This is a genomic window from Roseicyclus amphidinii (assembly GCF_030163755.1).
Classification (GTDB): domain Bacteria; phylum Pseudomonadota; class Alphaproteobacteria; order Rhodobacterales; family Rhodobacteraceae; genus Roseicyclus; species Roseicyclus amphidinii.
The window spans coordinates 1-50,308 of the sequence record NZ_JASJOE010000025.1 but is presented as its reverse complement, the minus strand read 5'-3'; the positions used below and the strand labels follow the sequence as shown (position 1 = coordinate 50,308).

The 50,308-nt window shown below is 69.0% G+C and carries 40 protein-coding genes and 1 tRNA gene; 24 read left to right on the top strand and 17 right to left on the bottom strand.

Going from position 1 to position 50,308, the window contains the following annotated elements; translation table 11 throughout:
- The 7 genes from QQK83_RS10280 to QQK83_RS10250 all read left to right on the top strand — a co-directional run.
- The coding region (locus QQK83_RS10280; RefSeq protein WP_284263929.1) for a TRAP transporter large permease subunit at positions 1-539 on the top strand (539 nt) is incomplete at its 5' end.
- Between the two features lie 37 nt (positions 540-576).
- Positions 577-1,341 (top strand): SDR family NAD(P)-dependent oxidoreductase, encoded by a 765-nt coding sequence (locus QQK83_RS10275; RefSeq protein ID WP_284263927.1) that lies wholly within the window; start codon positions 577-579, stop codon positions 1,339-1,341.
- A 273-nt stretch (positions 1,342-1,614) separates the two neighbouring features.
- Positions 1,615-2,094 carry a MarR family winged helix-turn-helix transcriptional regulator gene (locus QQK83_RS10270; protein ID WP_284263925.1) on the top strand — a complete coding sequence of 160 codons (480 nt, stop codon included), beginning with the start codon at positions 1,615-1,617 and terminating at the stop codon, positions 2,092-2,094.
- A 4-nt stretch (positions 2,095-2,098) separates the two neighbouring features.
- Complete coding sequence (locus tag QQK83_RS10265; RefSeq protein ID WP_284263924.1) at positions 2,099-3,919, top strand: feruloyl-CoA synthase; 1,821 nt, start codon at positions 2,099-2,101, stop codon at positions 3,917-3,919.
- 11 nt (positions 3,920-3,930) lie between these two features.
- Entirely contained in the window at positions 3,931-4,281 is a 351-nt protein-coding gene (locus QQK83_RS10260; RefSeq protein WP_284263922.1) for a hypothetical protein, read from the top strand.
- 25 nt (positions 4,282-4,306) lie between these two features.
- On the top strand, positions 4,307-5,935 hold the full coding sequence (locus QQK83_RS10255) for an acyl-CoA dehydrogenase family protein (protein WP_284263920.1): 1,629 nt from the start codon (positions 4,307-4,309) through the stop codon (positions 5,933-5,935).
- Positions 5,936-5,991: 56 nt separating this feature from the next.
- Positions 5,992-7,146, top strand: a complete 1,155-nt coding sequence (locus tag QQK83_RS10250) for an MFS transporter (protein WP_284263918.1) — start codon at positions 5,992-5,994, stop codon at positions 7,144-7,146.
- A gap of 67 nt (positions 7,147-7,213) precedes the next feature.
- Here the strand turns inward: QQK83_RS10250 and QQK83_RS10245 are convergent, their stop codons facing one another.
- Positions 7,214-9,418, bottom strand: a complete 2,205-nt coding sequence (locus QQK83_RS10245; RefSeq protein WP_284263915.1) for an NADP-dependent isocitrate dehydrogenase — start codon at positions 9,416-9,418, stop codon at positions 7,214-7,216.
- 238 nt (positions 9,419-9,656) lie between these two features.
- On the opposite strand from QQK83_RS10245, the gene QQK83_RS10240 reads away from it, so the two are divergent.
- A tRNA-Gln gene (locus tag QQK83_RS10240) sits at positions 9,657-9,731 on the top strand.
- 192 nt (positions 9,732-9,923) lie between these two features.
- On the opposite strand, the gene QQK83_RS10235 is transcribed toward QQK83_RS10240, so the two are convergent.
- From QQK83_RS10235 to QQK83_RS10215, 5 genes are all read right to left on the bottom strand, one after another.
- Positions 9,924-10,838 (bottom strand): FecR family protein, encoded by a 915-nt coding sequence (locus QQK83_RS10235; protein ID WP_284263913.1) that lies wholly within the window; start codon positions 10,836-10,838, stop codon positions 9,924-9,926.
- Between the two features lie 2 nt (positions 10,839-10,840).
- A complete protein-coding gene (locus tag QQK83_RS10230; RefSeq protein WP_284263912.1) occupies positions 10,841-12,037 on the bottom strand; it encodes a tetratricopeptide repeat protein in 1,197 nt (398 codons plus the stop codon).
- Between the two features lie 180 nt (positions 12,038-12,217).
- Positions 12,218-14,413 carry a CHASE2 domain-containing protein gene (locus QQK83_RS10225; protein ID WP_284263909.1) on the bottom strand — a complete coding sequence of 732 codons (2,196 nt, stop codon included), beginning with the start codon at positions 14,411-14,413 and terminating at the stop codon, positions 12,218-12,220.
- A gap of 166 nt (positions 14,414-14,579) precedes the next feature.
- The gene (locus QQK83_RS10220; protein ID WP_349816226.1) at positions 14,580-15,896 is read right to left on the bottom strand and encodes an acetamidase/formamidase family protein; all 1,317 of its coding nucleotides are present in this window, start codon (positions 15,894-15,896) and stop codon (positions 14,580-14,582) included.
- Between the two features lie 92 nt (positions 15,897-15,988).
- Complete coding sequence (locus QQK83_RS10215) at positions 15,989-18,262, bottom strand: adenosylcobalamin-dependent ribonucleoside-diphosphate reductase (protein WP_284263904.1); 2,274 nt, start codon at positions 18,260-18,262, stop codon at positions 15,989-15,991.
- Between the two features lie 327 nt (positions 18,263-18,589).
- Here QQK83_RS10215 and QQK83_RS10210 point away from each other — a divergent pair, with 327 nt between their 5' ends.
- Both QQK83_RS10210 and QQK83_RS10205 read left to right on the top strand, forming a co-directional pair.
- Complete coding sequence (locus tag QQK83_RS10210; RefSeq protein ID WP_284263902.1) at positions 18,590-19,630, top strand: Hint domain-containing protein; 1,041 nt, start codon at positions 18,590-18,592, stop codon at positions 19,628-19,630.
- Between the two features lie 144 nt (positions 19,631-19,774).
- A complete protein-coding gene (locus QQK83_RS10205) occupies positions 19,775-20,206 on the top strand; it encodes a DUF1489 family protein (RefSeq protein ID WP_284263900.1) in 432 nt (143 codons plus the stop codon).
- Between the two features lie 18 nt (positions 20,207-20,224).
- Here the strand turns inward: QQK83_RS10205 and hisG are convergent, their stop codons facing one another.
- From hisG to hisS, 3 genes are read right to left on the bottom strand one after another with little or no spacing between them, the layout of a single operon-like run.
- Positions 20,225-20,917, bottom strand: a complete 693-nt coding sequence (hisG, locus tag QQK83_RS10200; protein WP_284263898.1) for an ATP phosphoribosyltransferase — start codon at positions 20,915-20,917, stop codon at positions 20,225-20,227.
- A complete protein-coding gene (locus QQK83_RS10195; protein ID WP_284263896.1) occupies positions 20,914-22,023 on the bottom strand; it encodes an ATP phosphoribosyltransferase regulatory subunit in 1,110 nt (369 codons plus the stop codon). The genes hisG and QQK83_RS10195 overlap by 4 nt, the downstream gene beginning before the upstream one ends.
- Positions 22,020-23,498, bottom strand: a complete 1,479-nt coding sequence (hisS, locus tag QQK83_RS10190; protein ID WP_284263895.1) for a histidine--tRNA ligase — start codon at positions 23,496-23,498, stop codon at positions 22,020-22,022. Before hisS ends, QQK83_RS10195 begins: the two co-directional genes overlap by 4 nt.
- Before the next feature lie 150 nt (positions 23,499-23,648).
- Between hisS and QQK83_RS10185 the strand changes: the two genes are divergently transcribed.
- On the top strand, positions 23,649-23,852 hold the full coding sequence (locus QQK83_RS10185) for a SlyX family protein (protein WP_284263894.1): 204 nt from the start codon (positions 23,649-23,651) through the stop codon (positions 23,850-23,852).
- Between the two features lie 122 nt (positions 23,853-23,974).
- Here QQK83_RS10185 and QQK83_RS10180 read toward each other — a convergent pair whose 3' ends face one another.
- On the bottom strand, positions 23,975-25,198 hold the full coding sequence (locus QQK83_RS10180) for an MFS transporter (RefSeq protein WP_284263932.1): 1,224 nt from the start codon (positions 25,196-25,198) through the stop codon (positions 23,975-23,977).
- Positions 25,199-25,300: 102 nt separating this feature from the next.
- On the opposite strand from QQK83_RS10180, the gene QQK83_RS10175 reads away from it, so the two are divergent.
- Together QQK83_RS10175 and QQK83_RS10170 are read left to right on the top strand one after the other, a co-directional pair.
- On the top strand, positions 25,301-25,546 hold the full coding sequence (locus QQK83_RS10175) for a type II toxin-antitoxin system ParD family antitoxin (protein WP_284263893.1): 246 nt from the start codon (positions 25,301-25,303) through the stop codon (positions 25,544-25,546).
- Complete coding sequence (locus QQK83_RS10170; RefSeq protein WP_284263892.1) at positions 25,533-25,838, top strand: type II toxin-antitoxin system RelE/ParE family toxin; 306 nt, start codon at positions 25,533-25,535, stop codon at positions 25,836-25,838. The genes QQK83_RS10175 and QQK83_RS10170 overlap by 14 nt, the downstream gene beginning before the upstream one ends.
- A gap of 5 nt (positions 25,839-25,843) precedes the next feature.
- Here QQK83_RS10170 and dnaE read toward each other — a convergent pair whose 3' ends face one another.
- Positions 25,844-29,362 carry a DNA polymerase III subunit alpha gene (dnaE, locus tag QQK83_RS10165; protein WP_284263890.1) on the bottom strand — a complete coding sequence of 1,173 codons (3,519 nt, stop codon included), beginning with the start codon at positions 29,360-29,362 and terminating at the stop codon, positions 25,844-25,846.
- Between the two features lie 211 nt (positions 29,363-29,573).
- Here dnaE and xdhA point away from each other — a divergent pair, with 211 nt between their 5' ends.
- From xdhA to QQK83_RS10115, 10 genes are all read left to right on the top strand, one after another.
- Positions 29,574-30,974, top strand: coding sequence for a xanthine dehydrogenase small subunit (gene xdhA, locus QQK83_RS10160; RefSeq protein ID WP_284263888.1), 1,401 nt, complete (start codon positions 29,574-29,576; stop codon positions 30,972-30,974).
- Positions 30,971-33,406 (top strand): xanthine dehydrogenase molybdopterin binding subunit, encoded by a 2,436-nt coding sequence (gene xdhB, locus QQK83_RS10155; RefSeq protein ID WP_284263885.1) that lies wholly within the window; start codon positions 30,971-30,973, stop codon positions 33,404-33,406. Before xdhA ends, xdhB begins: the two co-directional genes overlap by 4 nt.
- Entirely contained in the window at positions 33,403-34,176 is a 774-nt protein-coding gene (gene xdhC, locus QQK83_RS10150; RefSeq protein ID WP_284263884.1) for a xanthine dehydrogenase accessory protein XdhC, read from the top strand. Before xdhB ends, xdhC begins: the two co-directional genes overlap by 4 nt.
- The gene (locus QQK83_RS10145; RefSeq protein ID WP_284263882.1) at positions 34,173-35,687 is read left to right on the top strand and encodes an ABC transporter ATP-binding protein; all 1,515 of its coding nucleotides are present in this window, start codon (positions 34,173-34,175) and stop codon (positions 35,685-35,687) included. Before xdhC ends, QQK83_RS10145 begins: the two co-directional genes overlap by 4 nt.
- Positions 35,684-36,769, top strand: coding sequence for an ABC transporter permease (locus QQK83_RS10140; protein WP_284263880.1), 1,086 nt, complete (start codon positions 35,684-35,686; stop codon positions 36,767-36,769). The genes QQK83_RS10145 and QQK83_RS10140 overlap by 4 nt, the downstream gene beginning before the upstream one ends.
- Positions 36,766-37,689 (top strand): ABC transporter permease, encoded by a 924-nt coding sequence (locus QQK83_RS10135; protein ID WP_284263878.1) that lies wholly within the window; start codon positions 36,766-36,768, stop codon positions 37,687-37,689. Before QQK83_RS10140 ends, QQK83_RS10135 begins: the two co-directional genes overlap by 4 nt.
- Positions 37,690-37,700: 11 nt before the next feature.
- On the top strand, positions 37,701-38,501 hold the full coding sequence (locus tag QQK83_RS10130; protein ID WP_284263876.1) for an ion transporter: 801 nt from the start codon (positions 37,701-37,703) through the stop codon (positions 38,499-38,501).
- On the top strand, positions 38,498-39,580 hold the full coding sequence (locus QQK83_RS10125) for a BMP family ABC transporter substrate-binding protein (protein WP_284263874.1): 1,083 nt from the start codon (positions 38,498-38,500) through the stop codon (positions 39,578-39,580). The genes QQK83_RS10130 and QQK83_RS10125 overlap by 4 nt, the downstream gene beginning before the upstream one ends.
- A gap of 335 nt (positions 39,581-39,915) precedes the next feature.
- A complete protein-coding gene (locus QQK83_RS10120; RefSeq protein WP_284263872.1) occupies positions 39,916-42,420 on the top strand; it encodes a GcvT family protein in 2,505 nt (834 codons plus the stop codon).
- Entirely contained in the window at positions 42,417-42,800 is a 384-nt protein-coding gene (locus tag QQK83_RS10115; protein ID WP_284263870.1) for a hypothetical protein, read from the top strand. Before QQK83_RS10120 ends, QQK83_RS10115 begins: the two co-directional genes overlap by 4 nt.
- 54 nt (positions 42,801-42,854) lie before the next feature.
- Here QQK83_RS10115 and QQK83_RS10110 read toward each other — a convergent pair whose 3' ends face one another.
- From QQK83_RS10110 to QQK83_RS10095, 4 genes are all read right to left on the bottom strand, one after another.
- The gene (locus QQK83_RS10110) at positions 42,855-44,666 is read right to left on the bottom strand and encodes a patatin-like phospholipase family protein (protein WP_284263868.1); all 1,812 of its coding nucleotides are present in this window, start codon (positions 44,664-44,666) and stop codon (positions 42,855-42,857) included.
- 86 nt (positions 44,667-44,752) lie between these two features.
- Complete coding sequence (locus QQK83_RS10105) at positions 44,753-45,418, bottom strand: DUF938 domain-containing protein (RefSeq protein WP_284263867.1); 666 nt, start codon at positions 45,416-45,418, stop codon at positions 44,753-44,755.
- A complete protein-coding gene (locus tag QQK83_RS10100; protein ID WP_284263865.1) occupies positions 45,415-45,894 on the bottom strand; it encodes a hypothetical protein in 480 nt (159 codons plus the stop codon). The genes QQK83_RS10105 and QQK83_RS10100 overlap by 4 nt, the downstream gene beginning before the upstream one ends.
- Before the next feature lie 115 nt (positions 45,895-46,009).
- Positions 46,010-47,098 (bottom strand): NAD(P)/FAD-dependent oxidoreductase, encoded by a 1,089-nt coding sequence (locus QQK83_RS10095; protein ID WP_284263863.1) that lies wholly within the window; start codon positions 47,096-47,098, stop codon positions 46,010-46,012.
- Positions 47,099-47,303: 205 nt separating this feature from the next.
- Here QQK83_RS10095 and QQK83_RS10090 point away from each other — a divergent pair, with 205 nt between their 5' ends.
- Positions 47,304-47,723, top strand: coding sequence for a hypothetical protein (locus QQK83_RS10090; protein WP_284263861.1), 420 nt, complete (start codon positions 47,304-47,306; stop codon positions 47,721-47,723).
- Positions 47,724-47,821: 98 nt separating this feature from the next.
- On the opposite strand, the gene QQK83_RS10085 is transcribed toward QQK83_RS10090, so the two are convergent.
- Entirely contained in the window at positions 47,822-48,766 is a 945-nt protein-coding gene (locus QQK83_RS10085; RefSeq protein WP_284263859.1) for an IS481 family transposase, read from the bottom strand.
- Positions 48,767-48,900: 134 nt separating this feature from the next.
- Complete coding sequence (locus QQK83_RS10080; protein WP_284263857.1) at positions 48,901-49,887, bottom strand: 2-hydroxyacid dehydrogenase; 987 nt, start codon at positions 49,885-49,887, stop codon at positions 48,901-48,903.
- Between the last annotated feature and the right edge of the window lie 421 nt (positions 49,888-50,308).

Sequence of the window (50,308 nt, the reverse complement as noted above, 5' to 3'; positions counted from 1 at the left end):
CGCCGCTCACCGTGCTGATCCTGATCCTCGTCTTCTACCTGGTGATGGGCTGCCTGATGGACAGCCTGTCGATGATCCTGCTGACCATCCCGATCTTCTGGCCGGTGATGCAGGTGATGGATTTCGGGCTGATCTCGCTCATCGACATGCAGGCCGCCCGCCTCGCCGAAGGGATCGCAGAGGGCATCGCCATGGCCCCCGACCTGCTGGCCGAGGCGCAGGCCAAGCTGGCCGAGGGCATCGCGCTCACCCGCGAGGAATTCCGCGCCCTCGGCCTGCGGCCGGTCACCGAGGCCATGCATGCCGATTTCAACCAGACGCTCACGGCGATCTGGTTCGGCATCCTCGTCCTGATCGTGGTCGAGGTCGGGCTGATCACCCCGCCTGTCGGCATGAACCTTTTCATCATCAACGCGATGGACCGCGAAACCCCCATGACCGCCACCTACAAGGCCGTCATGTGGTTCGTCACCTCCGACATCCTCCGCGTCGCCCTCCTCGTCGCATTCCCATCCATCTCCATCTTCCTGCTGATGTGAGGGGCGGGCCAAGCAACACGAAAAGAAAGGAGCCACCATGCAGATCAACGGAACAGGGGCCATCGTCACCGGCGGCGGAAGCGGGCTTGGGGCGGCGACAGCGCGCAAGCTGGCGGGCGGGGGCGCGAAGGTTGCGATCCTCGACTTCGACGGTGCGCGCGCGGCGGCCGTCGCCGAGGAGATCGGCGGCCTCGCCTGTCCGGTCGACGTGGGCGACGAGGCCGCCGTGGCCGAGGCCGTGGCGCGTGCCGCCGACTGGATCGGCGGGGCCCCGCGCATCGCGGTCAATTGCGCGGGCGTGGGCCTTGCCGGGCGGATCGTCGGGCGCGAGGGGAAACTCGCCATCGACGTCTTCGAGCGGACGCTGCGGGTCAACCTCTTCGGCACCTACAACGTGATGTCCCATGCCGCCCGAATGATGACCGAGGCCGAGCCGACCGAGACCGGCGAGCGCGGCGTGATCGTCAACACCGCCTCGGTCGCGTGGGAGGACGGGCAGGTCGGGCAGACGGCCTATGCGGCCTCGAAGGGGGCCATCGCCGCGCTGTCGCTTCCCGCGGCGCGCGACCTTGCCCGCCACGCCATCCGGGTCATGGCCATCGCACCGGGGCTGTTCAACACGCCGATGATGGAGGGGCTGCCGCCCGAGGTGACCGAGAAGATCACCGCCGACATCCAGTTCCCCGCGCGGCTGGGGATGCCCGAGGAATACGCGCTGCTCGTCACGCAGATCGTCGAGAACAGCTATCTCAACGGGACGACCATCCGCCTCGACGCGGCCACGCGGCTGCCCCCGAAATAACGAGGCGCTGATGTCCGGCCACATATCCGAGATCGGCCTCCCCGAGGGGGGCGCGGTTCCGACGATGGACCGGCCCGCGGGGGCCGATGCCGTGGTCCGCACCCGGCCCGACGCATCAGGCCGCGCGCGGGGGAGAGGCGCTGCCGCGGCTCGCGGGCACGTCGACGCGGGGCAGGGTTCGCGCCGAAAGCGGATGTGCCGCGATCGCCCGGACCAGCCCCGATGCGGCGAAGGGCCCTCGGGCCTTTCGGCACATACGTGTGCGGTGCCGCGATGAGCCGCGTCAACCGCGCCTCCGCCCCGCAGGGCGCTGCGCATGTGCCGTCTTTCACGACGCTGCGGCGGTTGTTGGGGTATCGCCTGCGCCGGGCGACGATGCTGGTCCAGTCCGATCTGGCCGAGACGTTGAAGCCCTTCGGGTTGCGCATGATCACCTTTTCCGCGCTGGTGCTGATCCGCGACAATCCCGGCCTGAGCCAGTCGCAACTGGCCGCGGCGATGGATGTGGAGCGGCCGAACCTCGTGGTGATCGTGGACGAGCTGGAGACGCGCGGCCTTATCGCGCGCGACCGGCTGGCGACGGACCGCCGGACCTATGCCCTGACCGTGACCGAGGCCGGGGACCGGCTCTGCGCCGACGTGGTGGCGGCCGTCGAGGCGCACGAGGCGCGGCTGTTCGACGGGCTGACCGAGGCCGAACGCCAGACCGTCGAGGCGGCGCTGGCCCTCATTCACCGCAATGCCAAGGGGTGAGCGAATGCTGAACCGGACCACGACGTTCGCGCCGCACCGGGTGGAGGCGGAGCATCGCGCCGACGGCACCATCCTGTTGCGCGCCGAGGCCGAGCTTGGCCCCGTGGCGCGCTGCACCGGCGACTGGCTGCACCGCTGGGCCGCAGCGCGGCCGGACCATGTCTTTCTCGCCGAGCGGCATGGCGCGGGGTGGCGGGAAGAGAGCTATGCCGGCGCGCTGGACAAGGTGCGCGCCCTCGCGGCGGCGCTTCTGGGGCGGGGCATGGGGCCCAAGACGCCGATCCTCGTGATCTCGGGCAACGGGGTGGATCACGGCCTTCTGGCGCTGGCCGCGCAATACGTGGGCGTGCCGCTCTGCCCCGTGGCCGAGCAATACGCGCTGGTCCATGGCGCGCATGGTCGGCTGGTCCACGCGGTCGAGCTGATCCGGCCGCGGATGATCTATGCCGTCGACGCGGGCCGATATGCCGAGGCGCTGGCCCTGCCCGCGCTGGAGGGGATCGAGATCGTCTGCTCGCGCACCGCCGGGCGAAGCGACGTGACCGGGTTCGACACTTTGCTGAAGGGCGACGCGTCGGCGGATGTCGATGCCGCCCATTCGGCCGTCACGCCCGACACGGTGGGCAAGATCCTGATGACCTCGGGCTCGACCTCGGCGCCCAAGGGGGTGCTGACGACACACCGCATGATGTGCGTGAACCAGGCGCAGCTGGTCCACGGCCTGCCCTTCCTCGAGGACCGCCCGCCGGTGCTGGTCGACTGGCTGCCCTGGAACCATGTCTTCGGTGGCTCGCATAATTTCAACATGGCGCTGTCGAACGGCGGGACGCTCTACATCGACGACGGCAAGCCCGTCGCGGGTCTGTTCGAGCGCACGCTCGAGAACCTGTCGATGGTGGCCCCCACGCTCTCGTTCAACGTGCCGCTGGGCTACGCGATGCTGGTCGCCGCGCTGAAGAAGGACGCGGGTCTTCGAGGCCGCTTCTTCGCCGATCTCGACCTGATGTTCTACGCCGGTGCCTCGATCCCGCAGGAGGTGTGGACCGCGCTCGAGGCCATGGCGATGGAGGTCAAGGGCGAGGTGCCGCTGATGACCTCGTCCTGGGGGCTGACCGAAACCGCGCCCGCCGTCCTGCTGCAACAGGAACCGACGGACCGCTCGGGCGTGGTCGGCGTGCCCCTGCCCGGCGCGGTGCTCAAGTTGATCCCCGACGCCGACATGCGCTGCGAGGTGCGGGTGAAGGGCCCCAACGTCATGCCGGGCTATGTCGACAACCCCGAGAAGACCGCCGAGGCCTTCGACGAGGAAGGCTATTTCGTGACCGGCGACGCGATGGTCTTCGTCGATCCGCGGGATGTCTCGCGCGGGCTGAGGTTCGACGGACGCATATCCGAGGATTTCAAGCTGCTGTCGGGCACCTGGGTGCGGGCGGCACAGCTCAGGATCGACATGCTGGCCTGCCTCTCGCCGCTGGCGGGCGACCTTGTCGTCACCGGCGCGGACCGCAGCGAGATCGGCCTGTTGATCTTCCCCGACATGGCGGAACTCAAGGCCGGGGGCTTCGCGCTGGACGCGGACCGGGGCGCGCTGTCGGACCCGCGCCTTCTGTCCGAGATCCACCGCCGCCTTGCCGAACGCGCGCGGGCGATCAGCGGCTCGTCCAGCCGGGTGGCGCGTGCGCTGGTGCTGGCCGAACCGGCCTCGATGCCCGAGGGCGAGATGACCGCCAAGGGCAATCTCAACAGCCGCCGGGTGCTGACCCGTCGCGCCGAGCTGCTCACCCGCCTCTACGCGCAGGACGATCCCTGCGTCACGTCCCTTTGAAGGAACCCGCCATGGTCGATATCTCCTCGGGCCGCGCGATCCACACCCATGCCGAGGCCACCTGCCGACACCTCCCCACGGTGCCCGAAACCGCGCCCCACGAGCGCGAGCAGGACATCGCCGCCGTGATCCGCCCCGTCGTTGCCGGGCGCGAGACAGGCAACCGGCGCGGCGGGCACGAGGTCGTCGCCGAACTGGCCACCCTGACCAATGACGCGCCGATCCCTCTTGAACATGGACGATCTCGCGGTCGGTTTTCCCGACCCCGGTATCATTCGCGGATCGCGCCCGCGCGGCGGCTGGCGGACGTCAGGATGATCATCATCAAGGGCAACGCCGCGCCCCTGATCGGCGTTGCGTGATGCACCACGGCAACCGGAGTATCCCATGACCCCGTTCGAGGCCCCGCTGGGCGATATCTTTTTCTCTCTCGCCTGCGTCGGTGCCGACGACCTGCCCGACTGGGACGGCGCGCTTGCCCGCGAGATCGCGGGCCATTTCGCCGCTTTCGCCGAGGGCGAGATCGCGCCGCTGGACGAACCAGGCGACCGGCAGGGTTGCCGGCTGGAGAACGGGCGGGTGCGCATGCCCGACGGGTTCGCCGCGGTCTACCGCGACTATGCCGCGATGGGCTGGCCGGGTCTGACCGCGCCCGAGGCCTTCGGCGGCCAGGGCATGAGCGCGGTCATCGGCGCCGTGACCTCCGAGATCTTCACCGGCGCGAACCATTCGCTGCAGATGGTGACCGGGCTTGTCCCCGGCGCGGTGCGGACGCTTCTTGCCTTCGGGACCGAGGACCAGCAGGCGCGGCTCATCCCCGCGCTTGCCTCGGGCGCGATGCTGTCGACCATGTGCCTGACCGAGCCCGGCGCGGGATCGGACCTGTCGCGCATCCGCTGCAAGGCGCTGCGGGATGGTGACGGCGACGGGGACGGCTGGCGGATCGAGGGGGAAAAGATCTTCATCTCCGGCGGCGACCAGGACATGAGCGAGGATATCCTGCATCTCGTGCTGGCCCGCACCTCGGGCGACGGGGTCAAGGGGCTGTCGCTTTTCGCCACGACCCGCGCCTCGGCGGGCGACCGCATCAAGGTCACTCGCATCGAGGAGAAGATGGGGCTGCACGCCTCGCCCACCTGCCAGATGCTGTTCGACGGTGCCCCCGCCGAGCTGATCGGGGCGGAGGGCGGCGGGCTCAAGGCGATGTTCACGATGATGAACCACGCACGGACCGACGTGGCGCTGCAGGGCGTGGCGCATGCCGCCCGCGCCTGCGACATCGCGCGCCGCTACGCCGCCGGGCGGGTGCAGGGCCGCGGTGCCGACGGGGGGCCGGTCACGCTTGACGGGCACGCGGATGTCGCGCGCATGATCGACGCGATGGACCGGCAGGCGCTTGGCGCGCGCGCGCTGGCGCATCTGTGCGTCGTGACGATGGAGCGCGGCGACGATCCGGAGCTGGTCGAGTTCCTGACGCCGCTGGCCAAGACCCATTGCACCGAGGCCGGGATCGCGGCCGCGAACACCGGTATCCAGGTCCTCGGCGGCTACGGCTACCTGAGGGAATACCGGCTGGAACAGACCTTCCGCGATGCGCGGATCACCGCGATCTACGAAGGCGCGAACGGCATTCACGCGCGGATGCTCGCCACCCGCCTGCTGGGCGGCGCGGCGGGCGCGGCCTTCGCGGCTTTCATGGAGCGCGCGGCGGGTGACGCGACCGTCGCCGCCCTGCTCGGGCGCTGGCACGCGGCGCGCGAGCGACTGCTGGGCCGCGACGATGCCACCGCGCTGGCGCAGCCCTTTGCCGAGCTGACCGCGCATCTGCTGCTGGCGCATCTGTGGACGGTCCTGCAGGCCCGCGCCGCGGAGCATCCCGAGCCCGCACGCATCCGGCGGCTGGCCGCGGCCGCGCTGACCGAGGCGCGGATCATGGGCGAGGCCGCCCACGCCCTGATCCTGTCACCGCCCGGTGCGCACTCGGACCCGGACAAGGTCCGCGCGGCACAGGCATGACCGGGCGGTCGGCGGCCCCTGCGGGCACTGCGGGCACCGCGGGCACTGCGGGCACCATGGAGGAAACCCGCACGCGCTGGGGCGTGATCTTCGCGGCGCTGGCCATGGGCGTGGTCGCGGCGCTGCATATCGGCAAGGTGCCCCCGGCGCTGCCGACGCTGCGCGCGGACCTCGGGCTTGGCCTTGTCGGGGGCGGGTTCGTGCTGTCGATGTTCAGCGGGCTGGGCATGGTGCTGGGCCTCGTGACCGGCGGGGTCGCCGACCGGATCGGCCGCCGCCGCATGACGCTGGCGGGGTATTCCCTGCTGGTGGCGGGCGGGGCCCTCGGGGCGATTGCCACCGACCTGCCGGTCATGCTGACCAGTCGCGCGCTCGAGGGGCTGGGCTTCATGGCCGTGGGCGTCACCATGCCCGGCATCGTGTCCGAGGCCGCCTCGGCGCGTGACCGCCCCCTTGCGCTGGGGCTGTGGAGCGTGTTCACCCCGCTCGGTTTTGCCATCGCGCTGCTGTCGGCACCGCTGGCGCTGGCGGTGATGGACTGGCGGGCGCTCTGGCTGGGGCTGGCGGGGCTTTCGGCGCTCACGCTGCTGGCGCTGCGCCCGATGCTGCCCTTGCCCGCCGCCAGCGCCCCGGCGACGCGGAGCGGCTTTGGCCAGCGCCTGTCCGACGTGCTGGCGCGCCCGCGGCTCTGGCTCATCGCCGCCACCTTCGGCGCCTATGCCTTTCAGTGGGTCACGCTCATGGCGTGGCTGCCGACCTACCTCGTCGACGGGCTGGGCTTTGCGCTCGCCCCGGCCTCTGCCGTCACGGCGCTGATCGTCGTCGTGAACGTGCCGGGCAATATCGGCGCGGGTGCGTTGATGCGAGCCGGATGGCCGCCGCGGCGGATCATCGGGATCGGCAGCACCGTGATGGGGATCACCGCCGCGGCGCTGTTCCTTGGGCCGGAGTTCGGGGCGGCGGCGGGCATCGGCCTGTGCCTCCTGTTCTCGGTCGCGGGCGGAGGCATCCCGGCGGCGCTTTTCGCGCAGATCCCGCAGGCCTCGCCCTCGGCCTCGCATGCCGGGCAGGCCAACGGGATGCTGATGCAGGGCTCGGCCACCGGCCAGTTCCTCGGCCCGCCCCTGATCGGGGCCGCCGTCACCGCGACGGGCGGAGACTGGAGCGGCGCGGCACTGCTGACCGCGCTTCTGGCGCGGCCGATGCGCTGAGGGGACTGCGTAACGAAAAAAGCCCCGGCCATGCCGGGGCTTTCGCGTTTTCGGGCCTGCGCCGAGATCAGCCGATGATCGCGTTCAGCGTGGTCGAGGGGCGCATGATCGCCGCGGTCTTCGCCGCATCGGGGTGGTAGTAGCCGCCCTGGTCCACGGCCTGCCCGCGACCGGCGTGCAGCTCTTGCAGGATCTCGGCTTCCTTCTCGGCCAGGGCCGCCGCGACGGGCGCGAAATGCGCGGCCAGCGCCGCATCCCCGGATTGCGCGGCCAGCGCCTCGGCCCAGTAGCGCGCGAACCAGTAATGGCTGTCGCGGTTGTCGGGCTCACCGGCCTTGCGGCCCGGGCTGCGGTCGTGATCGAGCACGCCCTGCGTCGCCACCTCGACCGCGTCGCCAAGGATCTGCGCCTTGGCGTTGCCCTTGGTCTGGCCAAGGAACTTGAAGCTTTCTCCGAGCGCACAGAACTCACCCAGGCTGTCCCAGCGCAGGTGGTTCTCGCCCTGCAGCTGCTGGACGTGCTTGGGGGCCGAGCCGCCCGCGCCGGTCTCGAACAGGCCGCCGCCCTGCATCAGCTTCACGATGGAGAGCATCTTGGCCGAGGTCGCCAGCTCGAGGATCGGGAAGAGATCGGTCAGGTAGTCGCGCAGCACGTTGCCGGTGATGGCGATGGTGTTCTCGCCCTTGGTGATCGTCTCGAGCGAGGCGCGGGTCGCCTCGCGCGGGGCCATGATCTCGAAGCGGTCGGCGACGCCCTTGGCCTCGAGGATGGGCTTGACCATGGCGATCAGCTGCGCGTCATGGGCGCGGCTCTCGTCCAGCCAGAAGATCGAGCGGTAGCCGGTCAGCGCCTGCCGCTCGATGGCGAGGTTCACCCAATCCTCGATGGGCGCCTTGCGCGTGCTGGCCGACCGCCAGATGTCGCCCGCCTTGACCTCATGCGAATGCAGCACGGTGCCGTCCGCGAGGATCATCTTGACCGTGCCGTCGGCCGGGATCTCGAAGGTGGTGGGGTGGCTGCCGTATTCCTCGGCCTTCTGCGCCATCAGCCCGAGGTTCTGGACCGTTCCGGCGGTGGCCGGGTTCAGCTTGCCGTTCTGCTTGAAGAACTCGATGGCCTCGTCATAGACCGGCGCATAGGAATTGTCGGGGATGACGCAGACCGCGTCATGTTCCTTGCCGTCCGGGCCCCAGCCCTTGCCGCCGGCGCGGATCAGCGCGGGCATCGAGGCGTCGATGATCACGTCCGAGGGGACGTGCAGGTTGGTGATGCCGCGGTCGCTGTCGACCATGTACATCGGCGGGCGCTCGGCCATGCAGGCCTCGATGGCGGCCATGATCGCGGCATTGCCCTTCACCCGCGCCAGCAGGTCGCCGAGGCCCGAGTTGGGGTTCACGCCAAGGGCGGCCATCTCGTCGCCGAACTGCTCGAAGACGGGGGCGAGGAACTGCTTGACCGCATGGCCGAAGATGATCGGGTCCGAGACCTTCATCATCGTGGCCTTCATGTGCAGCGAGAACAGCACGCCCTCGGCCTTGGTCTTCTCGATCTCTTCGGCAAGGAAGGCGTCGAGCGCCACGGCGCTCATGTAGGTCGCATCGACCACGGTGCCCGCGGGGTAGCTGACTGCATCCTTCAGGACGGTCTCGCCCTCGGCGGTCTCCAGCACGATCTTCGCGGTCGCCGCGTTCGGGACCACCGCCGAAACCTCGTTCGAGAAGAAATCGCCGCCCGACATGGAGGCCACGCGCGTCTTGCTGTCGGCGCTCCAGTCGCCCATGCGGTGCGGGTTGGACTGGGCGAATTTCTTGACGGCGGCCGCCGCGCGGCGGTCCGAGTTGCCTTCGCGCAGGACCGGGTTCACCGCCGAGCCCTTGATCGCGTCGTAGCGCGCGCGGGCCTCCTTCTCGGCGTCGGTGGCGGGCGTTTCGGGGTAGTCGGGGATCGCGTAGCCCTGCGCCTGAAGCTCCTTCACCGCGGCGACGAGCTGCGGGACCGAAGCCGAGATGTTGGGCAGCTTGATCACGTTCGCCTCGGGCGTCTTCACCAGCTCGCCGAGGGCGGCGAGGTCATCGGTGATGCGCTGATCCTCGGACAGATGCTCGGGGAAGGCGGCGAGGATGCGGCCCGCCAGCGAGATGTCCCGCGTCCCGACCGTGACACCGGCTGCGCGCGCGAAGCTCTGGATGATCGGCAGGAGCGAGGCCGAGGCCAGCTCGGGCGCTTCGTCCACCTTGGTGTAGATGATGTCGGGATTGGTCTGATCGGTCATGGCGGTCCCCGTGTCTCAGGAAGTTTGGTATGCGATAGTACACAAAGCTTGCGTCGTCCACGGAACGAAGGGTCGCGGGGGCGAGGCGTGTTGCCGCGCTCGGCTTGGCGAGAGGTCGCGGGGCGGACCTTTCGGGCGCGCCTTCGGAGGGCTGAAGGTGCGCTTGAAAATCGGTTCAGATTCTTGCCGCTTTGGTCTTGATCCCCCGACGCTCCCAGCGTAACTAGCGCGTCACGGTTGGGGTGTAGCCAAGCGGTAAGGCAGCGGTTTTTGGTACCGTGTACCGTAGGTTCGAATCCTACCACCCCAGCCAGTTTTTTCCTGAACCTTACCTTCATTCGACGGCAGCGCGTGTAGCGGCGCTTGCCGAACGGACGATACGCGATGGCTGACCTCTCGGCGACGCGCTGCGACGGCGAGGCGACCGGCCCCGAAGCCGCGGCAGGTCAGGGGGAAAGGCCCCCTGTCCCGGTCGCCGCGTGACTGCCGCCTGGCGCAATCCCTATCAACAGCGTTGGAAACCGAGGCAGCCCCCGCCGGGAAACTCGACGATGTTACCGCCGGGCCCCTCCTCGGGATACTCCCCCTCGAAATACTCTTCCTCGCCGTAGTCTTCCTCGCCGGCGTCGTCCTCGAACACCGGCGGAACCGGCGGACCGCGCAGGCCGTCGGGGCCTGTGGGCGCCTGCGTGCCGCCGGTCGAGAAGGGGCGCACGTCGACGGGCACGACCGCCTCGAGGTCCAGAAGGTCGAGGTCGGTGAACCCGCCATCCCCGGCGAAGACACCGTCGATCAGGTTCGTGATCCGGGCCAGTGTGTCGGCGGGCACGATGCCGAGGAAACCGGCCTCGGACAAAAGCCCCCCGGTCTGCGTCGTGCAGAAGCTGTCGGTCGCGCCCGCGGGCGTGAGGCACAGCTCGTCACCCGCGATGAAGACCGCGGTCGTCTGCTGGCCGTCGCTGGTGATCAGCGCCGAGGACCCGCGGATGCCGATCGTCGCCGTGGGGGTGGTGACGACCGCGGGCCGGGCGTCGGACGTGGCGCCGCCGATCATGCGCAGCGCGCCTTGCGTCAACCGCAGGGCCATGTCCCCCGACCCGGTGCCGGGATCGAACACGAAACGATCCAGGACCACGGCGGTGTTCGCGCCCAGCGACAGGCTGGTCTGATCGCGGAACAGCAGTTCGACGCGGGAGTCGGGGCCGGTGGCGACCTCTTCCTCCGTCACGACCCGCGTGCCGAGCGGGAGCGCACGCGTCGCGGCGGCCGGCGGGGTGCCGGTGACGCGGGCGACGGAGAGCGCGACGGTGCCGATCTCCTGGGCCTGTGCCGTTGTAGCGGGCAGTGACAGCGACAGCGCCAGCAGGACCGCGGCGGCTGCAGGGCGGGGCAGGTACATCATTTCACGCGTCTTCGACATGATCAGAACTCCCACCCCATCCGCAGCGTCACCCAGTTCGACGAGCCCACCGTCGAGGCGGTGTCGGACCTGCGCGAGCGGCCGAGCGCCGCATCGACGAAGCCCTGCTCGCTCACCCACATCCGCGCCATCACGCCTGCCGTGACTTCATCGTAGTCGCGCACGTCCGAGGTGATCGACACGCCGCGCAGCATGCCGCCGACGCGCCAGTCCCGCGCCACCTCGACGAAGCCGGGGCGGAAGTCGTGCCAGATATCCAGCGTCGCCTGCCGCTCGATCTCGTCGGCGATGGTCAGGCCGCGGCGATCCTCATGCGACAGTCGCAGGGACAGGGTCGTCGCCTCGCTCAGGCGGTAGAGGCCCGTCAGGCCCAGTGACGCGAAGCGGCCGCTGCCCGTCAGGTCGGTGTCGAGCGCGCCGGCGCTCAGCTCTCCCACGAGGCCGCCGCGGGTGCCGAGCCGGGCGCGCAGGTTCGCCCCGAGGCCGAGGCGGCGCGTATCCGCGCCATCCGTTCCGCGCGCGGTCGACAGCAGGAGGTAGGGATGAAGCACCGCGCTTTCGGCATTCGGACCGGTCCGCAGCACCGGGCCACTGCGCAAGGAGATCTGACGCCGCTCCGGATCGTCGGGACGGTCCGCGTAATTGCGCGCCGCCACCGAGAACCGGGTCAACCACGTCGCCCCGCCAGCCGTGCCGAGATCGTGGCGCCACGACAGGGTCAGGCCGGCCTCGGCTCCGCGGTCGGCCGCGTTCGAGGACAGGGTGCCCCCGAGACTGACGCTGCCGGACAGGTTGGACGGGGCCGCGCGCGCCTCGGCGGCCCGCAGGTAGGGTTCGGCACGGGCGGCGGCGGCCTCATCGCCGCTGTCGACCACGCGGCGCAGCGTCTGCGCGGCCAACTCGTCCGCGCCGAGCGCGAATTGGGCCAGCGCCAGCTGCCGCCGCGCCTCGGCATTGTCCGGTTCCAGCGCGACCAGTCGCTCCAGAACGGCCATCGCCGCCTCGAAATCGCGCAGCGCGATGCTTGCCCGCGCATAGTCCAGCATCGCATCCCGGTCGGTGGGGGCGTTGTACATGCGCTCGAAGGCGTCGTCGCGGGCCTGCTCCTGCGGCGTGGACGCCAGGGCCATCGCCGGGGGCATCACGGTCAGCAGCGCGACACAGGCGAACCTGACCGCTGCTGCGGGGAAATACGTCACCACTTACTCTCCTCGATCGAGGTCAAAAAACAGGCGGCCCCACGGGACCGCGCAACATCAATCCAAAATCGGAGTGCAGCACAAAGCATGTGGAATCACAAGTGGGCAACGCGGTGCCCATTGCGGCCGACAGGGGCCATCCGGCTGTGGGCGCGCTGGCGAAGCCGTGCCTCGGGGCCGCTATTTTGCGAGGGCGACGTGGCTTCCGTCCCAATCCGCCGGGGGCGGCGCGCGGCGCCAGTCGGCGATGCGGTGCAGGTAGAGATCCGCCAGCACCGCGGTGTCGCAATCGGCAAGATCGAGCGCGCGCAGCGTTTCGAATGCCGCTTCGGCCCCTGACCAGTCGCCATGGCGATAGGCCTCTCGCGCGCGGTCCAGCGTGGCTGCGACCTGGGCCAGGCCGGGTGTCTTCGCGGGCAGAACGGTGGACACCTCGACCGCGCGGCGAAACCCCTTGACCGAGATCAGGTCGAGGCCGAGCGCGACAAAGCCCGGCGGGCACTGCGCGGCGGTGGCCGGGCCGACGCAGTTCCAGACGCCGTAGATCCGCGTCAGCCCCTCCAGCCGCGCGGCGAGGTTCACCGATTCCCCGAGGCAGGTGTAGCTCAACCGCGCCTGCGACCCCATCAGGCCGATGGCGGCCCGGCCGGTGTTCAGCCCGATCCCCACCGAGATCGGCGGCAGCCCCTCCGCCTGCATCCGGTCGCTGGCCCGGCGGGCGGCGGCCTGAATGTCGGGCATCGCACCGACGGCGCGGGCGACATGGCCCGCCTGTTCGATGGGAGCGTTCCAGAAGGCCATGATCGCATCGCCCATGTATTTGTCGATCGTGGCGCGATGCGACACGAGCACCTCGCTCACCTCCGAGAGAAAGGCATTGACGAGGGTCACGACCTGTTCGGGCGACATGCCTTCGGAGGCGGTGGAAAAGCCGCGCATGTCGATGAAGACCACCGTCAACTCGCGTTCCGAGCCCAGCGGCGTCAGGGCGCGTTCGGGGTTCGCCTCGATCTGGGGCAGCAGGTCGACCGGCACGAAATGGGCGAAGCGGGCCCGGATCGACCGGCGGGCGCGTTCCTTGGCCAGCAGCCCCGCGGCGGCGCCGGGCAGGAACACGAGAAACGGCACCGACGCAACGGCCACCGGATCGAAGACCACCGCGCGCGCCACGAACAGCGCCGGGGCCGCAGCCGCCGCCCCCGCCGAGACGGTCACGGCCACGCCAAGCGCCCAAAGCGGCCGGTTGCGCGCCAGCGCCAGCGCGACCCCGGCGGCCCCCAGCACCAGCAGCACAAGCTCCAGCCCCTTCATCCAGTCCGGGCGCGACAGGAAATGCCCGGCGATGACCTGTTCCAGCACCTCGGCATGGACCGTCACGCCGGGAACCGCCGCGTCCAGCGGCGTGGCGCGGATGTCGAACAGCCCCTGCGCCGAGGATCCGACAAGCACGATCCGGCCACCGACCCGCTCGGCCAGCGCCGGGTCGAAGCCCTCGCGCGCCATCACGCGGGCGACGGGTGTGACGCGGCCGTCCTGCCGGCCCGCGAAATGCACCCGGAAATGGCCGTTCGCCTCGACCGGGATCTCGATCGCGCCGGTGCGCACGGCGACCGCCGCCGCGCTGCCGCCCGAGATCTCGCCCGATGCCTCGCTGGTGCGCAGGACATGGCCGCGCGCGCCCTGCGCCACGCGCAGCAGTTCGAGCGACAGGGACGGCACCAGCTGCTCTCCCATGCCGACCACGAGGGGCACGGTCCGCACGACGCCGTCGGTGCCGGCGCTCAGGCTGATCGCACCAAGGCCCGCGGCCGCGGCGTCCAGCTCGGCCAGGTTCGACAGCGCGCCGGGAAAACGGGTCAGCGCGGTCGGCCATCCGCCGGTGACCGCGACCCCCGCGGGCAGGTCGGGCACGGGCCCCGCGCCACCCGCGACCGACAGGACAGTCGGACCGGAGGCCACGGCGCGGGCGAATTGCGCGTCATGCGTGGCCCCTGATCCGGGGTCGGGTTCGGGAAGGGTCGGCCCCCCGAACCGCTGCCACGTCACCGCCACCTGTTCGGGCGAGGTCCGGTCAGGCTCGGGAAAGATCACGTCATAGCCGACCGCGATGGCCCCATGCTCGTAAAGGCGGTCGGTCATCGCGGCCAGCAGGGTCCGCGGCCACGGCCATTGCCCGAAGGCGGCAAGCGACCCCTCGTCGACATCGACGATGGCCACCGGCGAGGCGGGATCGTAGGGCCGAGGATGCATCCGCTGGATCGCATCCTGAGCAAGATCGCGGATCATCAGGTAGGGCCGCGGCTCGCTCAGAACGACCGCGCCGCCGACAAGCGCCACCACGCTCGCCCAGACCCAGGTCCACAGAACCAGACGCATCACGCACACTCGCACCCAAGACACTTGCCCTGACGGGATACTATGCCGGCGCGGTCCTTGTCATCGCCTGACGGCGGGCACGCCTTGCGCCACGGCGTGCAGGGACAGGGCGGGGCGGGGCGGGGCGAAACGGCCGGGGCGGGGCATCCCGCCCCGGCCCATGATGTCAGAGCCCGTATTGCTCGCGCGCGTAGTCCCCAAGGCCGACCGCGTCGAGCCTGGCCAGCGGCGCAAGAAAGGTGACCTGGATCACGCCGGGCGCGCGGCCGATCTCGATGGCACCGTTCACCGTGGCGCGATTGCGCACCTCGGCCACGGTCATGTCGAGCAGCGCCGCCGCGCGCGACAGGCCGTTGTCGATGGCTGCATTGAGGTTCGCCGCCGTGCCGATGACGGAGACCGGGGCCAGCGGCTCGATATCAGTCACGCCCCATTTCTCGGCAAGCCGGCGCCCCTTGGCCTTCTCCGCCTCGGAGAACGGCTTGGCCAGCGGCGGCAGGTCTTCCTCCAGCGGGAACAGGACCGGCCCGTCGATGGGGTAGCCCTTCACGACCTCGACCTGAAGCGTCACGCTGCCCGAGACGTCCATGGTGTGACCGGCGATCTCGCCGTCGCCCTGCCCCGCGTGCATGTCGCCCATGTAGACGCCCGCGCCCGGCACCTTGACCGGGCACACGATGATCGCACCGGCGCGGACCGCGTCGATGTCCATGTGACCGTCGGTCTTGTGCTCCGCGAGCTGCTCTTCGGTGATCGCGTAGTCATGTGGCGCGCCGACGAGGAACGCGCCGAAGTCGCCCGCGTTGTGGCTGTCGGGCATGGCCATGGACGGACAGGTTCCGAGCTGGCCCATGAAGGGCCGCATCCGCACCAGCGTGCCGGGCATGTCGGACGGCGCGTAGGTCAGGATGGAATGCTGGCGGCTGCCGTCGGGAAGGGCCGCGTAATGGTTCGCGTCGCGCGCCACGGTCTCGGCGGCCTCCTGCGGCAGGGTCAGGCCCACGCTCCGGGTCTCGTCGAAGGTGACGGTGTAGCCGTGGACGATCTCGAAGGGTTTCACCGCGTTGCCGCAAGCGTCGCATTTCACGGCGTCCTGGCCGATCCCCTCGACATGGGTTTCCGGCCAGACGGTATCGCAGACCGGGCAGCGCGCCGCGACATAGGGGTCGCCAAGGCAGAACCCCTCGGGCGAGCTGTCATGCCCCGAGGCGGTGGCGATCGAGGTCACGGTGATGTCCCGGATGCGGATGGCGACGGCATCGCCCACCTCGGCCCCTTGGACGAAGACCGGCGTCGTCACCTCGTGCCCGCCACGCAGCCGCGGCGTGATCATCGGGCCCCAGCAGCCCGGCGCGGTATTGGCGATGATCGTGCCGCCGTTCTCGATGGGCCCCAGCATGGGGGCCTGCGGGTCAAGGACCGAGTTCGTGAATTCCGAAACGACGACGCTTCGGCGTGACGTGGGTGTGCTGCCGTCGGGCATGGGTGCCTCCCTGATGGTGTTTTGCCGTGAGCGCAGGAAGGTTAGCGTTCGGCGAAAGCCCTGCAAGGCCCAAGCCGCCCCTGCCCCGCCCCTCAACTACACTTGGAATAGCCGCAGCTGTTGCAGGTCAGGCACCCCTCGGCCATGCGCATGTCGAACTGTCCGCAATTGGGGCAGGCCGGGCCGGGCTTGTGGCCGAGGTTCACCACCTGCTCCTGCGGGTCGGATTTCAGGCCCATCCCCTCCCCCTCGAGGAAGCCGATGGCGATCATGTGCCGTTCGATCACGCCGCCGATGGCGGCCAGGATCGAAGGAACATACTTGCCGTTCATCCACGCCCCTCCGCGCGGGTCGAAGACGGCCTTCAGCTCCTCCACCACGAAGCTCACGTCGCCGCCGCGCCGGAACACCGCCGAGATCATCCGCGTCAGCGCGACCGTCCAGGCGAAATGCTCCATGTTCTTGGAATTGATGAAGACCTCGAAAGGCCGCCGGTGGCCCGCCAGCACGATGTCGTTGATCGTGATGTACAGCGCATGCTCGCTGTCGGGCCACTTGACCTTGTAAGTGTGCCCCTCCAGCGAGGCGGGCCGGTCCAGCGGCTCGGACATGTAGATGATCTCGCCCCCTGCCGCCTCGGCGGCCTCGACACCCTCGGGCTTGTCGGCGCTTTCGCTGACCGACAGGACCGAGCCGGTCACGTCGTTCGGGCGGTAGGTCGTGCAGCCCTTGCAGCCGGTGGCGTAGGCCTGCGTGTAGACGTCCTTGAAATCCTCGAAGGAGATGTCGGCGGGCACGTTGATCGTCTTGGAGATCGAGCTGTCGATCCAGGGCTGGGCGGCGGCCTGCATCCGCACGTGATCCATCGGGGCAAGCGTCTGGGCGGTGACGAAATGCTCGGGCAGGGGCGTGTCGCCCATGCGGTCGCGCCATGCGGCCACGGCGTAATCGACCACCTCTTCCTCGGTGCGTGTCCCGTCGGGCTGAAGCACCTTGCGGGTGTAGGAATTGGCGAAGATCGGCTCGATCCCTGAACTCACGTTCCCGGCGAAAAGCGAGATCGTGCCGGTCGGCGCGATGGAGGTCAGCAGCGCATTGCGCAACCCGTGCTCGGCGATCAGCGCCTGCACCTCGGGCGAGAGCCGCTTGATCATCGGGGCCTCGGCATAGGCCGCCTTGTCATAAAGCGGGAACGCCCCCTTTTCCTGCGCCAGCAGGGCCGAGGCGCGATAGCTCGCGTTGGCGATCACCGCCATCCACTCAGCGGATTTCGTAGCGGCCGCTTCGGACCCGTAGCGCAGCCCGATCATCGCCAGCGCATCGGCAAGGCCCGTGACCCCCAGCCCGATCCGGCGCTTGGCCGCGGCCTCTTGCGCCTGGGCCTCCAGCGGGAAGCGCGAGGCGTCGACGACATTGTCCATCATCCGCACCGAGAGCGCGACCAGATCGGCCAGCTTGCCCTCGTCGATCCTTGCCGCCTCGGTGAAGGGATCATCGACCAGCCGCGCAAGGTTGACCGACCCCAGCAGGCAGGCGCCATAGGGCGGCAACGGCTGCTCGCCGCAGGGGTTCGTCGCCGCGATGGTCTCGGCGTAGTTCAGGTTGTTCTCGGCGTTGATGCGGTCGATGAAGATCACGCCCGGTTCGGCGTAATCATAGGTCGCGCGCATGATCCTGTTCCACAGGTCGCGCGCCTGCAGGGTGCGATAGACCCGACCGCCAAAGGTCAGCTCCCACGGGCCATCCGCCTCGACCGCCGCCATGAAGGCATCGGTCACCAGCACCGAAACGTTGAACATGCGCAGCCGCGCGGGGTCGGACTTCGCGTCGATGAAGGCCTCGATATCCGGGTGGTCGCAGCGCAGTGTCGCCATCATCGCGCCGCGGCGCGAGCCCGCCGACATGATCGTGCGACACATCGCGTCCCAGACATCCATGAAGGACAGCGGCCCCGAGGCATCGGCGGCCACGCCATGCACCTCGGCCCCCTTGGGACGGATGGTCGAGAAGTCGTAGCCGATCCCCCCGCCCTGCTGCATGGTCAGCGCGGCCTCTTTCAGGTTGTCGAAGATGCCCCCCATGCTGTCGGGGATCGTGCCCATGACGAAGCAGTTGAACAGCGTCACCGACCGCCCCGTGCCCGCCCCCGCCACGATCCGGCCCGCGGGCAGGTATTTGAAATCCTCGAGCGCGGTGTAGAACCGATCCTCCCAGCCCGCGGCGTCCTGTTCGACCGAGGCCAGCGCACGGGCGATCCGCCGCCACGTATCCTCGACCGACTGGTCGATGGGCGTGCCGTCCGCCTCTTTCAGGCGATATTTCATATCCCAGATCTGTTCGGCGATGGGGGCGGCGAAGCGGGTCATGGCAGCGATTTTCCGGCAGGGTCAGGGGAGCCATGAGATAGGCCACCGCATCGGCCCGGTCAACGATCATGCGCGAGTCGCGCCCGTCTTGTGCCGGGCCCTGCACCTACACGTGCCACCGCCCGTGAGGCAGGCGAAAACTGCTTAATTTATGTGCAAAATCATCATTATCGACGATCGCCAACGGACCGTCCAATTTATGAGAAACGAAAGCCATCGGGCCGAAGTTTCATCAGGAAAGAAAAATAAAATATATGTATATCAAGTATTTGACTCAATATCTCCAATCAGCCTACCCGGGTTTCGGTCGGATTACCCGAGGCTCGAATGACACGTACGATTACCACCGTTACCCCGTTCAACGCGGTTCTCGGCGCAGACGCCACGCTGGCAGGTCTGAACGCGAACACATTCGCATTCACGGCCCTGGGTGATCCGATCACCGCTACCTTCGAAGAGGATGACGGGGTGCTTGGCCCCGGCGATACCGGCACCGCGACGCTGAACGGAGAGGCGATCACCTTCATCGGCTCGGGCACCATGCAGGTGGGCACCGCCGTGTCGGACGGTGGCGGCCTGCTCGGAGGGATCGGCGGGCTGCTCGGTGGCATCACCGGTGCCGTCTTCGACCTGATCGGCGACCCGGTCGAGGTCACCGTGTTCGAGGCCGGCGGGCAGGTGTTCCTCATCCTGCCGGACGGCCCGCCCGAGGCGCTCCTGGGGCTCGAGAACCTGCTGGTCAGCTTTTCGCTGACGGCGGATCCGGCCGTCATTCCCTGTTTCGCGGCCGGAACCTTGATCCGCACCCCGGACGGGGATCTCCCGGTCGAGGACCTGCAGGCGGGTGGGCAGGTTCTGGACACGCATGACGGCTTCCACGAGATCCTCTGGACCGGTCGCAGGACCGTCAACCTGATGGTGCCGCGCCCCGAGGTCCGCGCGATCCGGCCGATCCGGATCCGCACCAACGCCTTTGGCGCCGGTCGCCCCTACACGGAACTCGTGGTCTCTCCGCAGCACCGGATCGAGGTGGCGCCGCCGGCGCTTGAACTGGTGGCGGGCGTGCCGCGGGGGCTGTGCGCCGCCCGTCACCTCGTCGGCGACATCGCCTATGTCGACCGTCAGACGCGGCGGCTCGACTATCACCACATCCTGTGCCGTGAGCATCTCGTTCTCGTGGCGAACGGGCTGCCGGCCGAAAGCCTGTTCCTGGGGCCACAGCTGCGGATGCAGGGCCTCGACCCGCGCGCGCTCGACGAGATCAGGACGGTCTTCCCCGAGCTTCTCTCCGCGCCTCTCGACCCGATGGAGCCCGCCCTGCCCTTCATCACCCGAAAGGAATTGCTGGCCGCGGGCGGGCCCGGCTGACGCGGGCGGCCTGCGCGCGCAGGCAACCGGACCCCATGCGCCACCGCCCCCCAGGCCACAGGCGCGCATGGGTGCATGGCGGGCCATGGCCTTGCGGCCGTGGTCTGCCATGCTAGGTGTGCCGCAAGGGAATGTGGGCATCTCATGACAAATCACGTGCATCTGGTGAAACTCTGCGTCGGCGCCGAAGCCGTCGAAGACCTGCTCGACTGGCAGAAGAACCCGCGCGCCAAGGGGCCGGACGGACTGCCGCGGCATGTCACGCGGATGTGGCCCAAGCGCGCCGACGAGGTGCTGAACGGCGGCTCGCTCTACTGGGTGTTCAAGGGGCTGGTGCTGTGCCGCCAGCGCATCCTGCGCTTCGACGAGGTGATGGGCGGCGACGGCATCACGCGCTGCGGCATCGTGCTCGACCCCGAGGTGACGCGGGTGGCTGCGACACCCAAACGCCCCTTCCAGGGCTGGCGCTACCTCAAGCCCGAGGATGCACCGCGCGACCTGCCCAAGGGCCGCGAGAGCGAAGAGGCGCTGCCGCCCGAGCTGCAATCGGCGCTGGCCGATATCGGGGTGCTCTGAGCGGTCAGGCCCGGTTGATCACGCCCCGTCGATCAGGCCGATCACCTGGTCCAGGGCCGCGCGCTCGGCCGCGCCCCAGGCCGCGCCGCGCGCGCGGAACAGCGTCGCCTCGGAGCGGTGGATCAACCCATCGTCAAGGATTTTCAGGTGGTTGGCCCGCAGCGTCTCACCGGTCGAGGTGATGTCGGCGATCGCCTCGGCGGTGCCATGGGCCACCGTGCCCTCGGTCGCGCCCTGGCTGTCGACAAGCTGGTAATCGGCGACGCCCGCCTCGCGCAGGAAATCGCGCACCAGCCGGTGATATTTCGTGGCGATCCGAAGGCGGAACCCGTGCCGCGCGCGGAAGGCCGCGGCGACCACGTCCAGATCGTCGAGCGTTGCGACATCCACCCAACAGGCCGGCACCGCGATCACAAGGTCGGCATGGCCAAAGCCCATCTGGGCCACCACCTCGACCGCCTGGTCCCAAGCGGGGATGCGTTCTTGCACAAGATCGGACCCCGTGACGCCCAGGTGGATGCGCCCTGCCGCCAGCTCGCGCGGGATCTCGCCCGCCGAAAGCAGCATCAGCTCCACGTCCGCCCCCGCCACCTCGGCGGCGTATTCGCGTTCGGACCCGCTGCGCCGCATGTCCAGCCCGCGATCCGCGAACCAGGCAAAGGTCTTGTCCATCAGCCGCCCCTTGGACGGCACGCCAAGCCGGATCGTCATGCCGTGGCCTCCGTCATCACGCGGCGCAGAAGCTCGGGCCGGATCACCCCGCCCACCGCTGGGATCGACCGCCCCCCGCCAAGGATGCGCGTCAGCGCGTCGTAGCGCCCGCCGGTGGCCACCGGGGGCAGGTCGGCGCGGCCCTCGGCCAGGAAGCCGAAGACGAAACCGTCGTAATATTCCATCGTCGTGCGCCCGTAGCTCGCCTCGAACGGAAGGCCCGCCACGTCGATCCCCGCGTCGTCCAGCGCCGCGATGCGGGCGGCGAAGGTCTCGACCGCGGGGGAGAGGCCCGGCAGGTCGACACTGGCGTCGCGCAGCTGTTCGCAGGCGTCGGGCAGCGCCGCCTTGAGCGACAGGATCACGCCCAGAACCTCGGCCTCGGCGGCGGGAATGGGCGGGGCGGCGGCGTCTTCGGCCAGTGCTTCGATGCGGGCCGCGATATCGGCCGCGCTGCGCAACCCGATCTCGGGGCCGCCCTCGGCGATCAGCGTGGCCGCGTCGCGCGCCTGCACCGTCTCGACCAGCGCGGCGCGGGCGGGCGGCACCGGCGCGCGGCCGGTGTAGCGGTCGATGAGCGCGCGGAAGCGGCGCGGGCGCCAGACATGGCGGCGCAGCGCCGCCTTGCGCGCGTCCGTCGTCGTCAGGCTGTCGATGGCGGCCAGCAGGATGCCGATATCGCCCGTCACCGCGCGCAGCCCGGCGGGCGAAAGCACCTCGGAGAACAGGGCGAAGACCTCGGCATCGGCGGCGACGGGATCGTCGCGCCGGAACAGCTCGTAGCCCACCTGCAGGTATTCGCTCGGCCGGTTCGAGCCTGCGGCCTGCGTGCGGAACACCTCGCCCGCGTAGGTGTAGCGCGCGGGCTCGGCCCCGCCCGCCATGTGGCGTTGGACGACCGGCACGGTGAAGTCGGGGCGCAGCATCATCTCGCCCCGGTCGGGGTCATGGGTGACGTAGGCGCGGGCGCGGATATCCTCGCCGTAGAGGTCCAGGAGCGTGTCGGCGGGCAACAGCAGATCGGCCTCGAAGGGCAACGCGCCCGCGGCCTCGAAATAGGCCGCAAGGCGCGCGGCCTCGGCCCTGATGGCGGGTTTGTCGGTCACTGGTGGCGGCCCAGAAGCTTGCGGGTTTCTTCTACAAGATCAGCAAGCGGCACCTCGACCTGCGCGGGCTGGGATTTCCATTCCTCGAGCGTCGCTTCCTCGGCCAGCTTCGCGCCGAGGATCAGGTCTTTCAGCTGCACCACGCCGCGCGCGGCCTCGTCCTCGCCCTGGATCACGGCGACGGGAGAGGCGCGTTTGTCGGCGTATTTCAACTGGTTGCCGAAGTTCTTGGGGTTGCCGAGATAGACCTCGGCGCGGATGCCCGCCTGCCTCAGCGTCGTGGCCATCGCCTGGTACTCGGCCATGCGGTCACGGTCCATGACGGTGACGATGACGGGGCCCTGGGTCTCGCCGGTCAGGCGGCCCTTGGCGCGCAGCGCGGCCAGCAGCCGGTCGACGCCGATGGAGACGCCGGTGGCCGGAACCTCCTGCCCGGTGAAGCGCTTGACGAGGTCGTCATAGCGCCCGCCGCCCGCGACCGAGCCGAACTGCCGCGGGCGGCCCTTTTCGTCGGTGATCTCGAAGGTCAGCTCGGCCTCGAAGACCGGGCCGGTGTAGTAGCCGAGGCCCCGCACGACGGAAGGGTCGATGACGATACGGTCGGGGCCGTAGCCTGCGGCGGCGAGGAGTTCTGCAATGGTTTCAAGCTCTTGGACGCCTTGCTCGCCGATCTGTGAGCCCATCACCAATTCGCGCAGGCGCGCCACCGTGGCCGCGCCATCCGCGCGCCGCGCGTCCATGAACCCCATGATGACATCGGCCTGCGCCTCGGACAGGCCCGCGCCCTTGGTGAAGTCGCCGCTCTCGTCCATGCGCCCCTCGCCGAGGAGGTGGCGGACGCCCTCCGGGCCGAACTTGTCGAGCTTGTCGATGGCGCGCAGCACGATGCCGCGCTCGGCCGCCTTGTCCTCGCCCGCAAGGCCCGCGACCTCGAGCACGCCGTTCAGAACCTTGCGGTTGTTGACCCGCACGATGTAGTCGCCGCGGGGGATGCCGACGGCCTCCAAAGTGTCGGCCAGCATCCCGCAGATCTCGGCATCCGCCGCGACCGATGGCGCGCCGACCGTATCCGCATCGCATTGATAGAATTGCCGAAACCGCCCCGGCCCCGGCTTCTCGTTGCGCCAGACCGGCCCCATCGCGTAGCGGCGATAGGGGAAGGGGAGGTCGTTGCGATACTGGGCGGCGACACGGGCCAGGGGGGCCGTCAGATCGTAGCGGAGGGCGAGCCAGGTGTCGTCTTCCTCGAAGGCGAAAACGCCCTCGTTGGGGCGGTCGACGTCGGGGAGGAACTTGCCCAAGGCCTCGACCGTTTCGACGGCGGAGGTCTCGAGCGGGTCGAAGCCGTGGAGGCGGTAGACCTCGGCGATCTTTTCCAGCATGTGCTGGCGCTCGGTCACCTCGGCGCCGAAATAATCGCGGAACCCTTTCGGCGTTTCGGCCTTGGGGCGGGGCTGTTTCTTGGGCTTGGCCATGGTGCGTCTCGCATCCGGTCCGGGGTTGCGCCCCCTCTAGCGGAGGGGCGCGGGATCGGCAAGGCGGCGGGCTTGACCGGGCGGAGCCGCGCGTACACATCGCGTACACATGCCGTACACACCCGGTGCATACGGCGAAGGAGGGGCGGAATGGCAGGCGACACGGGTCTGGAAGAGCGGATCGCCCACCTAGAGCGGGCGGTGGATGACCTCTCGGAGGTGGTGGCGCGGCAGGATGCCGAGATCGCGCGGCTGACCCGCCGGGTCGAGATGCTGATGCAGCGCGAGGCCGAGCGCGAGGTCGATGCGGGCGGCACCATCCCGCTCGCCGACCAGAAGCCGCCGCATTGGTGATCGGCGTCGGGACAGTGGGGGGCTCTGCCCCCCGTCGCGTACCGCGACTCCCCCCGGAGTTGTATCTGCCAAGATGAAGCAGAGACCCAAAGCAGGGCGCGCGCGTTAACCTTGATGAAGGGTTAAGCGGGTTGGGCCAGGCGGGGGCTGCGCGGGCGGGAGCGGAGCAGGATCGTCACCATGATCGCGACATTGAGCGCGTTGAATGCGATGCCGTTGATAAACGCCCAGCGGTAGGAGCCGGTCAGGTCGTAGATCAGCCCCGAGAGCCAGCCGCCCAGCGCCATGCCGAGGATCGTCGCCATGATGACGAAGCCCACCCGCGCGCCCGCCTCGCGGGCGGGGAGGTATTCGCGGACGATGATGGCGTAGGAGGGCACGATGCCGCCCTGGCTGAGGCCGAATACGAGCGAGACGAGGTAGAGCGAGGTCAGCCCCGTCGTCGGCAGGTAGAGGATGAGGGCGAGCATCTGGAGCGTGGAGCCGATCAGCAGCGTGAGGACGCCGCCGAGCCTGTCGGCCAGAAGGCCCGAGACGAGGCGTGAGGCGACGCCGCCCATCAGCATCAGCGAGAGCATTTCCGCGCCCACCGCCGGGCCGTAGCCGAGGTCGGTGCAATAGGCGACGATATGGACCTGCGGCATGGACATGGCCACGCAGCAGCCGATGCCCGCGGCGGCGAGGAGCCATGTGAGGGTTTTCGGCGACAGGCCCGCCTCGCGCGCCTTGAGCGCGGCGGCGCTTTCGGAGGCCTGCAGCGCGCCATCCGGCAGTGGTTTGCGCAGGAGCCATGTGGCGGGCAGCATGACAGCGAAGGTGGTGGCGGCGATGACGAGATAAGCCGTGCGCCAGCCGGGGCCCGCGAGGATGTCGGCGAGGATCAGGGGCCAGATCGCGCCCGACAGGTAGTTGCCCGAGGCGATGATCGCCACCGCGATGCCGCGGCGTTTGAGGAACCATTGGGAAACATCGGCGATGAGCGGGCCGAAGCTGGTGGCAGTGCCGAAGCCGATCAGGAGTTGCAGCGCCGAGAGCGTGGCGAGGCTGGGGGCGAAGGCGGCGGCACCATAGGCGAGCGCCATCAGGACCGCCGAGCCCGCGAGGCAGGGCGCCATGCCCCAGCGGTCGACCGCGCGGCCGATGAGGAAGTTCCCGGCGGCGAAGCCGATCATGGTGAGGGTATAGGGGATCGAGGCATCGGCCCGGTCCACGCCGAATTCGGCCTGCACCGCGGGCAGGATGACGATGATCGCCCACATGCCGACATTCCCGATCAGCGAGATCAGGAGGCTGAGGCCCAGCCGTCCCCATGAGGCGCGGCTGTCGAGGGTGGTGTCGGGTGCCATCGGGACGCGACGGTAGGGGCGCGCTTCGGCGAAGGGAAGAGGGGTCGCGCGCTTGGCAAAGATTGCCATCGGGGCTATCCTGTGGCGCAGGAGGTGCCCGGCATGGCGACGATGAACGTATCCCTTCCCGACGCGATGAAGGCCTGGGTGGAAAGCCGCAGCGCCGACGGGCGTTATGCGAACGCGAGCGATTACGTCCGCGACCTGATCCGCCGTGACCAGGAGCGCGAGGCGGCGATGGCCTCGCTCATGGCGGAGGTGCAGAAGGGCATCGACAGCGGGGTTGCGGAGGGGTTCGACTTCGAGGAGTTCCTCGCCCGGATGAACGCCGAGCATGGGCGGGACTGAAGCCCGACTGAGCCTTGCGGCGGCGCGCGACCTTGAGGCGATCTGGACCTATGGCGCCGACCGGTGGGGCCGGGATCAGGCGAACGCCTATGCGCGCAGGTTGCGGGAGGTTTTCGGGTTGCTCGCCTCCATGCCGGGGATGGGCCGCCCGCTCGCCCCTTCGCGTGGTCGGTTGCGGGGCTATTCGGCAGAGAAACACATCATCGTGTATAGGGGCGAGGGCGACGGCATCCTGATCCTCAGGGTGCTTGGCGCGCGGCAGGATTGGCTGGCGCTGATGGGGGAGGGCTGAGGGGGTCAGACCTCCTCGACCGTGATCACCCCATCCATGGAGCGCAAGGCGCCCTTGATCTGGGGAGAGACGGGGAAGCTGTCGCCCAGGAGCATCTCGACCTCGCCGGGCAGGTCGGGGTGCATGAGGCACAGGTGGATCGGGCCGCGGGCGGCGCGGGCGGCGTCCTCGGCCATGCGGGTGAGAAGCGAGCGGACGGAGGCGATGCCGGTCTCGCCCTCGACGAAGACGCGCAGGCCCATGGCCTCCTGCGCGACGGCGGTGTCGATGGGCTGCACGCCGCGGCAGAGCAGCTTGAGCTGGTCGGCCTCGAGCGTCGCCTCGACCTGCAGGAGGATGTTCGAGCCGGTCTCGAGGTGCTGGCGCGTCGCCTCGAGCACGTCGGAGAACATCGTCACCTCGTAAAGCCCGGAGGGATCGGAGAGCGCGACGAAGGCGAAACGGTTGCCTTTTTGCGATTTGCGCTCCTGCCGGGAGGAGACGGCGCCGGCCATCTTGGCGACGAAGGCGCCGCCCTGCACCTTGCGCTCGACCTCGGCCAGGGTCTGCACGCCCTTGCGCCTGAGGGCGGGCATGTAATCGTCGAGCGGGTGGCCCGAGAGGTAGAAGCCGATGCCGGAATGCTCGCCCGCCAGCCGCTCGGCGGGGAGCCAGTCGTCGGGGTTGGGCAGGCGCGGTTCGGGCAGATCCTCGCCCGCCTCGCCGAAGAGCGAGACCTGGTTCGAGGCCGCGGCGTCGTGGATCGCGGCGGAATAGGCGGTGAGCGCGTCGAGGGACGCGAAGACGCGGGCGCGGTTGCGGTCGAGCGAGTCGAAGGCCCCGGCGCGGGCCAGCATCTCGAGGCTGCGCTTGCCCACGCGCTTGAGGTCGACGCGGCGGGCGAAGTCGAAGAGCGTGGCGAAGGGTTTGTTCCCCCTCCCCTCCACGATCAGGCGCATGGCGTCCACGCCCACGTTCTTGAGCGCGCCGAGCGCATAGACAAGCTTGCCGTCCTCGACGGTGAAGGTCGCGGCGGAGCGGTTGACGCAGGGCGGCACCACCTCGATCCCCAGCCGGTCGACCTCCTGCTTGTAGATGCCCAGCTTGTCGGTGAGGTGGATGTCGCAGTTCATGACGGCGGCCATGAATTCGACGGGGTGGTTCGCCTTGAGCCAGGCGGTCTGGTAGCTGACCACGGCATAGGCGGCGGCGTGGGACTTGTTGAAGCCGTAGTTGGCGAACTTGTCGAGGAGGTTCCAGACCTCCAGCGCCTTGGCGTCATCGACGCCGTTCTCCTTGGCGCCCGCGATGAACTTGGGGCGCTCGGCGTCCATCGCCTCCTGGATCTTCTTGCCCATCGCGCGGCGCAGCAGGTCGGCGCCGCCGAGCGAGTAGCCCGCCATTTCCTGCGCGATCTGCATCACCTGTTCCTGGTAGACGATGATGCCCTGCGTCTCGTCGAGGATGTGGTCGATGGAGGGATGCAGCGTGTCGCGCTGGGAGAGGCCGTTCTTGACCTCGCAGAACTTCGGGATGTTCTCCATCGGGCCGGGGCGGTAGAGCGCGACCAGCGCGATGATGTCCTCGATGCAGTCGGGCTTCATTCGGCGCAGCGCGTCCATCATGCCCGAGCTTTCCACCTGGAACACGGCGACGGTCCTGGCGGAGGCGTAGAGCTCGTAGGTCTTCTTGTCGTCGAGCGGGATGGCGTTGGCCTGGTTCTCGGTCCCCGGTTCGGGGTCGTAGAGGCGGGTGCCGTCCGGCCCCTCGTGCAGCTGGCGGCCCGAGGCGTGGATCAGCTCGATGGCGTTCTGCACCACGGTCAGGGTCTTCAGGCCGAGGAAGTCGAATTTCACCAGCCCCGCGGGTTCGACCCATTTCATGTTGAACTGGGTGGCGGGCATGTCCGAGCGCGGGTCGCGGTAGAGCGGCACAAGCTCGTCCAGCGGGCGGTCGCCGATCACCACGCCGGCGGCGTGGGTGGAGGCGTTGCGCAGAAGCCCCTCGATCTTCTCGGCGTAATCCATCAACCGGCGGGTGGGGTTGACCTTGCCGTCGCGCTTGTCCTGCTCGCTTTCGCGCATTTCTTCCAGGAAACGCGGCTCGTCCTTGATCGCCTGCGCGATGGAGACGGGTTTCACCCCCTCGACCGGGATCATCTTGGACAGGCGGTCGACCTGCCCGAAGGGCATCTGCAGCACGCGGCCCACGTCGCGGACGGCGGCCTTGGACAGGAGCGCGCCGAAGGTGATGATCTGGCCCACCCGGTCGCGGCCGTATTTCTCCTGCACGTAGCGGATCACCTCTTCGCGGCGGTCCATGCAGAAGTCGATGTCGAAGTCGGGCATCGAGACGCGTTCGGGGTTGAGGAAGCGTTCGAACAGCAGCGAGTAGCGCAGCGGGTCGAGGTCGGTGATGGTCAGCGCATAGGCGACAAGGCTGCCCGCGCCCGAGCCGCGGCCCGGACCGACGGGGATGTCGTGATCCTTGGCCCATTTGATGAAATCGGCCACGATCAGGAAGTAGCCGGGAAAGCCCATCCCCTCGATGATGCCCAGCTCGAAATCGAGGCGGGCCTGGTACTCCTCGACGCTCGCGGCATGGGGGATGACGGCAAGGCGCGCCTGCAGGCCCTCGTTGGCCTGCCTCCGCAATTCCTCCACCTCGTTCTCGGCGAAGCGGGGCAGGATCGGCGGGTGGGTGCGCGCGCGATAGGCGCAGCGGCGCGCGATCTCGACGGTGTTCTCCAGCGCCTCGGGCAGGTCGGCGAAGAGGGCCGCCATTTCCTCGGGCGACTTGAAGTAATGCTGCGGCGTCAGGCGGCGGCGCGGCTCGGCCTGGTCGATATAGGCGCCCTCGGCGATGCAGATCAGCGCGTCATGCGCTTCATACATGCCCGGTTTCGGGAAATAGACATCATTGGTGGCGACCAGCGGCAGGTCGCGGGCATAGGCCAGCTCCACATGGCCGCGCTCGGTCAGTTTCTCGGCCTCGGGCAGGCCGCCTTCGCTCGGATGGCGCTGCAGCTCGATATAGAGGCGGTCGGCGTAGATGGCTTGCAACCGGGTCAGAAGCGCCTCGGCCTTGCCGCGGTTGCCGGTCTGGAGCAGGCGGCCAAGCGGCCCGTCCGGCCCGCCCGTCAGGCAGATCAGGCCCGCGCCATGGGCGGCCAGCTCCTCCAGCGTGACATGGGGCAGCGTGCCGTCGTCGCGCAGGTAGAGGCAGGAGTTGAGCTTCATCAGGTTCTCGTAGCCCTGCCGGTTCTGCGCAAGCAGGACGAGCGCGGCATAGGGCACGGGGCGCTCGCCGGGGCGGACCGGGTCGTAATCGACGTCGATCTGGCAACCGATGATGGGCTGGACGCCCGCCTTGGCGGCGGTTTCGGAAAACTCCAGCGCGCAGAACATGTTGTTGGTGTCGGTCACGGCGACGGCGGGCATGCCCGCATCGGCCACCAAGCCCGGCAGTTTCTTCACGCGCATCGCGCCCTCGAGCAGCGAATACTCGGTGTGCAGACGCAGGTGGATGAATCGCGGGGTGCCCATGCATGTCAGGCTACCCCAAGCCCTTGGGGCGTTCCAGCCGCTTGCCCCCGGTATCTTGTGGATGACTGCCGCAGGCGCAGCGGAAGGCTTGCATTATGCGGCAAGGGCGGGTTTCCTGTCTGCCGGTCGAACAGGGAAACGGGGCCGCGCTCTACGCCGCATCGAGCGCCGGATGACCACCCCGGACAGGGTACCGCGGCGGGCAATTCACATGGAAACCAGGTTTCTTCTGAACGGGGAACCTCGGGTCGCGGCGACGGACGCGACCGTGACGCTGCTGGACTGGCTGCGCGAGGAGGCGCGGCTGACCGGCACCAAGGAAGGCTGCAACGAGGGCGATTGCGGGGCCTGCACGGTCATGGTGACCGATGCGGACGGGACGAGCCGGGCGCTGAACGCCTGCATCCTGTTCATGGGGCAGCTCGAGGGGCGCGCGGTGCGCACGGTCGAGGGGATCGCCGGACCGGGCGGTGAGATGCACCCGGTCCAGGAGGCGATGGTCGCGCATCACGGGAGCCAGTGCGGCTTCTGCACGCCGGGTTTCGTGGTCTCGATGGCGGTGGCGCATCTGAACGGGCGGCGGGATCACGACGACCAGCTGGCCGGCAACCTGTGCCGCTGCACGGGCTATGCGCCGATTGTCCGGGCCGCCGAGGCAGCAGAGGATGCGCCGGTGCCCGACTGGATGCGCCAAGATGCCGAAACCCTTGGCGATCCTGCCTTCATCTTCCCCCAAATACGGCCTTCCGGAGCACCGCCTGCCGTAAGCCCGACCTCGTCGGACGCGCTGGCCGAGTGGTATGCCGCCCACCCCGATGCGGCGCTGATCGCGGGCGCGACGGACGTGGGGCTGTGGGTGACCAAGGGGCTGCGAGACCTCGCACCCGTCGCCTTTTTGAACCGATGTGCGGATTTGCGTCGGATTGTTTCCGATACGGAAACAATCCGGATCGGCGCGACGGTCACCATGACAGAGCTGGGCGCGGTCTTCGCCGACCGCCACCCGTCGCTGGCCGAGCTGATCCGCCGCTATGGATCGGTCCAGGTGCGCAACGCCGCCACGATCGGCGGCAACATCGCCAATGGCTCGCCCATCGGCGACAGCCCGCCCGCGCTGATCGCGCTGGGGGCAAGGCTGCACCTGCGCAAGGGCGAGGCGCGGCGCGAGATGCCGCTGGAGGCGTTTTTTCTGGAGTATGGAAAACAGGACCGCGCGCCGGGGGAGTTCGTGGAGGCGGTCTCCGTCCCCGTGCAGGCGGACAGGCTGGCCTGTTACAAGCTGTCGAAACGCTTCGATCAGGATATTTCCGCCGTCTGCGGCTGTTTCAACGTGACGGTGGAGGAGGGCGTGGTGACAGCCGCGCGGATCGCCTTCGGCGGCATGGCGGGCGTGCCGAAACGCGCCGCGGCGGTCGAGGCGGCGCTGCTGGGCCAGCCCTGGAGCGAGGCGACGGTGACGGCGGCGCAGGCGCGCTTCGCCGAGGATTTCACGCCGCTGTCGGACATGCGCGCCTCGGCCGCCTACCGGTTGCGCGCGGCGGAGGGGATGCTGATGCGGTATTTCCGTGAAAGCCGGGGCGAGGCGGTGAGCGTGCTGGAGGTGCGGGTATGAGTGTCTCGAAGCCCCTGCCCCACGACGCCGCGCCCCTCCATGTCACGGGGCAGGCGCGCTATGTCGACGACATCCCCGTGCCGGGGGATTGCCTGCATCTGGCCTTCGGCGTGAGCCGGATCGCGCGCGGGCGCATCGCGTCGATGGACCTTGCCCCGGTGCGCGCCGCGCCGGGCGTGGTGATGGTGCTCTCGGCCGAGGATTTCGACGTGATCCCCGATTGTTCGCCCTCGGCCCATGACGAACCGCTGGTGAGCGATGGAACGATCCATTACGCCGGTCAGCCCCTGTTTCTTGTCGTGGCCGACAGCCATTTGCGCGCGCGCAAGGCCGCGGCTTTGGCGGTGGTCGACTACGAGGAAGAGGCCCCGATCCTGACGGTGGAGGAGGCGCTGGCGGCGGGTTCCCGCTTCGAGGAAGGGCCGCGCGTATATGCCAAGGGAGACGTTGAGGCGGCGCTCGCCCGCGCCCCGCGCGTGATCGAGGGGCGGATCGAGGTCGGCGGGCAGGAGCATTTCTACCTCGAAGGTCAGGCGGCGCTGGCGCTGCCGCAGGAGGGGGGCGACATGGTTGTCCATTCCTCCAGCCAGCACCCGACGGAGATCCAGCACAAGGTGGCCGATGCCTTGGGCCTGCCGATGAACGCGGTACGGGTCGAGGTGCGACGCATGGGCGGCGGCTTCGGCGGGAAGGAGAGCCAGGGCAACCATCTCGCCATTGCCTGCGCGGTGGCCGCGGCGCGCAGCGGGCGGCCCGCCAAGATGCGCTATGACCGGGACGATGACTTTGTCATCACCGGCAAGCGGCATGACATCCGCGTCGACTACCGCGTCGGCGTGGATGACGAGGGGCGGCTGCTGGCGGTGGACTTCACCCATTACATGCGCTGCGGCTGGTCGATGGACCTGTCGCTGCCGGTGGCCGACCGGGCGATGCTGCATGCCGACAACGCCTATGACCTGCCCGCGGCCCGCATCACCTCGCACCGGCTGAAGACGAACCACCAGAGCGCCACCGCCTATCGCGGCTTCGGCGGGCCGCAGGGCATGGTGGGGATCGAGCGGGTGATGGACCATGTGGCGCACGCGCTGGGGCGTGATCCGTTGGAGGTTCGGTGCCTGAATTACTACCCGGAGGCGCCGGTGGAGAGTGCGGGAGACCGTATTTTCGGGAAGATGAAGGAGGGCAAGCGCCTCGAGACCGCCGATCTGGCGGGGCGGGGGGCGATGAAGGTCAAGGAGACCGCGGGGCGCGGGGAACGCTACGGGGCCGCGCATTCGCCGGTGACGGCGGGGGGGAAGGAGGGGGTCACGCCCTACGGGATGCCGGTCGAGGATTTCATCCTGCACGCGCTGACCGACCGGTTGGCGGAGGGCTGCGACTATGCCGGGCGACGGGCTGCGATTGCCGAGTGGAACGCGGGCCAGCCGGTGCTCAAGCGCGGGATCGCGCTGACGCCGGTGAAGTTCGGCATCTCCTTCACGCTGACGCACCTGAACCAGGCGGGTGCCCTGGTGCATGTCTACCAGGACGGCTCGATCCACCTCAACCACGGCGGGACCGAGATGGGACAGGGGCTGTTCCAGAAGGTCGCGCAGGTGGCAGCCCACCGCTTCGGCGTCGGCATGGACCGGGTGAAGATCACGGCGACGGATACGGGCAAGGTGCCGAACACCAGTGCCACGGCGGCAAGCTCGGGGTCGGACCTGAACGGGATGGCGGTCAAGGCCGCCTGCGACGAGATCCGGGGCCGGATCGCCGCGCATCTGGCGGGGGTCTTCGGCGATGACGACATCAATTTCGGGGACGGCTGCGTCTATATCGGGCACGATCACACGCTGAGCTTCGAGGAGGCCGTTCAGATGGCCTATCTCGCCCGCGTCAGCCTGTCGGCGACGGGCTTCTACAAGACCCCCAAGATCGAATGGGACCGCATCGCGGGGCGGGGGCGGCCGTTCTTCTACTTTGCCTATGGCGCGGCCTGTTCCGAGGTGGTGATCGACACGCTGACCGGCGAGAACCGCATCCTGCGGACCGATATCATCCACGATTGCGGCGCGAGCCTGAACCCGGCGCTGGATATCGGGCAGATCGAGGGGGGCTTCGTGCAGGGCGCCGGCTGGCTGACGACAGAGGAACTGGTCTGGGACGGCAAGGGCACCCTGCGCACGCACGCGCCTTCGACCTACAAGATCCCGGCCTGTTCGGACCGGCCCGACGTGTTCAACGTGGCGCTTTGGGACGGGGCGAACCGGGAGGAGACGATCTATCGCTCCAAGGCGGTGGGTGAGCCGCCCTTCATGCTGGGGATTTCCGTGCTGATGGCTCTGTCGGACGCCTGCGCGGCTTGCGGGCCGCAGTATCCGGAACTGCAGGCCCCCGCGACCGCCGAGGCGGTGCTGGCCGCCGTCGATAGGGCGCGCGGCGCATGAGCGGCGTTCGCGTGACCGTGGCCGCCGTGCAGGGCTCCGCCCCCCGCGAGGAGGGGGCGGCGATGCTGGTGCGCGGGGATGGCATCGAGGGCACCATCGGCGGCGGCGCGCTGGAGTGGGAGGCGATGCGCCTTGCGCGGCAGATGCTGGCGGATGGGGCGGATTACGCCGAACGGCGGTTTCCGCTGGGCCCGGCGCTTGGCCAGTGCTGCGGCGGTGCGGTGGTGCTGCGCTTCGAAGCGGTGGAGGGGCTGGAGCGGGCCCGGGGTGCGGACCTCTGGGTCTGGGGCGCGGGGCATGTGGGGCGCGCCGTGGTCGGCGTCATGGCCCCCCTGCCCCATGTGGCGATCACATGGGCCGACACCGGCCCGGCGCGCTTCCCCGAGGACGTGCCCGAGGGCGTCGAGACGGTATCGGCGGCCGAGTTGCCGCGGCTGATGGCACATGCGCCGGTGCATGCCCATCACCTGATCCTGACCTATAGCCACGAAATCGACCTTGCGCTGTGCCATGCCGCGCTGAGCCGTGGCTTTGCGAGTTGCGGCTTGATCGGCTCGGCGACGAAATGGGCGCGCTTCCGCACGCGGCTTGGCGCACTGGGCCATTCGGATGCCGAAATTTCGCGCATTGCCTGCCCGATAGGCGATCCGAGCCTCGGGAAACACCCCCAGGCCATTGCCGTGGGGGTGGCCGGGCGGCTAGTGAAAGAGCATCTGCACAAGGAATCGGCAGTCAAGCCGATCCACCGGGGGAAAGCGACGCGCACGTGACGGCACTGCTCGAGATCGAGGGGCTGACCAAGGCCTATCCGGGTGTCGTCGCCAATGATGACGTCTCCTTCGCCATCCAGCCGGGCGAGGTTCACGCGCTTCTGGGCGAGAACGGCGCGGGCAAGTCGACGCTGGTCAAGATGATCTACGGGCTGGTCAAGCCCGACCGCGGCGCGATGCGGCTGAACGGGGCGGCCTATGCGCCCGCCGAGCCGCGGGCGGCGCGGGGCGCGGGCGTGGCGATGGTGTTCCAGCATTTCAGCCTGTTCGAGGCGTTGAGCGTGGCCGAGAATGTCGCGCTGGGGATGGAGACGCCGCCCAAGCCCCGCGACCTTGCGCGGCAGATCCGCGAGGTGAGCGAGACCTATGGCCTGCCGCTCGACCCGGACCGGATGGTGGGCGACCTGTCGGCGGGGGAACGGCAAAGGGTCGAGATCATCCGTTGCCTGTTGCAGGACCCCAAGCTGTTGATCATGGACGAACCCACCAGCGTGCTGACGCCGCAGGAGGTGGAGATCCTGTTTCACACCCTGCGCAAGCTCTCGGCCGAGGGGACGGCGATCCTTTATATCTCGCACAAGCTGGAGGAGATCCGCGCGCTGTGTGATGCGGCGACGATCCTGCGGCTGGGCAAGAAGGTGGGCGAATGCACCCCGCGCGAGGTGACGGCGGCGCATATGGCCGAGCTGATGGTCGGCAAGTCGCTGAGTGCGCCCGCGCGCGACGCGTCCAAGCCGGGCGAGGTGTTGCTGCATGTGGCGGGCCTCAGCGTGACGCCGGCCTCGCCCTTCGGGACGCCGCTGCGCGAGGTCGCGCTTGAGGTGCGCGCGGGCGAGGTTCTGGGCATCGGCGGGGTTGCGGGCAACGGGCAGGACGAGTTGCTGGCGGCGCTCTCGGGCGAGACGCTTGTCGCGCCGGGGGCCATCACGCTGAAAGGCGCGCCTGTCGGCGCGCTCGGGCCGAACGCGCGGCGCGCGCTGGGGTTGCTCTGCGCGCCCGAGGAGCGGCTGGGCCATGCCGCCGCGCCCGACATGAGCCTGACCGAGAACGCGGTCCTGACCGCGCGCATCCGCAAGGGGCTGGACCGGTCGGGCTTCGTCGACTGGGGCAAGGCAAAGGGTTTTGCCGAGGAGATCATCGCCCGCTTCGACGTGCGCACGCCGGGGCCGGGGGTGGCCGCGCGGGCGCTGTCGGGGGGCAACCTGCAGAAATACGTGATCGGTCGGGAGATCCTGCAAGCGCCCACGGTGCTGGTGGTGAACCAGCCGACATGGGGCGTGGACGCCAGCGCCGCCGCCGCGATCCGGCAGGCGCTTCTCGACCTTGCACAAGGGGGGGCTGCGGTGATCGTGATTTCGCAGGACCTCGACGAGTTGCTCGAGATTTCCGACCGGTTCTGCGCGCTGAACGAGGGGCGGCTGTCCGCGCCGCGGCCCGCGCGCGGGCTGACGATGGAGCAGATCGGCCTGATGCTGGGCGGGGCGCATGACATGCACGAGGTCGTCGCATGATCCGGCTGGAGAAGCGTCCGCAGCCCTCGCGGGGCTGGGTGATCGGGGGGCCGATCCTGGCCGTGGCGCTGACCATGGTCGCGGGCGGCGTGATGTTCGCGCTTCTCGGCTCGGACCCGGTCGAGGCGATGCGCATCATCTTCTGGGACCCGCTGTTCAGCGAACGCTTCGCCAGCTACTCGCGCCCGCAGCTGCTGGTGAAGGCCGGGCCGCTGATCCTGATCGCCGTGGGGCTGTCGCTGGGGTTCCGCGCGGGCATCTGGAACATCGGGGCCGAGGGGCAGTATATCGTCGGCGCGCTGTTCGGGGCCGCCTTCGGGCTGGCCTTCTACCCGTCGGAAAGCGCGCTGATCTTCCCCGGCATGGTGCTGGCGGGGCTGTTGGGCGGGGTTCTGTGGGCGATGATCCCGGCGCTTCTCAAGGTCTATGCGCGCACGAACGAGATCCTCGTGTCGCTCTTGCTGGTCTATGTCGCCGAGGCGATGCTGGCCTCGGCCGCGACGGGATGGCTGCGCAACCCCGAGGGCTCGGGCTTTCCGGGCAGCCGGAACCTGTCGCGCCATCCGGGCACCGACAATCCCGAGCTGATCGCGGGAACGGGGATGCACTGGGGCGTGCTGGCGGCCTTCGTCGCGGTGATCGCGGCCTATGTGCTGATGCAGCGCCATGTTCTCGGCTACCAGATCAGGCTCTCGGGCGAGGCCCCGCGCGCGGCGCGGTTCGGCGGCGTGAACCCGGCGCGGCTGGTGCTGCTGTGCATGGGAATATCCGGCGCGCTGGCGGGTGCGGCGGGGCTGTTCGAGGTCTCGGGGCCTGCGGGGCAGATCACCATCGACTTCAACGCGGGCTACGGGTTCACCGCGATCATCGTGGCCTTCCTCGGGCGGCTGAACCCGCTGGGCATCCTGCTGGCGGGGCTGCTGCTGGCGCTGACCTTCATCGGGGGCGAGTTGGCGCAGCTGATGCTGGGCCTGCCCGCGCCGTCGATCCAGGCCTTCCAGGGGATGCTGCTGTTCTTCCTGCTGGCCATCGACGTGCTGGCGAATTACCGCGTGAAATGGGGACGGGAGGCCGCGGCATGATCATCGATCCCGTCACGCTCATCGTCGCGCTGATCACGGTGGCAACGCCGGTGCTGCTGGCCGCCATCGGCGAGCTGGTGGTCGAGAAATCGGGCGTGCTGAACCTCGGCGTCGAAGGCATGATGATCATGGGCGCGGTCTGCGGCTTCATCGCGGCGCATGAAAGCGGCTCGCCCACGCTGGCCTTCGTGGCGGGCATGGCCGGGGGGGCCGCGCTGTCGGTGATCTTCGCGGTGCTGACGCAGCTTCTGATGGCGAACCAGGTCGCCTCCGGCCTCGCGCTGACGCTCTTCGGCCTGGGTCTCGCCGCGCTGCTGGGCGTGGGCTATCCGGGCCAGCCCATTCCCGATGTCGCCAAACCCCTGCCCGAGGCGATCCGCGAGATCGAGGTGATCGGGCCGATCCTGTTCTCGCATGACCTGGTGACCTACCTGGCGATTGCGCTGGTCGTCGCGGTCTGGCTGGTGCTGACGCGGACGCGGGCGGGGCTGATCCTCCGCGCGGTGGGCGAAAGCCATGATGCCGCCCATGCGCTCGGCTACAAGGTGGTGCGTATCCGGTTCCTCGCCATCCTGTTCGGCGGGGCCTGCGCGGGGCTGGGCGGAGCGTTCCTGTCGGTGATCCGTGTCGAGAACTGGGTCGAGGGGATGACCGCGGGCGCGGGCTGGATCGCGCTGGCGCTTGTCGTCTTCGCCTCGTGGAAGCCCTGGCGCGTGCTGCTGGGGGCCTGGCTTTTCGGCGGGATCGCCGCGCTGCAGCTGCGCCTGCAGGCCGCCGAGGTCGGCGTGCCGGTCGCGCTGCTGGATGCCTCGCCCTATCTCGTGACCATCGTGGTGCTGGTCGTCATCTCGTCGGACCGCAGGCGCGCCTCGATGAACGCGCCCGCAGCGCTTGGCCGCATCTTTCACGCGTCGAGTTGAGGGGGGGATGGATGCGGCGCGCCGAGATCCTCGAGATCCTCGACGGGACCCACCCGCGGGTGGGACGTGGCGTGGCGCTGGTGATCTACGCGCTGATCGTGGCGACCGCCGTGGTCATCAGCCTCGAGACGCTGCCCGGCCTGCCCGCGCCGGTGAAGACCGCGCTCTTCGCCGTCGAGATCGTGATCCTGACGGTCTTTGCCGTGGAATACCTGCTCAGGCTGGCCTGCGCGGCGCATCCGCTGCGCTATGCGTTCAGTTTCTGGGGGCTGGTGGATTTCATCGCCATCGTGCCGGCGCTGCTGTTCCTGTTTCCCGATCTCGCCACGGTGCGGATGCTGCGCCTGCTCAGGCTGTTGCGCATTCTCAAGCTGTTCAAGGCGAACCGGGCGCTCGACCGCATCGCGCTGGCCCTCGACAGGGTGAAGGCCGAGTTCCTGATCTTTCTCTTCATCGCCTGCCTCGCGGTGTTCCTTGCGGCGGTCGGCATCCATCATTTCGAACACGCCGCCCAACCCGAGGCCTTCGGCTCGATCCCCGAGAGCCTGTGGTGGGCGGTGGCCACGCTCACGACGGTGGGCTATGGCGATGTCTACCCGATCACCACGGGCGGACGCATCTTCACCGGGGTGATCCTGCTGATCGGGATCGGCATCATCGCCGTTCCCGCGGGCCTGATCACCGCGGCGCTGGCGGAAACGGGCACCGGGAGGGCCCCGCCAGAACCGCGCGACCCCGACCCCGACACGCGCGCCATTGGGACAGGCGCGCAGACGGCACCCACCCCATCCAACAGAGAGGATAACACATGAAACTGCTGCCCAGACTTCTCGCCTCCGCGGCGCTTGCCGCAGGCCTCGCCCTGCCCGCCGCAGCGCAGGAGGATCCCTTTACCGTCGGTTTCGTCTATGTCGGCCCGATCGGTGACTACGGCTGGACCTGGACCCATGACCAGGGCCGCCTTGCGGTCGAGGAAGCCTTCGGCGACGCGGTCGATACCGTCTATGCCGAGACCGTGCCCGAAGGGCCGGACGCCGAGCGCGTCATGACCCAGATGATCCTGAACGGTGCGGACATGATCTTCACCACCTCCTTCGGCTACGGGCCTGCGACCAATGCCGTCGCGGCCCGGTTCCCCGATGTCTATTTCGAGCATGCCACCGGCTACCAGCGCGACACCGAGAACGTCTCGACCTACTCGGCCCGCTTCTACGAGGGCCGGGCGGTGATCGGCCATATCGCGGGCCACATGACCGAGAGCAACATCGTGGGCTACATCGCCTCCTACCCGATCCCGGAAGTGATCCGCGGCATCAACTCGGCCTTCCTGCATGCGCGTGAAGTGAACCCCGATGTCGAGTTCCGCGTGGTCTGGGCCTACACCTGGTTCGACCCGGCGGTCGAGGCCGACGCCGCCCAGGCGCTGATCGACGCGGGCGCCGACGTGATCCTGCAGCACACCGACAGTACCGCACCGCAGGCCGCGGCGCAGGAAGCCGGTGGCGTCTACACCTTCGGCCAGGCGTCCGACATGATCCAGTTCGCCCCCGAGCCGCGGATCTCGTCGATCATCGACAACTGGGGCCCCTATTACGTCCGCCGCGTGGGCGAGGCGATGGAAGGCACCTGGGAACAGTCCGACACCTGGGAAGGCATGCCCGAGGGCATGGTGCTGATCGGCGAGATGACCGAGGCGATCCCGGAAGAGGTCCGCGCTTCGGCCACCGCGATCATGGAAGCGATCCAGGCGGGCGAGTACCACCCGTTCACCGGCCCGATCAACCGGCAGGACGGCACGGCCTGGCTGGCCGAGGGCGAGATCGCCGACGACGGCACGCTGGCGGGAATGAATTTCTACGTCGAGGGGCTGACGGGCGAAATCCCGAACTGATCCCTGCCTCTGCGCATCGGAAAGGCCCGCCCCCGTGGCGGGCCTTTTTCATTGGAGCGAATTCTTGAAAATTCGCAGAAGGGGGACGCGCCGCTGGCGCGGCGCGGGTGCGAATTTTCGTACGAAAATTCGGGGGGGCTCTGCCCCCCGGCCTGCGGCCTCCCCCCGGAGTTGTACCTGCCAAGATGAAGCCGGGGACCTGGCGCGAAAGGGCCCTTGTCGCTTTCGCGCGATTTAGCGTCGGGTGGGCGAGGCGCGGCTCGCAGGTCTCGGGCAGGTAGGGTCAGGATTCTGCCCATACGCCCCGCAGGGCCTGCACGCCCATGGAGACCACCGTGAAGACACATGTCAAAGCCCTTGTCGTCGGCGGCGGTGCCGTCGGCACCTCGATCGCCTACCACCTCGCCCGCGCGGGCTGGGAGGATGTGATGCTGCTGGAGCGCGACGAGCTGACCTCCGGCTCGACCTGGCATGCCGCGGGCCTCCTGCCGCTCTTCAACATGGGCTATGCGACCAGCCACATCCACGACTATTCGGTCAAGTTCTACAAGACGCTCGAGGAAGAGACCGGCCTGAACGCGGGCTTCGCCGTGGTGGGCAACCTGCGCATGGCGCAGACCGATGCGCGCATGGATGAATACATGCTCTATGCCTCGACCGCCGAGACGGTGGGCATCCCCTACGAATGGATGACCCCCGCCGAGATCAAGGCGCGTTGGCCGCTGGTGCGCACCGACGACCTGAAGGGCGCGATCTACCACCCCACCGACGGCTACATAAACCCCGCCGACGTGACCATGGCGATGGCCAAGGGCGCACGCCAGCGCGGTGTGGTGATCGAACGGAAGTGGCAGGTCGACGGCTACGAATGGACCGGGTCCGAGTGGCGCGTGAGCCTGACGAAGATGGTCGAGAAGGGCGGCAATCTCGTGCCGTCCGAGGAAACCGCCGTCGTCACCGCCGAGCATGTGGTCACCGCCACCGGCAACCACGCCCAGCGCACCGCGCGGCTCCTGGGCATCAAGATCCCCGCGATCCCGGTCGAGCACCAGTATATCGTGACCGAGCCCGACCCCGCGCTGGCCGAATGGCGCGCCGCCGGAAACCCCGAGCACCCCGTGCTGCGCGATGCGGATGCCAAGTGGTATGTCCGCGAGGAGCGCAAGGGCTGGATCCTCGGGCCCTACGAGCGGGGCGCGCCCGCCTGTTTCGAATACGACGTGCCCGACAGTTTCCGCGCCGACCTCTTCCCGCTCGACCTCGACCGGATCGAGGAGGAATACATGTCGATGATCCACCGCATCCCGACCTCGGAGACGGTGGGGCTTAAGGACGATTTCAACGGCCCGATCTGCTACACGCCCGATGGCAACCCGCTGGTCGGGCCTGCGCCGGGGCTGCGCAACATGTGGCTGGCCGAAGGCTTTTCCTTCGGGATCACCGCGGCGGGCGGCACGGGCTACTACCTCGCGCAGATGATGGTGGAGGGCGAGGCCGAGATCGACATGGCCGCCCTCGACCCCAAGCGCTACGGCAGCTGGATGACGACCGAATATGCCGCGCGCAAGAACGAGGAATGCTACGAGCATGTCTTCATCCTGCACCACCCCGACGAGGAGCGCGAAGCCTGCCGCCCGCTGCGCACCGCGCCCGCCTATGACCGGCAAAAGGCGCTGGGGGCGCAGTTCGGCTGCGTGAACGGCTGGGAGCGGCCGAACTACTACGGCCCCAAGGACGCGCCCGAGAGCTTCGACCATGACGCGCGCAGCTTCCGCCGCGGCGGCTGGTGGGAGCATGCCAAGGCAGAGGCCGAGGCGATCCGCGAGGGCGTGGGCCTGATCGACGCGACGGCCTTCACCAAGCACCTTGTCCGCGGGCCGGGGGCGACGGCCTTCCTTGACGCCTTCACCTGCAACAAGCTGCCCAAGGTGGGGCGGATCAACCTGACCTATGCGCTGACCAACGCGGGCACGACGCGAACGGAATACACGCTCGTCCGGCTGGCGGAGAACGAATACTACTGCGTTTCGGCGGGGGCGTGGACGGCCTATGACGCCGATTACCTGATCAAGGCGGCCGAGGATTTCATGGCCGCGGGCGGCGGCTATGTCGATATCCATGACGTGACGACGCAATGGGGCGTCTTCGCCATCGCCGGGCCGAAGTCACGCGACGTGCTGCGCGAGATCGTCAAGGATGCCGACCCCGACACGGTGCTGGGCAACAAGCGGTTCCCGTGGCTGTCGATGCGCCACATCGAGCTGGGCATGTGCCCGGTCCGCGCGATCCGCGTGGCCTATACCGGCGAGCTGGGCTGGGAGCTGCACCATCCCATCGAGATGCAGACCTACCTCTGGGATCAGCTGATGGAAGCGGGCGAAAAGCACGGGATGAAGCTGGTGGGCGCGCGGGCGCAGAACTGGCTCAGGCAGGAGAAGAGCTATCGCGCCTTCGGCACGGAGCTGGGCCGCGATGCGACGCCGCTGGAGGCGGGGCTGGATCGCTTCGTCGATCTGGACAAGGAGTTCACCGGCAAGCAGGCGATGCTCGAAACCGGCATCCGCTCGAAATGCGTGACGCTGCTGATCGACGGGCCGGCGGATGCCGATCCTTGGGGGCGCGAGGCGCTGTATCTCGGCGAGGAAAAGGTCGGGCGGCTGACCTCGGGCGGCTACTCGGTCGCCTTCGGCAAGCAGATCGGCATGGGCTATGTGCGCCCCGACCTCGCCGAGGTGGGCACGAGGTTGAAGCTGCGGATGTTCCGTGAGCTCTTCGACGCGGAAGTCGTGGAAGACAGCCCCTACGACCCGACCAACGCCGTCATCCGCAAGGACGGGTGATCGCGCTGGCCGGATACGCGGGGCTGGCCGGGTTCCTCTGGCTGGCCCTGTTCCAGGCGCTGCTGGCGGCGGGCCTGCCGCTTGGGCACATGGCATGGGGCGGGGCGGACCGGCGCCTTTCCCCGACGAAGCGGTGGGCCAGCCTTGCGGTCGTGCCGCTCGCACTGATCGGCGCGCTGGTCGTGGCGCAGGCGGCCGGGATCGGCCCGGAGCTTCTGCCGCGCATCGTGATCCGGCCCGCGCTCGGGGCATTCGCCGTGCTGTTCGCCCTCAGCCTGCTCGGCAACGCCGCCAGCAAAAGCCGCGCCGAGGCGGCGCATGGGGTTCCCCTCGCCCTTGGCCTGGCCCTGGCGACGGGCACGCTGGCGCTGCGCGCCTGACGCGGAGGCGAAAGCGGAGGCGCAGGAGCGCCCCTTCGCTCGACGCCGCAGCCCTCACCCCAAGCCCGCGGCCCGGCGCAGCGCCACCTTGGCGGGATGATCCGAGGTGGCGAGATCGGCAAGCACCTCGTCCCGCGCGTAGCGGTAGCTCATCTCGAAGAACAGCTTGTGCTTGGTCCAGTCGAGGAAGGCGACCGAGCTCAGCTCGGGCGGGCGCACATGCAGATCGTCCTCGTTCATGCCGCGATCCGTGGCGCCCTGCCCCACCAGCAGGCTGCGCATCACGGTCGAGACGATGCCCGGTGCCCGCGGCGGGCGCTTGCCGAAGGGCAACACCGTCCTGGTCAGCAACTCCATCCGCCCCGGCAGGTTGGGGTAATCGACGTAGAACGGCTTGGCCGTGTCCTTCTGCAGGTCCACCACCACGTTCGGGCCTGACTTGAGCGCGTGCATGTCGCGGAAGGGCATGTTGTCGACGCAGCCGCCATCGACCAGCATCCGCCCCTCGGGGGTGAAGAAGGGCGGCAGAATGCCGGGGATCGCCGAGGAGGCGCGCACCGCCTCCCACAGGGGGCCGCGCCGGATGACATGGCGCGAGACCCCGGCCAGGTCGGCGGCCACCGCGAAATAGGGCAGCCACAGGTCCTCGATCGGGACCGAGGTGTAATGCTCCTGCATCGAGGCGTCGAAGACCTTGTGATCGAGCAGCGCGTATTTCGGCAGGGTCAGCCGCCGCATCGCCCCGGACTTGACGAAGATCTGTTCCACCCGCGGGCCGATCTCGTCCGCCTCGAGCCCCAGCGCGATGGCCCCGCTCATCGCCGCACCGACCGAGGTGCCGCCCACGATGTCGATGGGCAGGCCCGCCTCGTGCATCGCGCGCCACATGCCGACATGGGCGACACCGCGCGCGCCCCCGCCCGACATGACGATGCCGATGGCCCGCCCCGACAGGAAGCGGCCCAGCCGCGCCACGTCGGCGCCATCGGGGGTCATGGCGAGATGGTGGTGCAGGAACACCGGGCGCGTGTCGAGCCAGCGCGCCGTGCCCGTGACCTGCTTCATGCGGTGCGGATGCACCAGCACCAGCCGCCGCTGCGCCTCGGGCAGGAGGTCGAGCGCCATGCGCTCCAGCGTCGAGGGCTCGGCGAAGCCATGGGCCTGCGCCACGATCACGGCCTGATCGGCCTGGCGCAAGGCGGCCACGGACCAGGGGCCGGCATCGTGGTTGGCCACGAACAGGACGATATCGGCCTCGCGCTCGCGGTGGTTGAGCCAGCTCACCGCCTCGGGGGTGGTCGGGTCGCCCCCAGCGCCCAGCGCCGCGCGAAAGGCGGCCTCGTCCACGACGGCGACGCGGTGATGCGCGGCGATGGCCGCGGCCAGCTCGGGGACGAAGCTGTGCGGCAGGGGCGCGCCCGCGGCGGGCAGGATGCAATAGGTCCGCGCAGGCGGGCGGCCGGGGTCCGGCTGCACCCGCGCCGAGGTCCGCGCCAGCCGCTCGGCCAGCTCGGTCGAGATCGAGCGCGCAAGATCCGGCGTGTCCGCGCAGAGCGCGTCGTAATCCTCGCGCCCGATCCGCAGCACCACGCTGTCGCGCGCCGCGATCACATCCGCGGTGCGCGGCTTGCCGGTGAAAAAGGAAATCTCGCCCAGCACCGACCCCGCGCCGATCTCGGCCAACTCGACCCCGCCGCGCTGCACCGTGAAACGCCCGGTCTCGACCAGGTAGAGCGCATCCGCCCCGCTGCCCTCGGCCATAAGAACCTCGCCGCGCCGCACCGAGACTTGCGGCAGCCGCGCCAGGGCCGGGCCTTGCAACACGGAAAACAGGCCCTGCGGGGCGAACTCGTCAAGACGTGCCATGGCTTTCCTCCCAAAGCTCCGGCCAGCCCCGGACCCGTCGGGCAGCATAAGGGCGCACTTTCGACAAGGCGACCATCTTTCGACCGTTACGCCACGTCGGACCGCTCGAACACCAGGAGGAGGTTGTTCGCAGGCATCGCCACCGTCTCGACATGGGCAAGCCCCGCCTCGACGAGGCAGGCGCAGGTGTCGATCACGTCCTTGTAGCCGATGGCAGGGTCTTGCGCCCTGAGGCTCGCGTGAAAGACGGCGTCGCCCTCGCTCGTGGCCTCGCCGTCGCGCAGGAAGGGCCCGTACAGCGCGACGACACCGCCGGGCGAGAGCACCGCGGCGGTCTCGGTCAGGGCGGTTTCGGCCTCGGCCCCCGAGATCAGGTGCAGCAGGTTCACCACCACGACCAGGTCGGCGGTCAGCGGTTCTTCCTCCGCCCAGCCGACGCGTGCCGCGTCCAGGTCGAGCGGCGGCCTGATGTTGTCCAGCCCGCTCTGCATGGTCCAGGCCGCGATCGAGGCGCGGCGCAGCGGGTCGGGGTCGGTCGGTTGCCAGGTCAGCCCCGGCATGACCTCGGCGAAACGGATCACATGCTCGCCCGTGCCCGACGCGATCTCCAGCGCGCGCCCCCACGCAGGCGCGACCCGCCGCAGTTCGGCCGCGATCAGGTCGCGGTTGCGCAGCGCCGAGGGCGCCGACATGCGCGCAGCCCCAAGGGCCGCCGTGCCCGGTGTGTCGGGCAGCTCGAGGCGGCGCGTCATTGGTCCATCATCACCTGCATGGCGCCGCTTTCGGCCATGCGCGCCATGATGATCTCCATCACGCCGCAATCCTGCATCAGCGCCTGCGCCTGCACCTCGGACATGCCCTCGGGCAGTTGCACCCCGTCACCGAAGGCGCCGCTCATCAGGGTCTCGGCCGTGGCGGTCTCCATCATCGCGTCCATCTCGTCGAGCATGGTGTCGACGGCGGCCTCGCTGCTGGCCTGCACATAGCCCTCCAGCACGCAGCCATAGGCCGCGCGCATCGGATCGTCCCAGGCCGGATCGGGCATGTTCCCCTCGAGCGCCGGAAGCTGGGCGATCATCGCTTCGTTCATCAGGGCGCTGGCCCGCTCCGACAACACCTCCATCCGCTCGAGCTGCGACTGCGCGGCGGCGGTCACGGGCAGCGAAGCCGCCACCGCCGCGAGGGTCACGGTCACGGTCAGGGCGCGTGGGCTGAAGATCATGGGCATATCCAATAACCACCTTTCGAAAACGATGTCTGTGCAAGCCAACCTTAAATCATTTGCAACGATTTGAAAGCGCGACCCCCTCGGGGCCGCTCCTCCCGCCCCGATCACCCGCCGATCACCCGGTCCGGAACCGCGCGGGCGAAAGCGCCGCGACCAGCTCCGCCTCGAGCAGCGGCGCGCGCCCCGCCACCAGATCGGCCACCAGCCGCGACGCCGCCGGCGCGGTCTGGAACCCGTAGCCGCCCTGCCCCGCGACCCAGACGAAACCGGGGTCCAGCGGGTCGGGGCCCAGCACCAGCGCACGATCCGGCGCAAAGCTGCGCAGACCGGCCCAGCTGGCGGTCAGCCGCGTGACCTCCTCGGTGGCGAATTGCTGGTAGCGCGCGATCCCCTCGGCCAGCACCATGTCCTCGGGCCAGGCGTCATGCGGCTCGGCGACCGGGTCTTCCTCGGCGGGCGAGACGATCAGCGCGCCCGCATCGGGCTTGGCATACCAGCTTTCTCCCGCGCCCAGCAGCATCGGCCAGCCCGAGACGTCATGCCCCCCCGGCGCGGGGATGCGCGCGACCGAGCGGCGCAAGGGCGTGATCCCGATGGGGGCGATCCCCGCCATCCCGGCGATCCGGTCGGCCCAGGCCCCGGCGGCGTTCACCAGCACGCGCGCGACATGGGTCTCGCCGCCCGCCGTCACCTCCCAGCCCGTCGCGGTCCGCGTGATCGCCGTCACCGCCGCGCCGGTCTTGACCGCGCCGCCCGCGCCCCGGATCGTGCGGGCGAAATGCTGCACCAGCCGGTCGGTGTCGATGTCCCAGGCATCCGCATGCGCGGCGGCCCCCGCGATGGCGTCGGGGTTCAGCACCGGCACCATCGCCACCGCATCGGCCACGCTGATCCGCGGCAGCCCCATCGCCGCGATGTCGGCGGCGAAAAGCTCCTCCTCGCCATGGGTGGCGAGCACCATCAGCCCCCGCGGGCTGAGAACGCCGCCGTCGAGGGTCTCGTGATCCGCGCGCGACGCAAGGTTGAGCGCCACGGTCGCAGGCTTGCCATACTGCGCCTCATAGAGCGCCGCCGACCGCCCCGAGGCATGGTAGGCCAACGCCGGTTCCGCCTCGAGCAGCAGGACGCGGCCCAGCTCCGACAGCCGCGCGCCCGCGGACACACCCGCGATGCCGCCGCCGATGATGAGAAAGTCATGGGTCATGACGCGATGGGTGGCATGGCGGAGGGGGTGGGGGCAAGAGGGGGAGGCACGGGATGGGAGGTGGTCACTCGCTGCGCCTGGCACCAACGGCTGCTTAACGGGACGGAGCGGACCTCGGATTGAGATGTTCCCATGTCCGTTTTGGTGTAGTCATGAGATTCAGCTATTTCCGCCTAGTACTCATCCACTTGTCACAGGTGTATCCATGTCTACTATTACAAAGTACACGCCCGAAGAGGCCATCCTGATTGGAAGAGCGGGAATCATCGCAGGTGTCTTGGGCATCATAAGTGCGGTTTCTCCAGCAATCGATATGGTGGAAAATGGTGTTGTTGCTAGCAATCTTTTCAGTTTCTCCGTCTCATTTTTTGGGTTCATACCGTTTGCAGTAATATGCGGCATTTACTGGGAAAGACGCTGCGGTGAGGATAAACTTAATACCCCCCCAGCTAGATTGTTTGTTTTTTCAGTCTGCGCTTTAGGCGCTGCATTTCTATTATTTGGGCTTTTATGGCTCTCTGGGGCAATGCTGGTTGGTGCAACAATCATCATAATTGCGGTCATCGTTGCTTGGTGGCAGTGGCCACGTCTGCCAAAGGCGCTAGGTGAAGATCTGCATAAGTAGGCGACAAGACATGTTCGATAGGCAGCACATGGTGGATTTTGGATCCTGTCAATGACAGCAGACATTCATTCGCCGCGCCGCATCGGTCACTCCGGGCTCTAACTGTGGTTTCCCATGAGGTTGTTCACCGCCGCGATCGGGGGGCTGCCTTTGAGTGCGGAGTGTGGTCTTGATCTGTTGAACCAGTCAAGCCATCGGGGCAGGTCGGCGTTTCGGGCGTTGGACGAGGGGTGTGCGAGACCGTAGGCCCATTCGCGCAGGAGGGTCTGGATGAACCGCTCGGCCTTGCCGTTTGTCTTCGGGGTATAGGGCCGGGTGTAGATGTGGCGGATGGCGAGAAGCCGCAGCACCTTGCGGAACCGGCGCGAGCGGTAGGCGCTGCCGTTGTCGGTCATGAACCGCTCGACCCGGATACCGTGGCGGCGGAACCAGCGTAGCGCGCGCAGCAGGAAACCCGTGGTGGTGTCCTTCCGCTCGTCGGGCAGGACCTCGACATAGGCCAGCCGGGTCGCGTCATCGACGGCCACATGAACGAAGTCCCAGCCCGCGCCCCTGTTCCGGCAGCCCCGGCGCGTGCCGGTCACGCGATGGCCCGGGCGGTCGAAGCGGCCGAGCTTCTTGATGTCCAGGTGCAGCAACTCTCCCGGCCGCTCGCGCTGATAGCGGCGCACCGGCTCCGGTGGATCGAGTTGCGCGAGCCGACCCAGCCCGACCCGTGTCAGCCAGCGCGCCACGGTCGAGCGCGGCAGCCCCAGACTGGCGGCGATGGCGGACGCGGTCAGGCGCAGCCGGCGCCGCATCCAGACGATGACCGCGACGACACGATCCGGCAGGCGGCGCGGGCGGCGGATGGGCGCGCTCGCGCGGTTCGACAGCGCCGCGCGCCCGCCCGCCTTGAACCGCGCAACCCATTTGCGCACGGTCCGCACTGACACGCCGAAAGCCTCGGCCACCTCGACAGCACTCTGTCCCGCACCGATACGCGCAACGATCTGTTCTCGACTGTAGACAGTGAGACGGGCATTCTGATGAGGGTTGTTCATCCTTCGGGGTCTCCGGTTGTGGTTTGGCGATTGCAGCCTAACCCCGAACCGGGTGAACAACCTTCTGAGATTTCACATCTAACCCAACTCTTGCCGTGCCCGATCAGCCCAAAAGAGAAGCGCCCGCTTCATCCTCACAGCATGCTCGGCACCACCAGGTCCGGCGGCCTGTGCCCATCGGCGAAGGTCTTGATGTTGATCAACACCTTCTCCCCCATCTCGATCCGCCCCTCGCGCGTGGCCGACCCCATGTGCGGCAGCAACACCACGTTCGGCAGCTCGCGCAGCCGCGGGTTCACCTCGCGGCCGCGCTCGAACACGTCCAGCCCCGCCCCCGCGATCTCGCCCGCGCGCAACATGCGCGTCAGGGCGTTCTCGTCGATCACCTCGCCGCGCGAGGTGTTCACGATCACCGCGCCCGGCTTCATCAGCTTCAGCCGCCGCGCGTTCATCAGGTGGAAGGTCGAGGGGGTGTGCGGGCAGTTGACCGAGATCACGTCCATCCGCGCGATCATCTGGTCGAGGCTTTCCCAATACGTCGCCTCCAGCGCCGCCTCGGTGTCGGCATGCAGCCGGCGGCGGTTGTGGTAATGCACCTGCATCCCGAAGGCCGCGGCGCGGCGCGCCACCGCCTGCCCGATCCGGCCCATCCCGAGGATGCCCAGCCGCCGCCCGGCCACGCGCCCGCCCATGAAGGCGGTGGGCGCCCAGCCCTCCCAGCGCCCCTCCTGCATCACCGCCATGCCTTCGGGCAGGCGGCGCAGCACGGCAAGGATCAGCGCCATCGCCATGTCGGCGGTGTCATCGGTCATCACGCCCGGCGTGTTCGACACCAGCACACCGCGCTGCCGCGCCGTCGCCACGTCGATATGGTCCACGCCCGCGCCGTAATTGGCGATCAGCTTCAGCCGGTCGCCCGCCTGCGCCAGCATCGCGCCGTCGATCCGGTCGGTGATGCAGGGCACGATGACGTCGGCCCGGCTCATCGCGCCGACCAGCTCGGCCTTGGTCATCGGCCTGTCCTCGTCGCGCAGCTCCACGTCGAACAATTCCGACATCCGCGTCTCGACCGCCTCGGGCAACCGTCGCGTGACGACAACACTCAACCGCTCAGATGGCATGGGCTGGTTCCCTTCTCTGGCCTTCCGTCCTCGGGTCTGACACTCTCGCATCGGGCACTGTGGTGCAAGCGGCCGGGCCGCCGCACCCGATGCCCCCAACGCAGAGGCGATGACCCGGTGCAGCCAACGACGCCGGGCGCGACACGGCAGAGACGAGCGGGATGCAGATGACAGGTTTCCGGCGCGGCCCCACGGCCACCCTTTGCACGGCGGCCCACACCCGCGTCGCCCTTCGCGCGGCGGCCCACACCCGCGCCGCCCTGTGCGCGGCGGCCCTGACGCTGGCCGCAAGCACAGCCTTGGCCGAAGCACCCGGCACCGCCCGGCGGTAGAGTTTCCCGCCATGGCGCAGGCCGGTGCATCGGTCCAGTCTTTCCGCATCGCCGCCCCGTCTGGCCCTGTCCCGAGGGGCGCGGCCATG

Coding starts and splice junctions, on each gene's coding strand:
- QQK83_RS10275 (WP_284263927.1), top strand. CDS start 577: ATGCAGATCAACGGAACAGGGGCCATCGTCACCGGCGGCGGAAGCGGG.
- QQK83_RS10270 (WP_284263925.1), top strand. CDS start 1,615: ATGAGCCGCGTCAACCGCGCCTCCGCCCCGCAGGGCGCTGCGCATGTG.
- QQK83_RS10265 (WP_284263924.1), top strand. CDS start 2,099: ATGCTGAACCGGACCACGACGTTCGCGCCGCACCGGGTGGAGGCGGAG.
- QQK83_RS10260 (WP_284263922.1), top strand. CDS start 3,931: ATGGTCGATATCTCCTCGGGCCGCGCGATCCACACCCATGCCGAGGCC.
- QQK83_RS10255 (WP_284263920.1), top strand. CDS start 4,307: ATGACCCCGTTCGAGGCCCCGCTGGGCGATATCTTTTTCTCTCTCGCC.
- QQK83_RS10250 (WP_284263918.1), top strand. CDS start 5,992: ATGGAGGAAACCCGCACGCGCTGGGGCGTGATCTTCGCGGCGCTGGCC.
- QQK83_RS10245 (WP_284263915.1), bottom strand. CDS start 9,418: ATGACCGATCAGACCAATCCCGACATCATCTACACCAAGGTGGACGAA.
- QQK83_RS10235 (WP_284263913.1), bottom strand. CDS start 10,838: ATGTCGAAGACGCGTGAAATGATGTACCTGCCCCGCCCTGCAGCCGCC.
- QQK83_RS10225 (WP_284263909.1), bottom strand. CDS start 14,413: ATGCGTCTGGTTCTGTGGACCTGGGTCTGGGCGAGCGTGGTGGCGCTT.
- QQK83_RS10220 (WP_349816226.1), bottom strand. CDS start 15,896: ATGCCCGACGGCAGCACACCCACGTCACGCCGAAGCGTCGTCGTTTCG.
- QQK83_RS10215 (WP_284263904.1), bottom strand. CDS start 18,262: ATGACCCGCTTCGCCGCCCCCATCGCCGAACAGATCTGGGATATGAAA.
- QQK83_RS10210 (WP_284263902.1), top strand. CDS start 18,590: ATGACACGTACGATTACCACCGTTACCCCGTTCAACGCGGTTCTCGGC.
- QQK83_RS10205 (WP_284263900.1), top strand. CDS start 19,775: ATGACAAATCACGTGCATCTGGTGAAACTCTGCGTCGGCGCCGAAGCC.
- hisG (WP_284263898.1), bottom strand. CDS start 20,917: ATGACGATCCGGCTTGGCGTGCCGTCCAAGGGGCGGCTGATGGACAAG.
- hisS (WP_284263895.1), bottom strand. CDS start 23,498: ATGGCCAAGCCCAAGAAACAGCCCCGCCCCAAGGCCGAAACGCCGAAA.
- QQK83_RS10185 (WP_284263894.1), top strand. CDS start 23,649: ATGGCAGGCGACACGGGTCTGGAAGAGCGGATCGCCCACCTAGAGCGG.
- QQK83_RS10180 (WP_284263932.1), bottom strand. CDS start 25,198: ATGGCACCCGACACCACCCTCGACAGCCGCGCCTCATGGGGACGGCTG.
- QQK83_RS10175 (WP_284263893.1), top strand. CDS start 25,301: ATGGCGACGATGAACGTATCCCTTCCCGACGCGATGAAGGCCTGGGTG.
- QQK83_RS10170 (WP_284263892.1), top strand. CDS start 25,533: ATGGGCGGGACTGAAGCCCGACTGAGCCTTGCGGCGGCGCGCGACCTT.
- dnaE (WP_284263890.1), bottom strand. CDS start 29,362: ATGGGCACCCCGCGATTCATCCACCTGCGTCTGCACACCGAGTATTCG.
- xdhA (WP_284263888.1), top strand. CDS start 29,574: ATGGAAACCAGGTTTCTTCTGAACGGGGAACCTCGGGTCGCGGCGACG.
- xdhB (WP_284263885.1), top strand. CDS start 30,971: ATGAGTGTCTCGAAGCCCCTGCCCCACGACGCCGCGCCCCTCCATGTC.
- xdhC (WP_284263884.1), top strand. CDS start 33,403: ATGAGCGGCGTTCGCGTGACCGTGGCCGCCGTGCAGGGCTCCGCCCCC.
- QQK83_RS10140 (WP_284263880.1), top strand. CDS start 35,684: ATGATCCGGCTGGAGAAGCGTCCGCAGCCCTCGCGGGGCTGGGTGATC.
- QQK83_RS10135 (WP_284263878.1), top strand. CDS start 36,766: ATGATCATCGATCCCGTCACGCTCATCGTCGCGCTGATCACGGTGGCA.
- QQK83_RS10130 (WP_284263876.1), top strand. CDS start 37,701: ATGCGGCGCGCCGAGATCCTCGAGATCCTCGACGGGACCCACCCGCGG.
- QQK83_RS10125 (WP_284263874.1), top strand. CDS start 38,498: ATGAAACTGCTGCCCAGACTTCTCGCCTCCGCGGCGCTTGCCGCAGGC.
- QQK83_RS10110 (WP_284263868.1), bottom strand. CDS start 44,666: ATGGCACGTCTTGACGAGTTCGCCCCGCAGGGCCTGTTTTCCGTGTTG.
- QQK83_RS10105 (WP_284263867.1), bottom strand. CDS start 45,418: ATGACGCGCCGCCTCGAGCTGCCCGACACACCGGGCACGGCGGCCCTT.
- QQK83_RS10100 (WP_284263865.1), bottom strand. CDS start 45,894: ATGCCCATGATCTTCAGCCCACGCGCCCTGACCGTGACCGTGACCCTC.
- QQK83_RS10095 (WP_284263863.1), bottom strand. CDS start 47,098: ATGACCCATGACTTTCTCATCATCGGCGGCGGCATCGCGGGTGTGTCC.
- QQK83_RS10090 (WP_284263861.1), top strand. CDS start 47,304: ATGTCTACTATTACAAAGTACACGCCCGAAGAGGCCATCCTGATTGGA.
- QQK83_RS10085 (WP_284263859.1), bottom strand. CDS start 48,766: ATGAACAACCCTCATCAGAATGCCCGTCTCACTGTCTACAGTCGAGAA.
- QQK83_RS10080 (WP_284263857.1), bottom strand. CDS start 49,887: ATGCCATCTGAGCGGTTGAGTGTTGTCGTCACGCGACGGTTGCCCGAG.